Annotated in this window: 50 protein-coding genes, 1 tRNA gene and 3 pseudogenes (2 of these 54 cut by a window edge); 30 read left to right on the top strand and 24 right to left on the bottom strand. The window is 62.1% G+C overall.

The features are described from left to right. The 3 genes in view from G7009_RS07985 to G7009_RS07975 are tightly spaced (at most 54 nt apart) and all read left to right on the top strand, a layout consistent with a single transcriptional unit that may run on beyond the window. Positions 1-501: the 3' portion of a YeaH/YhbH family protein gene (locus G7009_RS07985; RefSeq protein ID WP_181129433.1), read on the top strand. 774 nt of this gene lie to the left of the window's left edge; the window shows 501 of its 1,275 coding nt (coding positions 775-1,275); its start codon lies off the left edge, out of view; the stop codon is at positions 499-501. Beyond that, positions 498-2,063 carry a SpoVR family protein gene (locus tag G7009_RS07980; protein ID WP_181129431.1) on the top strand — a complete coding sequence of 522 codons (1,566 nt, stop codon included), beginning with the start codon at positions 498-500 and terminating at the stop codon, positions 2,061-2,063. The genes G7009_RS07985 and G7009_RS07980 overlap by 4 nt, the downstream gene beginning before the upstream one ends. 54 nt (positions 2,064-2,117) lie before the next feature. Next, the gene (locus G7009_RS07975; RefSeq protein WP_181129429.1) at positions 2,118-3,362 is read left to right on the top strand and encodes a multifunctional CCA addition/repair protein; all 1,245 of its coding nucleotides are present in this window, start codon (positions 2,118-2,120) and stop codon (positions 3,360-3,362) included. A gap of 71 nt (positions 3,363-3,433) precedes the next feature. Here G7009_RS07975 and folK read toward each other — a convergent pair whose 3' ends face one another. Further along, positions 3,434-3,943 carry a 2-amino-4-hydroxy-6-hydroxymethyldihydropteridine diphosphokinase gene (gene folK / locus G7009_RS07970; protein WP_181129427.1) on the bottom strand — a complete coding sequence of 170 codons (510 nt, stop codon included), beginning with the start codon at positions 3,941-3,943 and terminating at the stop codon, positions 3,434-3,436. Further along, positions 3,934-4,290 carry a dihydroneopterin aldolase gene (gene folB / locus G7009_RS07965; protein ID WP_181129426.1) on the bottom strand — a complete coding sequence of 119 codons (357 nt, stop codon included), beginning with the start codon at positions 4,288-4,290 and terminating at the stop codon, positions 3,934-3,936. The genes folK and folB overlap by 10 nt, the downstream gene beginning before the upstream one ends. A gap of 74 nt (positions 4,291-4,364) precedes the next feature. Between folB and plsY the strand changes: the two genes are divergently transcribed. Then, positions 4,365-4,934: a glycerol-3-phosphate 1-O-acyltransferase PlsY gene (gene plsY, locus G7009_RS07960; protein ID WP_181129424.1), complete on the top strand. Its 570-nt coding sequence runs from the start codon at positions 4,365-4,367 to the stop codon at positions 4,932-4,934. Between the two features lie 23 nt (positions 4,935-4,957). Here plsY and tsaD read toward each other — a convergent pair whose 3' ends face one another. Then, positions 4,958-5,983 (bottom strand): tRNA (adenosine(37)-N6)-threonylcarbamoyltransferase complex transferase subunit TsaD, encoded by a 1,026-nt coding sequence (tsaD, locus tag G7009_RS07955; protein WP_181129422.1) that lies wholly within the window; start codon positions 5,981-5,983, stop codon positions 4,958-4,960. Between the two features lie 205 nt (positions 5,984-6,188). Between tsaD and rpsU the strand changes: the two genes are divergently transcribed. The 5 genes and pseudogenes from rpsU (at position 6,189) to G7009_RS07930 (ending at position 14,180) form a co-directional block, all read left to right on the top strand. Further along, positions 6,189-6,404 carry a 30S ribosomal protein S21 gene (gene rpsU / locus G7009_RS07950; RefSeq protein ID WP_002551877.1) on the top strand — a complete coding sequence of 72 codons (216 nt, stop codon included), beginning with the start codon at positions 6,189-6,191 and terminating at the stop codon, positions 6,402-6,404. Positions 6,405-6,686: 282 nt separating this feature from the next. Further along, positions 6,687-8,666 carry a DNA primase gene (gene dnaG / locus G7009_RS07945; RefSeq protein ID WP_181129420.1) on the top strand — a complete coding sequence of 660 codons (1,980 nt, stop codon included), beginning with the start codon at positions 6,687-6,689 and terminating at the stop codon, positions 8,664-8,666. A 67-nt stretch (positions 8,667-8,733) separates the two neighbouring features. Further along, positions 8,734-10,578, top strand: a complete 1,845-nt coding sequence (rpoD, locus tag G7009_RS07940; RefSeq protein WP_181129419.1) for an RNA polymerase sigma factor RpoD — start codon at positions 8,734-8,736, stop codon at positions 10,576-10,578. A 274-nt stretch (positions 10,579-10,852) separates the two neighbouring features. After that, a pseudogene (locus G7009_RS07935) lies at positions 10,853-14,089 on the top strand (EAL domain-containing protein); the annotation flags it as partial. Positions 14,090-14,103: 14 nt separating this feature from the next. Further along, positions 14,104-14,180 (top strand) — tRNA-Ile (locus G7009_RS07930). Between the two features lie 202 nt (positions 14,181-14,382). On the opposite strand, the pseudogene G7009_RS27710 reads toward G7009_RS07930, so the two are convergent. Next, positions 14,383-14,588: pseudogene (locus G7009_RS27710) on the bottom strand (helix-turn-helix domain-containing protein); the annotation flags it as partial. On the opposite strand from G7009_RS27710, the gene G7009_RS07925 reads away from it, so the two are divergent. The 12 genes from G7009_RS07925 (at position 14,565) to G7009_RS07875 (ending at position 26,721) form a co-directional block, all read left to right on the top strand. After that, complete coding sequence (locus G7009_RS07925; protein ID WP_181129417.1) at positions 14,565-15,032, top strand: hypothetical protein; 468 nt, start codon at positions 14,565-14,567, stop codon at positions 15,030-15,032. The pseudogene G7009_RS27710 and the gene G7009_RS07925 sit on opposite strands and share 24 nt — an antisense overlap. A 46-nt stretch (positions 15,033-15,078) precedes the next feature. Further along, entirely contained in the window at positions 15,079-15,378 is a 300-nt protein-coding gene (locus tag G7009_RS27705) for a hypothetical protein (RefSeq protein WP_258197890.1), read from the top strand. A gap of 136 nt (positions 15,379-15,514) precedes the next feature. Then, positions 15,515-15,976 carry an Lrp/AsnC family transcriptional regulator gene (locus tag G7009_RS07920; protein WP_181129415.1) on the top strand — a complete coding sequence of 154 codons (462 nt, stop codon included), beginning with the start codon at positions 15,515-15,517 and terminating at the stop codon, positions 15,974-15,976. A gap of 713 nt (positions 15,977-16,689) precedes the next feature. Continuing rightward, complete coding sequence (locus G7009_RS07915; RefSeq protein ID WP_181129413.1) at positions 16,690-18,372, top strand: flavin monoamine oxidase family protein; 1,683 nt, start codon at positions 16,690-16,692, stop codon at positions 18,370-18,372. 15 nt (positions 18,373-18,387) lie between these two features. After that, on the top strand, positions 18,388-19,185 hold the full coding sequence (locus tag G7009_RS07910; RefSeq protein WP_181129411.1) for a carbon-nitrogen hydrolase family protein: 798 nt from the start codon (positions 18,388-18,390) through the stop codon (positions 19,183-19,185). A 35-nt stretch (positions 19,186-19,220) separates the two neighbouring features. Continuing rightward, on the top strand, positions 19,221-21,533 hold the full coding sequence (gene pqqF / locus G7009_RS07905; RefSeq protein ID WP_181129409.1) for a pyrroloquinoline quinone biosynthesis protein PqqF: 2,313 nt from the start codon (positions 19,221-19,223) through the stop codon (positions 21,531-21,533). 167 nt (positions 21,534-21,700) lie between these two features. Then, positions 21,701-21,772 carry a pyrroloquinoline quinone precursor peptide PqqA gene (pqqA, locus tag G7009_RS07900; RefSeq protein WP_008365141.1) on the top strand — a complete coding sequence of 24 codons (72 nt, stop codon included), beginning with the start codon at positions 21,701-21,703 and terminating at the stop codon, positions 21,770-21,772. Between the two features lie 65 nt (positions 21,773-21,837). After that, complete coding sequence (gene pqqB / locus G7009_RS07895) at positions 21,838-22,749, top strand: pyrroloquinoline quinone biosynthesis protein PqqB (protein WP_181129407.1); 912 nt, start codon at positions 21,838-21,840, stop codon at positions 22,747-22,749. A gap of 8 nt (positions 22,750-22,757) precedes the next feature. Continuing rightward, positions 22,758-23,513 (top strand): pyrroloquinoline-quinone synthase PqqC, encoded by a 756-nt coding sequence (gene pqqC / locus G7009_RS07890; protein ID WP_181129405.1) that lies wholly within the window; start codon positions 22,758-22,760, stop codon positions 23,511-23,513. Then, the gene (gene pqqD, locus G7009_RS07885; protein WP_181129403.1) at positions 23,510-23,785 is read left to right on the top strand and encodes a pyrroloquinoline quinone biosynthesis peptide chaperone PqqD; all 276 of its coding nucleotides are present in this window, start codon (positions 23,510-23,512) and stop codon (positions 23,783-23,785) included. Before pqqC ends, pqqD begins: the two co-directional genes overlap by 4 nt. After that, on the top strand, positions 23,757-24,917 hold the full coding sequence (pqqE, locus tag G7009_RS07880; protein ID WP_181129401.1) for a pyrroloquinoline quinone biosynthesis protein PqqE: 1,161 nt from the start codon (positions 23,757-23,759) through the stop codon (positions 24,915-24,917). The genes pqqD and pqqE overlap by 29 nt, the downstream gene beginning before the upstream one ends. Continuing rightward, positions 24,898-26,721, top strand: coding sequence for a S9 family peptidase (locus G7009_RS07875; RefSeq protein WP_181129398.1), 1,824 nt, complete (start codon positions 24,898-24,900; stop codon positions 26,719-26,721). The genes pqqE and G7009_RS07875 overlap by 20 nt, the downstream gene beginning before the upstream one ends. Positions 26,722-26,817: 96 nt before the next feature. Here the strand turns inward: G7009_RS07875 and G7009_RS07870 are convergent, their stop codons facing one another. Beyond that, entirely contained in the window at positions 26,818-26,976 is a 159-nt protein-coding gene (locus tag G7009_RS07870) for a YqaE/Pmp3 family membrane protein (protein WP_041022294.1), read from the bottom strand. A gap of 167 nt (positions 26,977-27,143) precedes the next feature. Then, complete coding sequence (locus G7009_RS07865; protein WP_181129396.1) at positions 27,144-28,421, bottom strand: aspartate aminotransferase family protein; 1,278 nt, start codon at positions 28,419-28,421, stop codon at positions 27,144-27,146. 226 nt (positions 28,422-28,647) lie between these two features. Between G7009_RS07865 and G7009_RS07860 the strand changes: the two genes are divergently transcribed. Further along, positions 28,648-29,571 carry a LysR family transcriptional regulator gene (locus G7009_RS07860; protein WP_181129395.1) on the top strand — a complete coding sequence of 308 codons (924 nt, stop codon included), beginning with the start codon at positions 28,648-28,650 and terminating at the stop codon, positions 29,569-29,571. Between the two features lie 270 nt (positions 29,572-29,841). Here G7009_RS07860 and G7009_RS07855 read toward each other — a convergent pair whose 3' ends face one another. From G7009_RS07855 to bioB, 9 genes and pseudogenes are all read right to left on the bottom strand, one after another. Further along, the gene (locus tag G7009_RS07855; RefSeq protein WP_181129393.1) at positions 29,842-31,620 is read right to left on the bottom strand and encodes an acyl-CoA dehydrogenase C-terminal domain-containing protein; all 1,779 of its coding nucleotides are present in this window, start codon (positions 31,618-31,620) and stop codon (positions 29,842-29,844) included. Positions 31,621-31,752: 132 nt separating this feature from the next. Further along, positions 31,753-32,727: pseudogene (locus G7009_RS07850) on the bottom strand (diguanylate cyclase domain-containing protein); the annotation flags it as partial. 131 nt (positions 32,728-32,858) lie between these two features. Beyond that, positions 32,859-34,664 carry a phenylacyl-CoA dehydrogenase gene (locus tag G7009_RS07845; protein WP_181129389.1) on the bottom strand — a complete coding sequence of 602 codons (1,806 nt, stop codon included), beginning with the start codon at positions 34,662-34,664 and terminating at the stop codon, positions 32,859-32,861. Between the two features lie 285 nt (positions 34,665-34,949). Continuing rightward, complete coding sequence (locus tag G7009_RS07840) at positions 34,950-35,246, bottom strand: pyrroloquinoline quinone biosynthesis protein PqqE (RefSeq protein ID WP_181129387.1); 297 nt, start codon at positions 35,244-35,246, stop codon at positions 34,950-34,952. A 197-nt stretch (positions 35,247-35,443) separates the two neighbouring features. Next, positions 35,444-36,124, bottom strand: coding sequence for a dethiobiotin synthase (gene bioD, locus G7009_RS07835; RefSeq protein WP_181129385.1), 681 nt, complete (start codon positions 36,122-36,124; stop codon positions 35,444-35,446). A gap of 10 nt (positions 36,125-36,134) precedes the next feature. Continuing rightward, positions 36,135-36,947 (bottom strand): malonyl-ACP O-methyltransferase BioC, encoded by an 813-nt coding sequence (bioC, locus tag G7009_RS07830; protein WP_181129383.1) that lies wholly within the window; start codon positions 36,945-36,947, stop codon positions 36,135-36,137. Beyond that, complete coding sequence (locus tag G7009_RS07825) at positions 36,940-37,671, bottom strand: alpha/beta fold hydrolase (RefSeq protein WP_181129381.1); 732 nt, start codon at positions 37,669-37,671, stop codon at positions 36,940-36,942. Before G7009_RS07825 ends, bioC begins: the two co-directional genes overlap by 8 nt. Next, positions 37,664-38,836 (bottom strand): 8-amino-7-oxononanoate synthase, encoded by a 1,173-nt coding sequence (bioF, locus tag G7009_RS07820; protein ID WP_181129379.1) that lies wholly within the window; start codon positions 38,834-38,836, stop codon positions 37,664-37,666. Before bioF ends, G7009_RS07825 begins: the two co-directional genes overlap by 8 nt. 1 nt (position 38,837) lies before the next feature. Beyond that, complete coding sequence (gene bioB, locus G7009_RS07815) at positions 38,838-39,896, bottom strand: biotin synthase BioB (RefSeq protein WP_181129378.1); 1,059 nt, start codon at positions 39,894-39,896, stop codon at positions 38,838-38,840. Between the two features lie 89 nt (positions 39,897-39,985). Here bioB and G7009_RS07810 point away from each other — a divergent pair, with 89 nt between their 5' ends. The 4 genes from G7009_RS07810 (at position 39,986) to rarD (ending at position 43,543) form a co-directional block, all read left to right on the top strand. Beyond that, on the top strand, positions 39,986-40,723 hold the full coding sequence (locus G7009_RS07810; protein ID WP_181129376.1) for a ComF family protein: 738 nt from the start codon (positions 39,986-39,988) through the stop codon (positions 40,721-40,723). Between the two features lie 55 nt (positions 40,724-40,778). Then, entirely contained in the window at positions 40,779-41,543 is a 765-nt protein-coding gene (locus G7009_RS07805) for a TOBE domain-containing protein (RefSeq protein WP_181129374.1), read from the top strand. A gap of 74 nt (positions 41,544-41,617) precedes the next feature. Then, positions 41,618-42,592: a serine/threonine protein kinase gene (locus G7009_RS07800; RefSeq protein ID WP_181129372.1), complete on the top strand. Its 975-nt coding sequence runs from the start codon at positions 41,618-41,620 to the stop codon at positions 42,590-42,592. Between the two features lie 63 nt (positions 42,593-42,655). Next, positions 42,656-43,543, top strand: coding sequence for an EamA family transporter RarD (rarD, locus tag G7009_RS07795; RefSeq protein WP_181129370.1), 888 nt, complete (start codon positions 42,656-42,658; stop codon positions 43,541-43,543). A 215-nt stretch (positions 43,544-43,758) separates the two neighbouring features. Here rarD and G7009_RS07790 read toward each other — a convergent pair whose 3' ends face one another. Next, on the bottom strand, positions 43,759-44,277 hold the full coding sequence (locus G7009_RS07790; protein ID WP_181129369.1) for a glycine cleavage system protein R: 519 nt from the start codon (positions 44,275-44,277) through the stop codon (positions 43,759-43,761). 426 nt (positions 44,278-44,703) lie between these two features. Here G7009_RS07790 and G7009_RS07785 point away from each other — a divergent pair, with 426 nt between their 5' ends. Then, positions 44,704-46,881 (top strand): malate synthase G, encoded by a 2,178-nt coding sequence (locus tag G7009_RS07785; RefSeq protein ID WP_181129367.1) that lies wholly within the window; start codon positions 44,704-44,706, stop codon positions 46,879-46,881. A gap of 60 nt (positions 46,882-46,941) precedes the next feature. On the opposite strand, the gene G7009_RS07780 is transcribed toward G7009_RS07785, so the two are convergent. Continuing rightward, positions 46,942-47,388, bottom strand: a complete 447-nt coding sequence (locus G7009_RS07780; RefSeq protein ID WP_181129366.1) for a response regulator — start codon at positions 47,386-47,388, stop codon at positions 46,942-46,944. Between the two features lie 222 nt (positions 47,389-47,610). Between G7009_RS07780 and G7009_RS07775 the strand changes: the two genes are divergently transcribed. From G7009_RS07775 to G7009_RS07765, 3 genes are all read left to right on the top strand, one after another. Further along, a complete protein-coding gene (locus tag G7009_RS07775) occupies positions 47,611-49,548 on the top strand; it encodes a putative nucleotidyltransferase substrate binding domain-containing protein (RefSeq protein ID WP_181129365.1) in 1,938 nt (645 codons plus the stop codon). Next, on the top strand, positions 49,545-50,255 hold the full coding sequence (locus G7009_RS07770) for a 3'-5' exonuclease (RefSeq protein WP_181129364.1): 711 nt from the start codon (positions 49,545-49,547) through the stop codon (positions 50,253-50,255). Before G7009_RS07775 ends, G7009_RS07770 begins: the two co-directional genes overlap by 4 nt. Positions 50,256-50,488: 233 nt before the next feature. Beyond that, positions 50,489-50,677 (top strand): hypothetical protein, encoded by a 189-nt coding sequence (locus tag G7009_RS07765; RefSeq protein WP_181129363.1) that lies wholly within the window; start codon positions 50,489-50,491, stop codon positions 50,675-50,677. Between the two features lie 82 nt (positions 50,678-50,759). Here G7009_RS07765 and G7009_RS07760 read toward each other — a convergent pair whose 3' ends face one another. The 7 genes in view from G7009_RS07760 to waaF are tightly spaced (each overlapping or abutting the next) and all read right to left on the bottom strand, a layout consistent with a single transcriptional unit that may run on beyond the window. Continuing rightward, positions 50,760-52,202: a lipopolysaccharide kinase InaA family protein gene (locus G7009_RS07760; protein WP_181129362.1), complete on the bottom strand. Its 1,443-nt coding sequence runs from the start codon at positions 52,200-52,202 to the stop codon at positions 50,760-50,762. Next, complete coding sequence (locus tag G7009_RS07755; RefSeq protein WP_181129360.1) at positions 52,202-52,954, bottom strand: lipopolysaccharide kinase InaA family protein; 753 nt, start codon at positions 52,952-52,954, stop codon at positions 52,202-52,204. Before G7009_RS07755 ends, G7009_RS07760 begins: the two co-directional genes overlap by 1 nt. Continuing rightward, entirely contained in the window at positions 52,951-53,685 is a 735-nt protein-coding gene (locus tag G7009_RS07750) for a lipopolysaccharide kinase InaA family protein (RefSeq protein WP_181129358.1), read from the bottom strand. Before G7009_RS07750 ends, G7009_RS07755 begins: the two co-directional genes overlap by 4 nt. Beyond that, complete coding sequence (gene rfaP / locus G7009_RS07745; RefSeq protein ID WP_181129356.1) at positions 53,685-54,491, bottom strand: lipopolysaccharide core heptose(I) kinase RfaP; 807 nt, start codon at positions 54,489-54,491, stop codon at positions 53,685-53,687. The genes G7009_RS07750 and rfaP overlap by 1 nt, the downstream gene beginning before the upstream one ends. Beyond that, positions 54,488-55,612 (bottom strand): glycosyltransferase family 4 protein, encoded by a 1,125-nt coding sequence (locus G7009_RS07740; protein ID WP_181129354.1) that lies wholly within the window; start codon positions 55,610-55,612, stop codon positions 54,488-54,490. The genes rfaP and G7009_RS07740 overlap by 4 nt, the downstream gene beginning before the upstream one ends. After that, a complete protein-coding gene (waaC, locus tag G7009_RS07735; protein ID WP_181129353.1) occupies positions 55,612-56,670 on the bottom strand; it encodes a lipopolysaccharide heptosyltransferase I in 1,059 nt (352 codons plus the stop codon). The genes G7009_RS07740 and waaC overlap by 1 nt, the downstream gene beginning before the upstream one ends. Then, a protein-coding gene (gene waaF / locus G7009_RS07730; RefSeq protein WP_181129352.1) for a lipopolysaccharide heptosyltransferase II crosses the window boundary here: on the bottom strand, positions 56,671-56,925 show its 3' end. The gene runs 795 nt beyond the window's last position; 255 of the gene's 1,050 nt are visible here — the last part of the coding sequence; the start codon falls outside the window, past its right edge; it ends in the stop codon at positions 56,671-56,673.

The following is a 56,925-nucleotide window of genomic DNA, read 5'->3' as shown; positions in this document are numbered from 1 at the left end:
TCCATGACCCAAGCGACCAAGGATGTCGCCAAGCGCTTCTTCATCCTCCTTTACCTGTTCCTCAAGCGTAACTACGAGCGCATCGAGGTCGTCTTCATCCGTCATCACACCAGTGCTCGCGAAGTAGACGAAGAAGAATTCTTCTATTCGAGGGAAACCGGCGGCACCATCGTCTCCAGCGCGCTCAAGCTGATGCAGGAGATCATGAGCGAACGCTATCCGGCCAACGAGTGGAACATATACGCCGCCCAGGCCTCGGACGGTGACAACTGGAACGATGACTCGCCGATCTGTCGGGAAATCCTCACCAAGCAGATCATGCCGTTCGTCCAATACTACACTTACGTCGAGATCACCCCGCGTGAACACCAGGCGTTGTGGTATGAATACGAGCGGATCGGCGAATCCTTCGCCGATACCTTCGCCCAGCAGCAGTTGGTTTCGGCCGGCGACATCTACCCGGTCTTCCGTGAACTCTTCCAGCGCAGGTTAGCCACATGACCGCCAGAGAACAGAGACGCCAGCCTATTTCCGTGGGGTCCGAATGGACCTTCGAACTCATCCAGACCTACGACCGGGAAATCAGTCGCCTGGCCGAACGGTACGCTCTGGACACCTATCCCAACCAGATAGAGGTCATCACTGCCGAACAGATGATGGATGCCTATGCTTCCGTGGGCATGCCGCTTGGCTACCATCACTGGTCCTATGGCAAGCAGTTTCTCAGCACCGAAAAGTCCTATACCCGCGGCCAGATGGGGCTGGCCTACGAGATCGTGATCAACTCCGATCCCTGCATCGCCTACCTCATGGAAGAAAACACCATATGCATGCAGGCGCTGGTGATCGCCCATGCCTGTTACGGACACAACAGTTTCTTCAAGGGCAACTACCTGTTCCGCACCTGGACCGATGCCAGCTCCATCATCGACTACCTGGTGTTCGCCAAGCAGTACATCAGTCAGTGCGAGGAGCGGCACGGTATCGATGCGGTGGAAGACCTGATCGATTCCTGCCATGCCCTCATGAACTACGGCGTGGACCGTTACAAGCGGCCATACCCGATCTCGGCGGAGGAAGAGCGTCAACGGCAGAAGGACCGCGAGGAGCACCTGCAGCGCCAGATCAACGATCTGTGGCGGACCATTCCGAAAAGCGCGGGCAAGGGCAATGACCGCGACGAGGGGCGTTTCCCGGCGGAGCCCCAGGAAAACATTCTCTATTTCATCGAGAAGCACGCTCCCCTGCTGGAACCCTGGCAGCGCGAGGTCGTCAGGATCGTGCGCAAGATCGCACAGTACTTCTACCCGCAACGCCAGACGCAGGTGATGAACGAAGGCTGGGCCACCTTCTGGCACTACACCCTCATGAACGACCTCTATGACGAAGGCCTGGTCACCGATGGTTTCATGATGGAGTTCCTTCAGTCGCACACCAGCGTGGTCTACCAGCCCGGCTTCGACAGCCCCTACTACAGCGGTATCAATCCCTACGCGCTGGGCTTTGCCATGTACTGCGACATACGTCGCATGTGCGAGCACCCTACCGAAGAGGATCGACGCTGGTTCCCCGATATTGCTGGCAGCGATTGGCTTTCCACCATCAAGTTCGCCATGAGCAGCTTCAAGGACGAGAGCTTCATCCTGCAGTACCTGTCACCAAAGGTCATCCGTGACCTGAAGTTGTTCAGCATCATGGACGACGACCAACGCGATGATCTTTTGGTCCCGGCGATTCATGACGAAGAAGGCTATCGGATCATTCGTGAAAGCCTGGCCTCTCAGTACAACCTGGGCAATCGCGAGCCCAACGTGCAGATCTGGAGCATCGACCGACGCGGCGACCGCTCGTTGACCCTGCGTCATCAACAACACAACCGCAAGCCGCTGGGCGACTCCACCGCCGAGGTACTCAAGCACCTGCATCGACTCTGGGGTTTCGATATCCACCTGGAAACCGTCCAGGGCGATCAGATCGTCAAGACCCATCACATGCCGCCTCGCGGCGAACATGGCGAAGGCGGCGACTACGGTCGCATGGACCTGGCCGTCGTTCACCTCTAAAGCGCCGCCATGACTGGCGACAGGTTATCCTGTCGCCAGTCATGGAGGTTTCATATGCAGATTTACAAAGTCGGTGGGGCAGTGCGTGATCGCCTGCTGGGCATCCCCGTCAGCGATATCGACTGGCTGGTGGTCGGCGCTACGGTCGAGCAGATGCAAGCGCTGGGCTATCGTCCGGTCGGCGCTGATTTTCCAGTCTTTATCCATCCTCGTACGGGCGAGGAATATGCGCTGGCGCGAACCGAACGCAAGAGCGGCCGGGGTTATGGAGGCTTCACGTTCCATGCGAGCCCTGAAGTGACGCTCGAAGAAGACCTCATACGCCGCGACTTGACCATCAATGCCATGGCCGAGGACGAGCACGGCAATCTGTGCGATCCGTATCACGGTCGACATGACCTCGAACAACGTCTGCTGCGTCACGTTTCACCCGCGTTCGCCGAAGATCCCCTCAGGGTGCTGCGCGTTGCCCGTTTCGCCGCACGCTATGCGCCACTGGGCTTCCATATCGCCCCGGAAACGCTGGAGTTGATGCGGCAAATCGCCCAATCGGGCGAGCTTCAGGCCTTGACCGCCGAGCGCAGCTGGAAGGAAATCGAACGGGCTTTGATGGAAGATCAACCTCAGGTCTTCATTCAGGTATTGCGCGAATGCGCAGCGCTCAAGGAATTGATGCCCGAGGTAGACGCATTGTTCGATGCCTCACAGTCGGCAATCCCTGACCAACGGCTCGACAGAGGGCTGCACACCCTTGCCGTGCTGGCTGAAGCCGCAAGGCATCGGCTACCTCTGCATGTGCGCTGGGCCTGCCTGTTGCAGGATCTCGGGGAAAGCCCCGAACAGCAACGCAAGTGGCCGCGCCCTTTGGTATCAGAGCGATGCGACCTGGCCTCGATCAAGGCGGTCAATCAACGGTTCAAGGCACCCCGTGAGTGCCAGGAACTGGCATTGCTGGTGGGAGAGTTTCACAGCCACTGCCACCTCGCGTTGGAACTGGATGCCTCCGCGCTACTGGAGCTGCTGCAGAGATTCGATATCTATCGTCGCCCGCAGCGTTTCGAAGACTTCATTGCAGCCTGCGAAATGGACGCTCGCTGTCGTCTGGCATTGGAGCACGACACTTATCCACAGGCGGCCTACCTGCGCGGCGCCGCAGCGGCCGCGAAGGCGGTACAGGCACAATCACTGGTCGCCGCGGGGCTTACCGGCCAAGCGCTGGGCGAGGCTATCAAAAGCGAAAGACTGAAGGCGCTGGAACTCTACAGAGCACGTGAACTGAGCGCGGCAAGCCAGCAATGACGGATTGACGGCGCGTCACCGTGCACGTCAAGCCGCAACACGCTTGTGGCTTGGCGTCCCGCCCGCCTGCCTCAGGTAGGCGTGAGTTGCAGACCTCGCCACTCGAACGGCACTGCTCTCAATTCCTGATCGATACGTGCCTCCTGCCATACCTGCGCCATGGGCTTGTTCTCGCCAGGATGGAGAAGGTCTGGAGCAATCAGTGCCAGAGGTCGAAGTACGAAGGCATTCTTGAGGATTTCCGCGCGAGGCAGCACCAGACCATCGAAGGTGCCATGCAAGTCGGCGTACATCAACACATCGATGTCCAAGGGCAGGCCCTTGCGGTCCGGCGCATAGCGCCCATTCTCGGCCTCGATGAACTTGAGGTGTCGGTCCAGCTCCATCAAGGGCAGGCGGGTCTCCCCTGTTACCACCAGGTTGTAGAAAGGACCGCTCTTGATCCCGACCGCCTCGCTTTCGAAGACCGCCGAACAGCGCATGTTCTCGAGGATGCCAGCCAGGGCATCGAGCCCGGCACACAGGTGCGCCTCGCGCTCGACATTGCTGCCCAGACCCAGGTAAACCGTGCTTACAGACATCCGCGCTCGATCTCCACGCCAACACCGCCACGGGCGGCGGGAACCGCGCCGGGCTTGGTCAGTTTCAGACGCATCCAGGGTATCCCGAACTCGTCCATCAGCAGCGCGACCAGACGCTCCGCAAAGGTTTCCACCAACTCATGGCGCGCCTGCTCGGAATAAGCCTGGATGCGTGCCGTGACACTGGCGTAATCCAGTGCCAGGCTGAGGTCGTCGGTCGCGGCCGCCGGTCGGTTGTCCCAGGCAAAACTCAAGTCCAGGCGCAGGCATTGGCGAATATCCCGCTCCCAGTCATAGGCGCCGATGACGGTATCGACTTCCAGGCCTTCGATGAACACTCTGTCCAAGCACTTTTCTCCACAGCACGACAAGGGCGACTTGCGCCGTTAGAATCAGGGCGTCCTCGCCCGGAATAGTTAGCATGTTTTGGCTACTGGCGCTGCTCGCCTACCTGCTCGGCTCTCTGTCCTTCGCCATTCTACTGAGCCGCCTCAACGGCAGTCCTGACCCACGTTCCGGTGGCTCAGGCAATGCCGGTGCAACCAATATGCTGCGCCTCGCGGGACGCAGACTGGCGATCCTGACCCTGCTGGGCGACCTGTGCAAGGGGCTGGTGCCCGTGCTGGCAGCTCGCATGGCCGGGCTCGATCTGCAAGAGCAGGCCTGGATCGGCATCTGCGCGGTGCTTGGGCACATGTATCCCTTGTACTTCCGCTTGCGCGGCGGCAAGGGCGTGGCGACGGCGGCAGGCATGCTGATGGGGGTGTATTTCCCGGCCGCGCTCCTGGCCATCGGTGCCTGGATGCTAACCCTCTACCTCACCCGCACCAGCTCCCTGGCAGCCCTGATCGCGACTCCGCTTACCCTGCCACTGCTGGCCTGGCGCGAACCTGAAGCCCTGCTACCGATGACTGTCCTGACGATCATGATCGTCTGGCGTCATCGCAGCAATCTACGCGACCTGTTCGCCGGACGCGAACGGCATTTCTGAACACCGTCGCGTGTGTGCAGGCATCAAACCGCTGGCAACTGCTCCATCGGCCAACGCGCCTGGACACTGATCGCCAGACCCTGGCGCTGGCCCGCGAGCAGGCGTTGGCAACCGGCGTAGGCGATCATCGCGCCGTTGTCGGTGCAGAAGGCAGGACGGGCGTAATAGACATTGCCATTAATGCTGGCCAGCATGCTTTCCAGCGAGGCGCGCAGCGCCCGGTTGGCGCTGACGCCACCGGCGATGACCAGGCGCTTGAGACCGGTCTGCTTCAATGCCCGCTTGCATTTGATGGTCAGCGTATCCACCACCGCTTCCTGGAACGCCAGCGACAGATCGCAACGCGTCTGCTCGCTTTCGTCCCCGGCGTTGCGGCATTGCTGCCAGGTGTTCAAGGCAAAGGTCTTGAGACCGCTGAAGCTCAACGCCAGGCCCGGACGATCGGTCATCGGCCGTGGGAACGTGAATCGGCCTGGCGTCCCGCGCTCGGCCAGGCGAGCGATCTCGGGACCACCGGGGTAATTCAGGCCGATCAGCTTGGCCGTCTTGTCGAAGGCCTCGCCCGCGGCATCGTCCAGGCTCTCGCCCAGCAGCTCGTATTGGCCGATGCCGTCGACGCGAACCAGCTGGGTGTGGCCACCCGAAACCAACAAGGCGACGAACGGAAATTGCGGTGGCTGCTCTTCAAGCATCGGGGCCAACAGATGGCCTTCCATGTGGTGCACGCCAAGCGCCGGAATGCCCCAGGCGTAGGCCATCGCCTGCGCGCAGGAGGCACCGACGAGCAGTGCGCCGACCAGGCCTGGGCCCGCGGTATAGGCAATGGCGTCTATCTGCGTGGCGACCCGGTCGGCCTCGGCCAGGACCTGGCGGATCAGCGGCAGCATGCGCTTGACGTGATCGCGCGAGGCAAGCTCGGGCACTACTCCGCCGTAGACGCGATGCAGGTCGATCTGGCTGAACAGCGCATCGGCCAACAGGCCGTGCTCGCTGTCGTATAATGCGACGCCGGTTTCGTCGCAGGATGTTTCTAATCCCAGTACTAGCATGGGTCCGTGCCTTGTAGAGGCTCAATTCGAGGCCCGCATGATAGTCCCGGTACAGGGTGCCGACCAGCGGTTTTCGATCAGAGGCTTTGCATTCCTGTCAGCTAAGGGTTAACATCCGCAACCCTTAAAAACCGACGTTCTCCAGCACACCTCTTGTTTTGTTCAGGAGCACGTCTACCCCGGTAATGAAAGAAGGTAGCCCTGGATGCCAGCCGTCAAAGTTAAAGAGAACGAACCCTTCGACGTAGCTCTGCGTCGTTTCAAGCGCTCCTGCGAGAAAGCCGGTGTATTGGCTGAAGTTCGTAGCCGCGAGTTTTACGAGAAGCCGACTTCCGAGCGCAAGCGCAAGGCTGCAGCCGCAGTCAAGCGTCACGCCAAGAAAGTACAGCGCGAACAGCGCCGCGCCGTTCGCCTGTACTGATACAGGCGTTCATCGCAAAGCTTCTGCCTGCCCGGCCTCGTGCCGGGCTGATGGCAGCGGTTGCTTCGAACCTCGGGCACATCGCCGAGGTGTTTCATGCAACAGCATGTCGCTCCCTGCCCTACCGCAGCACTGATCTTAGCGATCAGCGGTGCACGTCCTGTCTGACGAGCCTCCGTGGCTGTCGACGCGCACATCTTCTACACATCCTGTAGACGCCATTTTTGCTCGAACCCGCGCATTAGCGATTAAACTTGCTTGTTGCCTGATGACGAGAATGCCATGGCCGGGTTGATTCCCCAGAGTTTCATCGACGACCTTCTCAACCGCACCGACATCGTCGATGTGGTGAGTTCGCGCGTCCAGCTGAAAAAGACCGGCAAAAACCTTTCCGCGTGCTGTCCTTTCCACAAGGAAAAGTCACCCTCCTTCACCGTGAGTCCGGACAAGCAGTTCTATTACTGCTTCGGTTGCGGCGCCGGAGGCAATGCGCTCGGCTTCATCATGGACCACGACAACCTGGATTTCCCCCAGGCCGTGGAAGAACTTGCGCGCGCGGCGGGCATGGAAGTACCGCGGGAGGAAGGCCGTCGGGGCCAGACGCCACGCCAGCCGACCGACTCGCCACTGTATCCGCTGCTGGAGGCCGCCGCCGAATTCTATCGCCAGGCCTTGCGCAGCCATCCGACCCGCAAGTCGGCGGTCGACTATTTCAAGGGACGAGGCCTGTCCGGGGAAATCGCCCGCGACTTTGGCCTGGGCTTCGCGCCGCCGGGCTGGGACAACCTGTCCAAGCACCTTGGCAGCGATACCCTGCAGCAGAAAGCCATGATCGACGCCGGCCTGCTGATCGAGAATGCCGAAAGCGGCAAGCGCTATGACCGCTTCCGCGACCGAGTGATCTTTCCGATCCGCGATACCCGCGGCCGCGTCATCGCGTTCGGCGGCCGGGTACTGGGCGATGACAAGCCGAAATACCTGAACTCTCCTGAAACACCCGTGTTCCACAAGGGGCAGGAGCTCTACGGCCTGTACGAGGCGCGCAAGTTCAACCGCAACCTCGACGAGATCATAGTGGTCGAAGGCTACATGGACGTCATCGCCCTGGCGCAGCAAGGCCTGCGCAATGCCGTCGCGACCTTGGGCACGGCCACCAGCGAAGAGCATCTCAAGCGCTTGTTCCGGGTGGTACCCAATGTCCTGTTCTGCTTCGACGGTGACCAGGCAGGCCGCAAGGCGGCGTGGCGTGCGCTCGAGTCGACCCTGTCGAGCCTGCAGGACGGTCGGCGCGCACGCTTCCTGTTCCTCCCCGAAGGCGAGGATCCGGACACATTGGTTCGCGCCGAGGGTACGGATGCCTTTCGGGCCCGCATCAATCAGCATGCGCAGCCGCTGGCGGACTACTTCTTCGAGCAATTGAGCGACGAGGCCGACCCCCGCTCGCTGGAAGGCAAGGCGCACATGGTCACCCTGGCCGCACCGTTGATCGAAAAGATACCGGGCGCGAACCTGCGCGCATTGATGCGCAATAGGCTGAAAGAGATCACCGGCCTGGACCATCAGCAGGTCGAGCAACTGGCCCAGAGCGCACCGCCAAGCAGCGTACCGGACTACGATCCAGGCTTCGATTACGACGCCATGGCCAGCTATACGCCTGACATGGCCGATGCGTATCATGTCGACTACGCTGCCCCTCAGCAACAACCCTGGAAACCCGGCAAGGGCAGCGGCAAGAAACAGTGGGATGGCAAGCCGTGGGACAAGAAGGGCGGCAAGCCCTGGCAGCGCGACGGCCAACGCCAGGACACCCAGCCGCGCGTGCCGGCACCCGTGGAGCCGCCTACCCTGGCGGCCCTGCGCTCATTGCTGCATCACCCGCAACTGGCCCGTAAAGTCGAGGATGCCAGCCATTTCGCCGCCGAAGACCATGTTTACGCGCAACTGCTGGTAGCCCTGCTCGAAGCCTTGCAGAAGAATCCTGAGCTACGCTCATTACAGTTGATTGCACGCTGGCACGGCACCGACCAGGGGCGCTTGCTGCGCGCGCTGGCCGAAAAGGAATGGCTGATCGACGCCGACAACCTTGAACAACAGTTTTTCGACACTATTACTAGTCTGTCCGCTCGTCAGCGCGAGCGCACATTGGAACATCTGCTCAGAAAAGCACGTCAAAGCGAGTTGAGTGCAGAGGAAAAAAACCAGCTGCGCGAATTGCTGAGCCGGAATGTTCCCGCACAAACCCCGACCTCATCTGGCGCGTGAGGTCCATGCTCGGGTATAATCCTCGGCTTGTTTTTTGCCCGCCAAGACCTTCAGTGGATAGGGTGTTATGTCCGGAAAAGCGCAACAGCAGTCTCGTATCAAAGAGTTGATCACCCGCGGTCGTGAGCAGGGCTACCTGACTTACGCGGAGGTCAACGACCACCTGCCTGAGGATATTTCAGATCCTGAGCAGGTGGAAGACATCATCCGCATGATCAACGACATGGGGATCAACGTATTCGAGAGTGCTCCGGATGCGGATGCCCTTTTGTTGGCCGAAGCCGATACCGACGAAGCCGCAGCCGAAGAAGCTGCCGCGGCGTTGGCAGCCGTGGAAACCGATATCGGCCGCACGACCGACCCGGTGCGCATGTACATGCGCGAAATGGGTACCGTCGAGCTGCTGACCCGCGAAGGCGAGATCGAAATCGCCAAGCGCATCGAGGAAGGCATCCGTGAAGTCATGAGCGCCATCGCTCACTTCCCGGGTACTGTCGACTACATTCTCAGCGAATACGACCGCGTCACCACCGAAGGTGGTCGCCTGTCCGACGTGCTCAGCGGCTACATCGATCCCGATGACGGCATCGCCACGCCGAACGAAGAGGCGCCGCAGCTCGGCACCAAGCCCGCAGTCGCCAAGGAAGACGAAGACGAAGAAGACGCCGAGGCGAGCGATGACGAGGAAGAGGCCGAAAGCGGTCCGGATCCTGAAGTCGCCCGTCAGCGCTTCGGCGCGGTCTCCGATCAGCTTCAGGTCGCCAACAAGACCCTGAAGAAGCATGGTCGCAGCAGCCCGCAGAGCATTGCCGAGCTTCTGCATCTGGCCGAGCTGTTCATGCCGATCAAGCTGGTGCCCAAGCAGTTCGAGGTACTGGTCGAGCGTGTACGTGGAGCCCTGGAGCGTCTGCGCGCCCAGGAACGCGCCATCATGCAGCTGTGCGTTCGTGATGCCCGCATGCCGCGAGCCGACTTCCTGCGCCTGTTCCCAGGCAACGAAGTCGACCAGACCTGGAGCGGTGACCTCTCCAAGCGCAACACCAAGTGGGCTACGGCCCTGGGCGAGAAAAACGCCGCCATCGTCGCGTGCCAGCAGAAGCTTGTCGACCTGGAAGCCGAGACCGGCCTCACCATCGCCGAGATCAAGGATGTCAACCGTCGCATGTCGATCGGCGAGGCCAAGGCCCGTCGCGCGAAGAAGGAAATGGTCGAGGCCAACCTGCGTCTGGTGATCTCCATCGCCAAGAAGTACACCAACCGTGGCCTGCAGTTCCTCGACCTGATCCAGGAAGGCAACATCGGCCTGATGAAGGCGGTGGACAAGTTCGAATACCGTCGCGGCTACAAGTTCTCGACCTACGCTACCTGGTGGATTCGCCAGGCGATCACCCGTTCGATCGCCGATCAGGCGCGTACCATCCGTATCCCGGTGCACATGATCGAGACGATCAACAAGCTCAACCGCATTTCCCGGCAGATGCTGCAGGAAATGGGTCGCGAACCGACCCCGGAAGAGCTGGGTGAGCGCATGGAAATGCCCGAGGACAAGATCCGCAAGGTATTGAAGATCGCCAAGGAGCCGATCTCCATGGAAACCCCGATCGGCGACGACGAAGACTCGCATCTGGGTGACTTCATCGAAGACTCCACCATGCAGTCGCCAATCGACGTAGCCACGGTAGAGAGCCTCAAGGAAGCGACACGCGATGTGCTGTCGGGCCTTACCGCTCGCGAAGCCAAGGTGCTGCGCATGCGCTTCGGTATCGACATGAACACCGACCACACCCTCGAAGAGGTGGGCAAACAGTTTGACGTGACCCGTGAGCGGATCCGTCAGATCGAAGCCAAGGCGTTGCGCAAACTGCGCCACCCGACGCGAAGCGAACATTTGCGTTCCTTCCTCGACGAGTGATGACAAACCCCGGCCCAGGCCGGGGTTTTTCTTTGTTGAAGAAAGAATCGAAAACGCCCTTTCAAGCACCCACCCGGCACATTGCCAGTAGTCTACACTCGAATCATTCCCCCCTTGATCGAGAGGCTGACATGCCCCTGATGCCGGTCCTTCCGTTGCTGCTCCTGCCTACCTGGAACGCAACGGCCGGCACCCTTACCTTGTCCGGCGAAAAAGCCGAGTGGCTCAGTGCACATCCACGGTTGCGCCGGGGCTTCCTTGCTTTTGCCTCCCCTTGCCCAGTGTCAGGTCGGCCCTCCAAGCGTTGGCCATGGATGAAGTCGACGCCATGGCGGGCGATCTCGCTTCAAGCATCTGGAGCCTGCCTCAGCTCAAGTTGGACGGTCTGCATGTCAGTGGCCAGACACCGTAGCGCGACCGATTGGCTATGGCGGTGCCGCTTGAACACAAGATCCTGGTCGATATTTTCGACAAAGCCATGGCCGGCCTTAGCGACAGGAATATCAACCAAATACAACAGCGCTGGGTGGGAAACGGTTTGAATCAATCTACCTTCTGGCATGACGTACTGGTCTACGGGCTCCCCGCGATCCTGCTGATGGCTCTGATATTGGCGACTGTCATTCGTATCAACCGTCGTCTGAGCTCCGAGATCTCCCGTCGCATCTCACTCGAGCAAGAACTTCGCAGTAGCGAATACCATTACCGCAGCCTGATAGAGAGCCTTTCGGCCATTGCCTGGGAGGCCAATGCCAACGACTTCAGCTACAGCTATGTCTCGCCCCACGCGGGCGACCTGCTGGGCTACCCGCTGAGCGACTGGCTCAAGCCGGGTTTCTGGCACAGTATTCTTCACCCTGAAGACGCACTGTGGGCGCAGGCCTACTGCGAAAGCGAGACCGCCGCCGGTCGCGACCACAGCCTCGATTACCGCGTGATCCGCGCCGACGGCCATAGCCTCTGGGTACGCAACATCGTCAGCATGATCGAGCATGGTCACAAGCCCGTCATGCGTGGCCTGATGATCGACATCAGCGAGACGAAGCACACCGAAGATGCCTTGCGCCTGTCCGAGCAGAAGTTCGCCTCGGTGTTCCAGCAGTGCCCGGACATCCTGGTGATCGCTCGCCACGATGACGGCTGCCTGATGGAGGTCAACGAAGCCTTCGAGGAACAGATCGGCCTCAGCCCGGCCCAGGTGATTGGCCGCACTGCCACCGAGCTGGATCTCTGGGGCGCCACGTGTACCGGCCCTGCCCTCTTGGAGCGCCTGCAGAAAGGCGGCATCCGCAATCTTGAAATGACCTTCCGTCGCAGTAACGGCCAGTTGTTTACAGGCCTCACCTCCGCCGAGATCTTCGAGCTCGACAGCACACTGGCGCTGGTGGTTGCCGTACGCGACATCAGCCAGCTGAAGGAAACCCAGGAACAGCTGCAGACCTCCGAGGAAAAGTTCGCCAAGGCGTTCCACGCGTCCCCGGACGGTTTGTTGCTGTCACGCCAAAGCGACGGCCTGCTGATCGAAGTGAACGATGGTTTCTGTCGTATCACAGGCTACGATTTCAATCCAGGATACGACCAGACCTCGTTGGATTTGGGCATCTGGGTCGATCTCAACGAGCGGCGGCGCATGCTCGAGCTGCTCAACCGTGATGGTTACGTACGCGACCTCAGTTGCCATATCCGCCGTAGTGACGGGCAGATCCGCTTGTGCGAGTTGTCGGCCCGGCCGCTACCGATCGGCGGGGACGACTGCATGCTCACCATTGCCCGCGATATCACCGAACGCCATATGATGCAGGAAAAGCTCCAGCTCGCCGCCACCGTGTTCGAGAATACAGCCGAAGGTGTCCTGATCACCGACCCCGACCAGCGCATCAGCGCGGTCAACCGCGCGTTCAGCGAAATTACCGGCTACAGCGAGATCGAAGCGCTTGGCCAGACGCCGCGCCTGTTCGCTTCCGGCCAGCACGACAGCGCCTTCTACGCCGCCATGTGGCATCAACTGACCGCCGAAGGCCACTGGCAGGGAGAGATCTGCAACAGGCGCAAGAACGGCGAGTTCTATCCAGGCTGGCTGACCATCAGCGCCGTGCGTAACAGCGAACGCGAAATCACCCATTTCGTGGCCGTTTTCGCCGACATCTCCAGCCTCAAGCATGCCCAGGCCAAGCTCGACTACCAGGCCCACCACGACCCCCTCACGGGCCTGCCCAATCGCACCTTGTTCGAAAACCGCCTGCTGGCCGCGCTTGCCTGCGCCCAAGCCACCAATCGCCAGGGCGCGGTCCTGTTCCTCGATCTGGACCGCTTCAAGCACATCAACGACAGTCTCGGCCATCCTGTCGGCGACCTGCTGCTCAAAGGCATCGCGCAGCGCCTCAAGGAACAGGTGCGCGACGTCGACACCGTGGCGCGCCTGGGCGGCGACGAGTTCATCATCCTGCTCCCGGGGCTGCACAAGCCCAGCGATGCCAGCGCTATCGCCAGCAAGCTCCTGGCCTGCTTCCATGCGCCCTTCCAGGCGGGTGAGCACGAGTTCTTCACCAGCGCCAGTATCGGCATCAGCCTGTACCCACAGGACGGCACCGACGTCGCCTCATTGATCCGCAATGCCGACGCCGCCATGTATCGCTCCAAGGCCAAGGGCCGCAACCGCGTCGAAGCCTATACCCGCGACCTTACCGCCCAGGCCAGCGAACGCATCGCCCTGGAGCACGAACTGCGCCGCGCCATAGAACGCAACGAACTGAGCCTCTGCTACCAGCCCAAGCACAGTCTCAAGACCCAGCAACTGGTCGGCGCCGAGGCGCTGATCCGCTGGAACCACCCCACCTTTGGTCAAGTGCCGCCAGAGCACTTCATCCACCTGGCCGAAGAGAACGGCACCATCCTGCAGATCGGCGACTGGGTACTGGAGCAAGCGTGTCGTCAGATGAGCGAATGGAAAAGCGCCTACCATGCCTTCGGCCCCCTTTCCGTCAATCTGGCCGGCGCCCAGCTGCGCCAGCCCAACCTGGCCAAGCGCATCGAGCACCTGCTACGGCTCAACCAGTTGCAGGCGGGCGACCTCCAGCTGGAGATCACCGAGAACTTCATCATGAGCCAGGCGGAGGAAGCGCTGGTTGTTCTCCATCAGCTCAAGAAGCTCGGCGTGCAACTGGCGATCGACGATTTCGGCACCGGCTATTCCTCGCTCAGCTACCTGAAGCGCCTGCCGCTGGATATCCTCAAGATCGACCAGTCGTTCATCCGCGGGCTACCCGATGATCCTCACGACGCGGCCATTGCCCGGGCGATCATTGCCCTTGGACGGAGCATGCAGCTGACCATCATTGCCGAGGGCGTGGAGAATCAGGCGCAGCAGCAATTCCTGGCTGCCGAGGGGTGTGAACAGATTCAGGGATACATCGTGAGCTTGCCCTTGCCGCCTGATGATTTCGCCGCGGCTTTCCTTCGTATAGCACTTTCCGATCTTTCGGATGGCACGGGGATGAAACCCTCGTTATAATCGCGCCTCCACTGGGGCCTATAGCTCAGTTGGTTAGAGCAGAGGACTCATAATCCTTTGGTCCACGGTTCGAGTCCGTGTGGGCCCACCATCTTCGAAGCCGCGCATTGCGCGGCTTTTGCGTTTCTAGGATCCGCCCAGGAAAATCGATAGCGACGACGGTTGCTCTTCTTTGACCCACAGGCTGCCATCTTCCTGTGCACGGTCACAAGGTATTCGTACGTGGCTTTTCAGCTCCCGTAGCGCTAGGCCCAATCCTTGCGACTGAGATCCTTGAGGGTTTTCACCAGCCTTTACTGCTTCAAGGCAGCAAGCACGTTGGTGGGATCATTATGGATTGCCCGAAGCAACGCCCTAGCAGGTCCTTCAGGGTCACACCGTCCCTGCTCCCAATTCCGCAAAGGCCTACTGCAACGTCTAGCGTGCGGGCAAAGGCAACCTGGGACAATCCCGTGGCCTTGCGGATGTTTTTGACTTGCACGGCATCGACATGGAAGTCATCCCCCGCCCCGACCACGTCGCCGACTACACCGGCAAGCAGCGCGGAAAGATGACTGCGATCGCCTGGTGTCGCGCCAGCCGTTCAGGAAAGGGCACGGTCTGGCTCTGCCGCTGCAATTGCGGTCTGTATGAGTATCGAAGGCCAGGCACCTGGGCAGCCAGACCTTATCTCGATGACATGTGCTCTGTGTGTCGGCATGCCCAGGGACCCAACGCAAGGCAAACGGCTCCGGAGCGTCTGCAGCGGTGGATTGATGGCCTACGCAGCCTTGGCCTGGCGGATGCGGGAATCGCTCGGATTCAGGTGTTGGGCATAAGGGTGAAGACTAGGGACAAGACCGTCATCGAAATACGCGAGCAAATAGCCAACGCCTTGCGGGAAGAACAGCCAAATGCATCAGCCCCCTTCAATCGACCCGAGGCCAGGCCTGATACCAACTAACATTGATAGAGCACACCACCGAGCTTCTTCCTGCAGGAGACACGGGATGATCGGAAAAACCTCACACCCGTGCTCCTCATGGGCTCTTCCCTGCCTGCTGGCTATCGCCCTGACGTCGACGACAGGATGCTCGAGCAAACCCAAGACCAGCCGCTACGCCATGGCAAGCCTAGGCTCCGCCTGCTACGCGAAAGCGGTCCCCACCGCTGGCGAAGGCGGTCTGGCCTGGGGTTCGAGCTTGAACATAGCGCGTCAGAAATCCCTGAATAACTGCGTTCGCTATGCCGGTCGCTCCGGCGGCACGCCGAAGACTTGCCAAGTGGTGTTGGCCAGGTGCAAGAACTGAACAGCATCCAGCGTTCTACTCGCTCAAGTCCGCCCGCAAGGTGAAAGCGCGCACATGATCTCTCCCGCCCCATGATTTAAGGTACGCTCCGACCCGGCGCCCGCCTGGCCCACCGGACCCACCACCGAGACCCCTCATGCCGGAATCCCGCCCCACCGCTCTCGACGAAATCGACCGTCAGTTGCTCTCCCTGCTGCAGATCAACGCCCGCGAAAGCGTCGCCACCCTCGCTCGCCAGTTAGGCATCGCCCGCACCACGGTCACCGCTCGGCTGGCACGGCTGGAGAAAGGCAAGGTCATCACCGGCTATGGTGTTCGTCTGGGGCAGCGCTTGATCGATGGCGGGCTGCAAGCGTATGTCGGGATCACCGTGCAACCGCGCGCGGGCAAGGATGTGGTCAGGCGCATGAGTGCGATGGGCCAGGTTCAGCAGCTGTGTGCGGTCAGCGGCGAATTCGATTACGTCGCCTGGCTGCGCACGGATTCACCGGAGCAGCTCGATCAGTTGCTTGACCAGATCGGCAACCTTGAAGGCGTGGAAAAGACCACGACCTCGATCATTCTCAGTAGCAAGGTCGATCGCGGACAGCCGGGCTGATTTGAGGTGATGTTCGCGTAGATACGGTGTTACTTGCCTAATGCCACTCAGTTAGAAGCAGCCGATTCTGGCGTTCGGCTTTGGCCTTCTCCCTTGTAAAGGCTTATGGCCTCATCCCGGGCAAGCCCCATAGGTACGGCGGTGGCTTAAGAATCGTTGCTTGGGCGACAGCGCAGCAAGCGCTCCCGCGGTAGCGATGGCGGTCGCCGCCAGTGCGTGATTCCGGTGGGAGCGGGTTTACCCGCGAAGCAAGCCACGCGGTGGATGGCACGAGCTTGGCCCGTGTTCGCGGGCAAGCCCGCTCCCACTGGGATGGACTGCCCAAGAAGCTGGACATCAATCCAACCTTGGGGGCAGTCCAGGAACGCATGCATTTCGAAATTTGAGCAAGCCAGTTGCTCCCACTGGTTTTTAGCAGTTCACACCTTTATCGATGATCCATACTCCTGATAACAAGCGCCGCCCCCGGTAGAAGCGGGCTTGCCTGGATGCCGAGCCGCCGTGATGAGGGTGACCCATCCCAATGGCCAAGCAGTTTCCACCGACAGCTCATTTATGTCATATCGCCCTTCCAATCAGACAAATCGACGAAAAACCCCCCATAACGACAACACTCTGCGTCTTATTTACGTCCGCCCACCTCCCTAGAATGACCTCAGGCATTTCCTATACTCAGGCAGCCTCCCCCGCGCAGCCCCAGCCCAAGGTCTTCCATGAACAAGAACAATCGCCATCCCGTCGACGGCAAGAAACCCATCACCAGCTTCGGTCCCGACTTTCCCTTCGCTTTCGATGATTGGCTGGAGCACCCAGCCGGCCTGGGCAGTATCCCGGCCGAGCGGCTGGGTGAGGAGGTGGCGATTGTCGGTGCCGGTATCGCTGGACTGGTGGCGGCCTACGAGCTGATGAAGCTGGGCCTCAAGCCCGTGGTATACGAAGCATCGAAGCTTGGTGGACGACTGCGCTCCCAGCCATTCAATGGCACCGACGGCATTGTTGCGGAGCTGGGCGGCATGCGCTTTCCGGTGTCGTCCACGGCCTTCTACCATTACGTCGACAAGCTGGGCCTGGAATCGAAACCCTTCCCCAATCCCCTGACCTCGGCATCCGGCAGCACGGTGATCGATCTTGAAGGCCAGACCTACTATGCCGAGAAGCCATCGGACCTGCCCTCGCTTTTCCATGAGGTCGCCGATGCCTGGGCCGATGCCCTCGAGGACGGCGCAGCGTTCGGCGAGATCCAGCAGGCCATTCGCGACCGGAACGTGCTGCGCCTCAAGCAGTTGTGGAATCGTCTGGTGCCACTGTGGGATGACCGCACCTTCTATGATTTCGTCGCGTCCTCCAAGGCATTCGCCAAACTGAGTTTCCAGCATCGGGAAGTGTTCGGCCAGGTAGGCTTCGGGACCGGTGGTTGGGATTCGGATTTTCCCAACTCCATGCTGGAAATCTTCCGCGTGGTGATGACCAACTGCGACGATAATCAGCACCTGATCGTCGGCGGCGTCGAGCAGGTGCCCCAGGGCATCTGGCGTCACCAGCCGGAGCGTTGTCAGCACTGGCCGGAAGGCACCAGCCTGAGCACCTTGCATGGCGGAGCACCACGTTCAGGGGTCAAGAGCATCGCGCGTGCCGCCGATGGCCGCCTGGCGGTGACCGACAACTGGGGCGACACCCGCCACTACGCGGCGGTCCTGACCACGTGCCAGAGCTGGTTGCTGACGACCCAGATCGAATGCGAGGAATCGCTGTTTTCGCAGAAGATGTGGATGGCCCTGGACCGTACTCGCTACATGCAGTCGTCGAAGACCTTCGTCATGGTCGATCGCCCGTTCTGGAAAGACAAGGACCCGGAAACCGGTCGCGACCTGATGAGCATGACCCTGACCGACCGCCTGACCCGTGGCACCTATCTGTTCGACAACGGCGACGACAAGCCGGGGGTGATCTGCCTGTCCTACTCGTGGATGAGCGACGCCTTGAAAATGCTGCCGCACCCCGTGGAAAAACGCGTGAAGCTGGCCCTGGACGCGTTGAGGAAGATCTACCCCAAACTCGATATCGCCGGCCATGTCATCGGTGATCCGATCACCGTCTCCTGGGAGGCCGATCCCTACTTCCTGGGTGCCTTCAAAGGGGCGCTGCCCGGACACTACCGCTACAACCAGCGCATGTACGCCCACTTCATGCAGCAGGCCATGCCCGAGGAGCAGCGCGGTATCTTCATTGCCGGTGACGATGTGTCGTGGACGCCCGCCTGGGTCGAAGGCGCGGTCCAGACGTCGCTCAATGCGGTGTGGGGTATCATGACTCACTTCGGTGGGCAGACCCACCCCGACAATCCCGGCCCTGGGGATGTGTTCCACGCGCTCGGTCCGATCGCCCTGGCCGACTGAAAGAGGAAAGGCGTCATGCGTATAGCCCTGTTCCAAGGTGCGCCCGGCCCCCTGGACGTGCCCGGCAACCTTGCGCGCCTCCAGCACCAGGCCCAGTTGGCATCGGCCGGTGGCGCGCAGCTGCTGGTCTGTCCCGAGATGTACCTGACCGGTTACAACATCGGGCTGGACGCCGTGCGACAGTTGGCGGAGACCACCGACGGAGCCTCGGCCATGACCGTGGTGGAGATCGCTCAGGCCCATCGTATCGCTATCGTCTATGGCTACCCCGAGCTGGCCGAAGATGGCCAGGTGTACAACAGCGTGCAGTTGATCGATGCCCACGGAAGCAGTCGGTGCAACTACCGCAAGACGCATCTGTTCGGGGAGCTGGATCGCTCGATGTTCAGCGCCGGCGCGGACCATTTTCCGGTGGTCGAACTCGATGGCTGGAAACTCGGGTTGCTGATCTGCTACGACATCGAATTTCCGGAGAATGCCCGGCGCCTGGCGCTGGCGGGCGCCGAACTGATCCTGGTGCCGACAGCGAACATGGCGCCCTACGACTTCGTCTGCCAGTTCACCGTGCGCGTCCGCGCCCAGGAGAACCAGTGCTACCTGGTCTACGCGAACTATTGCGGCGCCGAGCAAGCCATCGAGTACTGCGGACAGAGCAGCATCGTCGGGCCGGACGGCAGCCTGCTGGCCATGGCTGGGCATGACGAATGCCTGTTGTTCGCGGACTTGCAGCACGAGCACGTGACCCAGGGGCGGCAGGCGTATCCGTACCTCACGGACCTGCGTCGGGAGTTGCACGGTCTGGCGGACCGATAGCCGATCGCCCCTCCTCCCTCAACCCCGGAGCCACGATGCCTGACGCCATCCGCCACCTGACCCTCGACAACGGCCTGCGGCTCGTTCTGCGCCACGCTCCGCGCCTGAAGCGTTGCGCCGCCGCGTTGCGGGTGCACGCGGGCAGCCACGATGCGCCCGAACGCTGGCCAGGCATGGCGCACTTTCTCGAGCACCTGTTTTTCCTCGGTACCACGCGGTTTCCGTTGGAAGACGGCTTGATGCGCTATGTGCAATCCCAGGGCGGACAGATCAACGCCAGCACCCGCGAACGCACGACGGACTTCTTCTTCGAGGTCGCCCCGGCAGCGCTCGCCGGCGGGCTGGAGCGCCTGTGCCAGATGCTGGCCGAGCCTGATCTCGGTATCGAACGCCAGCATCGCGAGCGCGAGGTCATCCACGCGGAGTTCATCGCCTGGTCGCGCAACCCTGAGGCGCAGCGTCAGTTCGCCCGGCTTCAATCGGTATCGGCGCGACACCCGCTGGCTGGTTTTCACGCGGGCAACCGCCACAGCCTGGCGCTGCGGGATCCGGCTTTCCAGCGAGCTCTGCGGCATTTCCACACGCGCTATTACCAAGGCGGTCAGATGGTACTGAGCCTGTGCGGACCTCAGTCACTGGACCAGTTGGAGGCGCTCGCAAGGGAACACGGGGCGCTCCTGCCTTCCGGAGGGCGCATCGAGCAGTCCGCGCCGCCTCCACTGGAGGGCGGTGTTCGCACACAGCGGGTGGAGGGCAAGCAGGTTCTGCTATTCGTACTCGAAGGCCTGCCCGAGGTTACGGAACAGGCCCTTGAGCTTCTCGACGCCTGGCTTGGCGACAACCGTCCAGGCGGATGGCTGGGAGAGATGCGGCGTCGGGGTTGGCTGCGAGACTTCAGCACCAGCACCCTGTACAGCTTTGCCGGCCAGTTGCTCTGGCAAATACAGCTGCAGTTGAGTGAGCAAGCGTGCGAAGACGAAACCCTGGCGCTGCTGCAGGGCTGGCTGGGGTTTATTCGCCAGCTCGACCCGCAGATCCTGAATGACCGGTTTGCCGACCTGCAGCTCAGCCGCGAGCAAGCGGCAGGCGCGCTTGAACTGGCGCGTCGAGACAGCGGCGGCCTGCCAATGCGGGCGCTCGACCACGTCGGCATAGGCGCGCTGCAAGCGCTACTGTCGGCGCTGCCGACCCGCACGCACGGGCAATGGCGATTGCCTCCTCCAGAACCTTTGCTGCTGGCCGAGCTGCCCGAGGATGACGACTGCGCCTGGCCGACGGGCCTGACGATCAGCGACGACCTGCCCGTCTCGAGCGGATTCGCCTCGCTGCATCTGCGCTGGCGAGTCGATGCGGCTTGGTGCAAGCGTTTCGAAGAAATCTTCGAGCACAGCCTGCGCGCGCTGAAGGAACGCGCCGAACGTGCCTCGGTGCAATTGCGGTTCGGTGCCAGTGGTGAGTATTGGCAACTGCGCTACGCGGGGCGACCGGCCGCCGTCATCCGTGCCACGGAGGAAGCCTTGGCATTGCTGCGCGCACCGGCGCCTGAATGCTGGAAGACTCCGGCAACCCCCGCACCGGCATTGATCCCGATCCGCGCCTTGCTCACGCAACTACCGGAGACCCTGCAGGGCTTTCTCCAGCCCCCCCAGGAAGCCTGCGCCCCGAATCAGGCACTGCTCGATGAAACATGGCGGCAGGCTCGCTGGCATGGCCTGGCCGTAGGGTTCGACCCACATGCGCAACGCGCACTCAGCGCCGCGCTGCAAGCGCTTCCAGGCCAGCACGGGCCTGCTCAGGTGCCAGACCTGAGCGCTGGCCGCCAATGGCGGACGGTCACGCTTCCAGGCAGTGAGCACGCACTGCTGCTGTTCATGTCGCTGCCTCCCGACAAGCAGGCTGCCGGCCGTCTGCTCGCCCAGCTATGGCAGGGGCCGGTGTACCGACTGCTGCGGGTCGAATTGCAGTTGGGCTACGCGGTGTTCAGTGCCTTTCGTCAGATCGAGGGGTACGGCGGTCTGCTTTTCGGGGTGCAGTCACCGCACGCCAGCCCCCGCGAGATCCTTGGCCATCTGCTGGAATTATTGAGCCAGCCGATCGCCCTCGACCCGCTTGTTCGCCAGACCCTTTCCGACCAGTTCGCCCAGACCGCGATGACGGAGGCAGAGATGGCTGAATGGGCATGGCAGACCGAGTTGGCCACATGCCCCCAACCGCTTGCCCACGTGCGGCAGTCTATTCTGCTGACGGACCAGGATGATCTGGACGACCTGCAAAGGAGCTTGCTGTCGGGCGAATACGGTTGGCTATGCCTTGCCAATGCGCCTGAACCCGATGCGGCCTGGAATTGAAACCTGGCGATTGTTACATCGTCCGCAAAGGCGCATTTCCAAGATTTAACCTTTTGGTACAGAATTTTCTTGTAAGATAACGCTATCCCAGCAGTGGAACCCTCGCTTCGCGATGGCACCAAATATCTAGCTGTTCCTCCCATGACCTATCCTGAAGGAGTAATCCCATGTGGACCAAACCTGCTTACACTGACCTGCGTATCGGCTTTGAAGTGACCATGTATTTCGCCAGCCGCTGATCCGGCTTGCGAGTACTACGCCTCGGCCTGCCGGGGCGTTTTCATTTTTCGGATACGGAGTGGCCATGTACATCCAGATTCTCGGCTCCGCCGCCGGCGGCGGTTTCCCCCAGTGGAACTGCAACTGCGCCAACTGCAAAGGCTTTCGTGACGGCAGCCTGCGCGCCACGGCGCGCACCCAGTCGTCGATCGCCTTGTCCGATGACGGCGAGCACTGGATCCTGTGCAACGCCTCGCCGGACATCCGCGCCCAACTGCAAGGCTTCGCGCCGATGCAGCCGGCCCGCGCCTTGCGTGACAGCGGGATCGACGCGATCGTCCTGCTCGACAGCCAGATCGATCACACCACCGGTCTGCTCAGCCTGCGCGAAGGCTGCCCGCACGAGGTCTGGTGCACCGAGATGGTCCATCAGGACCTGACGACCGGCTTCCCCCTGTTCAACATGCTCGCCCACTGGAACGAGGGCTTGAAATGGAACCCCATCGAGCTGCAAGGCAGCTTCGTCATCGACGCCTGCCCGAACCTGCGGTTCACCCCTTTCCCGCTGCGCAGCGCCGCGCCGCCTTACTCGCCGCATCGTTTCGACCCGCACCCGGGCGATAACCTCGGCCTGCTGGTCGAAGACCTGCGCACCGGCGGCAAGCTGTTCTATGCACCGGGCCTGGGTCAGGTGGATGCCCAGCTGCTGCAGTTGATGCATGACGCCGATTGCCTGCTGGTGGATGGCACGCTGTGGGAGGACGATGAGATGCAGCGTCGCGGCGTGGGCACGCGGACCGGCCGCGAAATGGGCCATCTGGCACAAAACGGCCCTGGGGGCATGCTTGAAGTGCTCGATGGCTTCGCCCGTCAGCGCAAGGTGCTCATCCACATCAACAACACCAACCCGATTCTCGATGAAGACTCGCCAGAGCGGGCCGAGGTCGTCCGCCGAGGCGTCGAAGTCGCCTACGACGGCATGAGCATCGAACTGTAGGAGAGCCGATGAGCGACGCCAAGCCGATGTCCCCTGCCGAATTCGAGCAGGCCCTACGCGCCAAGGGCGCCTATTACCATATTCATCACCCGTACCATGTGGCGATGTACGAAGGTCGCGCTACCCGTGAGCAGATTCAGGGGTGGGTGGCCAACCGTTTCTATTACCAGGTGAACATCCCGATGAAGGATGCGGCGATCCTGGCCAATTGCCCGGACCGCGAAGTGCGCAGGGAGTGGATACAGCGTCTGCTCGATCACGACGGCGCCCCAGGCGAGGATGGCGGTATCGAGGCCTGGCTGCGCCTGGGCGAGGCGGTCGGGCTGGATCCTGATCAGTTGCGTTCCCAGGAGCTGGTTTTGCCCGGCGTGCGCTTTGCCGTGGATGCCTACGTCAACTTTGCCCGCCGCGCGAGCTGGCAGGAAGCCGCCAGCAGCTCGCTGACCGAGCTGTTCGCCCCGCAGATCCACCAGTCGCGTCTGGACAGCTGGCCGCAGCATTACCCCTGGATCGATCCGGCTGGCTACGAGTATTTCCGCACCCGCCTCGGCCAGGCGCGGCGAGATGTCGAGCATGGCTTGACGATCACCCTGCAGCACTACACCACGCGCGAGGGTCAGGAGCGCATGCTGGAGATCCTGCAGTTCAAGCTGGATATCCTCTGGAGCATGCTCGATGCCATGAGCATGGCCTATGAACTGGATCGTCCGCCTTATCACAGCGTCACCCGCGAGCGGGTCTGGCACAAAGGGATCGCATTATGAGTCTCGACCTTGCACAAGTACCTAACTGGCGCCCTGGCTATCGTTTCCAGTACGAGCCGGCGCAGAAAGGTCATGTCCTGCTCTACCCCGAGGGAATGATCAAGCTCAACGAAAGCGCTGGCCTGATCGGTGGCCTGATCGACGGAAAGCGCTCGGTGGAGGCGATCATCACCCAGCTGCAACAGCAGTTCCCTGATGTCCCGGAAGTCGCCGAGGACATCGTGCAGTTCATGGAGGTGGCCCGTGCCGAACATTGGATCGTCCTCGCCTGACATCCCGGCCAAGCCAGAGGTCGGCTTGCCCCTCTGGTTGTTGGCGGAGCTGACCTATCGCTGCCCATTGCAGTGTCCATACTGCTCGAACCCGCTGGACTTCGCCGCCCAGGGCAAGGAGCTGACGACCGAACAATGGTTCCGCGTCATGGCCGAAGCGCGGGAGATGGGCGCCGCGCAGATCGGCTTTTCCGGTGGCGAGCCCCTGGTGCGCCAGGACCTGGCACAGTTGATCGCCGAAGCCCGGCGCCTGGGCTACTACACCAACCTGATCACCTCGGGCATCGGCCTTACCGAGTCCAAGATCGCGGCCTTCAAGCAGGCGGGGCTGGATCATATCCAGATCAGTTTCCAGGCCAGCGACGAGCAGGTGAACAACCTGCTCGCCGGCTCGAAGAAAGCCTTCGCGCAGAAGCTGGAGATGGCCCGTGCCGTGAAGGCCCACGGCTATCCCATGGTGCTGAACTTCGTCACCCACCGGCACAACATCGACAAGATCGCTCGCATCATCGAGTTGTGCGTCGCGCTGGAGGCGGACTTCGTCGAGCTGGCCACCTGTCAGTTCTATGGGTGGGCGCACCTCAACCGTCTCGGCTTGCTGCCGACCCGCGATCAGCTTGTGCGGGCCGAGCGCATCACTAATGAATACCGGGAACGGCTCAAGGCCGCCGACAATCCTTGCAAGCTGATCTTCGTCACGCCCGACTACTATGAAGAGCGCCCCAAGGCCTGCATGAATGGCTGGGGCAGCATTTTCCTCACCGTGACACCCGACGGCACCGCCCTGCCGTGCCATGGCGCGCGCCAGTTGCCCGTGGAGTTTCCGAACGTGCGCGATCACAGCATGCAGCACATCTGGTACGACTCCTTCGGCTTCAATCGCTTCCGCGGTTACGACTGGATGCCCGAACCATGCCGTTCGTGCGATGAGAAGGAGAAGGACTTCGGCGGCTGCCGCTGCCAGGCCTTCATGCTCACCGGAGATGCCAGCAAGGCCGACCCGGTCTGCGCCAAGTCGGCGGATCACGGGATCATCCTCAAGGCGCGCGAAGAGGCCGAGCATGCCCAGCTGACCATCGAACAACTGACCTTCCGTAACGAGCGTACCTCTCATGTCATCGCCCGCGGCTGAAATCTTCACGGCGGCCCAGGCGGTCGCGGCCGGCACCGACTTCGCCGAACTCAAGATCGGTGACCAAGGCCTGTTCTGGAACGAGTTCCGCCCGGCGGATGGCGCGTGTCGCCTCTGGCGCTGGCAGGACGAACAGGCGCATTGCCTGACCCCGGATGGCTTTAGCGTCCGCAGTCGGGTCTACGAATATGGCGGGGGCAGCTTCTGCCTGGGCGCCGATGGTGTCGTGTTCGTCAACGAAGCCGATCAGCAGATTTACACCCAGGCCCTGGATGGCTCGGCGCCGCGTTCGATTACCCAGGGCGAACGTCGCTACGGCGATGTACGGTGGCATGACGGCGAGGTAGTGGCCGTGGAGGAAACCGACACCGGGCGGGGCGTGGAGCATCGGCTGATCGCTTTGCGCGAGGGTGAGCGCAGTGTCCTGGTCGAGGGTGCGGATTTTTACGCCTCGCCCATCTTCAGCAATGATGGTCGGCGTTTCGCCTGGATCGAATGGCAGCGCCCCGCGCAACCTTGGACGAGCACCCAGCTGTGGTGTCGCGAGCGTGACCAAGCGGGCACGTGGGGCCCCGCCGTCTGCGTTGCGGGCGATAGTGGGGTGGAAGAATCTCTGCAGCAACCGCAGTTCGACAGCGACGGTCGGCTCTATTGTCTGTCGGACCGCAACGGCTACTGGCAACCGTGGGGAGAAGTGGAAGGCCAATGGCAACCACTGTCCGCCCCCGCGGCCGATCACGCGGCCGCGCCTTGGCAGCTGGGCGCGAGTACCTGGGTGGTGCTCGGGCCCGAGCACTATCTGGCAAGCTGGTTCGAGGAAGGCTTCGGCGTCCTCGCCTTGCGCCATGAAGACGACCAGCAAACGCGATATGCCAGTGCGTACAGCCGCTTCCGCAGTCTGGCCATCACTGATGATCATCTCTATGCCATTGCCGCTTCGCCCGTCAGTCCGGCCGCGATCATCGCCATCGACCGACAGCGCGGAGAAGTCCGAATGTTGGCGGGTGGTAGCGTGGCCTTGTCGGCCGAACGTATCAGCCGCCCGCAACCTATCCGCTACCCCAGTGGCGATGGCATCGCGCATGGCTTCTTTTATCCAGCCTTGAGCGGACCCGAGTCTCGCGCCTTGGTGGTGTTCGTCCATGGCGGCCCTACCTCGGGCTGCTACCCGGTGCTCGATCCGCGTATCCAGTACTGGACCCAGCGTGGTTTTGCCGTGGCCGATCTCAATTACCGCGGCAGCACCGGCTACGGTCGTGCCTACCGGCAAGCCTTGCACCTTCGCTGGGGCGAGGTCGACGTGGAAGATGCGTGCACGGCGGTCGCCTATCTGGGCGGCTTGGGGCTGATCGATCCAGACAAGGCCTTTATCCGTGGCGGCAGCGCCGGCGGCTATACCACGCTATGCGCCTTGGCTTTCCACGACGTGTTCCGCGCGGGTGCCAGCCTGTATGGCGTCAGTGACCCCGTGGCACTGGCCAAGGCTACGCACAAGTTCGAAGGCGATTACCTGGACTGGCTGATAGGTGATCCCGAGTGCGACGCCGAGCGCTATCGGCAACGCACGCCTTTGTTGCATGCGTCGCGGATCAAGGCACCGATGATCTTCTTCCAGGGCGAGCTGGACGCCGTGGTAGTGCCGGACCAGACCCGCGCCATGCTGGCGGCGCTCAAGGCCAACGGTATCGAAGCCGAAGGGCATTTCTATGCCGATGAGCGGCATGGCTTCCGCAAGGCCGAGAACCTGGCCCATGCGTTGGAAGAAGAGTGGAAGTTCTATTGTCGGGTGCTTGCCAGGAGCTGATCGCCCGCCCCTGCGCATTCCATCTGGTCGACATGCCCCTCCGGTGGGGCTGTCCGGCTTGCAGCGGCGTCTCCCCAAGCCGTCCCGGACACAGGCCTACCGCTTGGCGATGATGTACACGGCGTGCACGATCCCCGGAATGTAACCCAGCAAGGTCAACAGAATGTTCAGCCAGAATGCTCCGCCGAAGCCTACCTGGAGAAAGACGCCTAGCGGCGGCAGAAGAATCGCGATGATGATGCGGATCAGGTCCATGAAACAGCTCCTTGTATGAGATACCAGAACAGACTGCCGCGCTGATCCAGTGGTTCCACTGTGGAACTTCAGGCAAAAAAACGCCCCGGGCCAAATACTTCAGACCTGGGGCGATGCGCAGACACGCGAGACGGTTCGTTGAATTCGTGGAAGGCAAGCGAATCAGGTCAGGCCGACACCACCCGGCGATTGTTTTGGCGGGCATGCAGGCGAGTGAAGGCACGCGCCAGTCGCGAAAGCATTTCGTCGATGTTGCCTTTGCTCACGGTGAGCGCCGGCGAAAAACGCACGACGTCCGCTTGTGGCGCGTTGAGCAGCAGGCCTTCATCCAAGGCGGCTTGTACCAGCGCCGAGGCCTGTTCCTCGCGCAGCTGCATGGCCCAGAGCAGGCCCTGACCGCGTACCTCGCCCTGGCCATACCGGCCAGCCAGGCGACTCAGGCCATCGCGCAAATGGCGTCCGCTATCCTGTACGTGCTCGAAGAATCCTGTTTCCAGCACGGTATTCAGTACGGCCAGCCCGGCGGCGCTCATCAGCGCGTTGCCGTGATGACTGCCCTCCAGCTCGCCTGTTTCGGCGCAGCAAGCTGTACCGCGAGCCAGCAGTGCCGCGATCGGTACACCACCACCCAGGCCCTTGCCTAAGGTGATGATGTCGGCGCGCACCCCATAGTTCTGCTCTGCCAGCAGCGCGCCGCACCGACCGATGCCGGTCTGCACTTCGTCGAGGATGAGCAGGATCCCCAGTTCGCGGCAGAGCCGCTCGACACCCTTGAGGTATTCGCGCGTCGCCGGAATAACGCCCGCTTCGCCCTGGATAGGCTCGAGCATGATCGCCACGGTGCGCGAATCCACCGCGGCATGCAGCGCCTCAAGGTCATTGAAGGGCACTTTGCTGAACCCCGGCAGGCCAGGTTCGCAGCGGTTGCAGGGCAAAGGATCGGATGCGGACAACGCCCCTAGGGAGCGGCCATGGCAGCCCTGGCTTGCAGTAATGATGTGATAGGCGCCGTTGCGGTGCAGCTGTCCCCATTTGCGCGCCAGCTTTATTGCGCCCTCGCAGGCTTCGGCACCGCTGTTGAGCAGATAGGCCTGATCACTGCCCGTGCTCTGGCACAGCCGATCGACCAGTTCCAGCAGCTCGCGGCTGTGGAATCCAGCGCCTGGATTGATCAATGCCTGAGCCTGAGTGGCCAATGCCTTGGCCAGCACGCCAGGGCTGTGCCCCAGGCTGTTGACAGCGCCGCCCTGGGTGAAATCGAGGTAGGCATGTCCCTCGTTGTCCCAGAGCCAAGACCCCTGCCCCCGTACGAAGACCTGTGGCGCACGCTCCACACCAGGCATCAGGTGCTTGCGGGTCAATGACGGCATGGCCGGTTCGTTTAGCGCCACGGTCTTGCGCAGTTCGACGGCAGGAGTCGAACGACGCAGGTTGAACAGGTTCATGCACGCTCCAACATCACGGTTAGGGTAATCAAGGCCCGGTCATGCGCCGGAGAGTAGTGCTCATCAGCTGAAACTGATTTTTTGCCTTGCCTATCTAAAAGCTGATCGCTTCCGAACAAGCCTCTCATGGAAGGAGCCCTGAAAAGCGCCGGAATACGGGATAGACTAGGCCTCCCAGAGCCCTTGGGCCATTTCGATTTCCCAGCTTTTTCAATAAGTATCCCTTATGGATTTCCGTCAACTGCGTTATTTCGTCGCGGTCTACGAAGAAGGTCATGTCGGTCGAGCGGCCGAACGTCTCTCGCTGTCGCAGCCTGCCCTGTCGCAACAGATCCGCCAGCTGGAGCATGGTCTCGATGTGAGCCTGTTCGAGCGCAGCAACAAACGCCTGTTGCCCACACTTGCGGCCCATACCTTGTACAACCATGCCTTGCCCCTGCTCGATGGGATGCAGCGTGCACGCGAAGCACTGGGCAACTTCAAGGGTCAATCGTTGCGAACCCTGGCCATCGGTGTCCTGCAGACGGTACGTCCCAGCCTGGTACCCCGGCTGTTGGAACGAGTACGCAGTGCCCAGCCGCATCTGGTGGTACAGATCTACGAACTGTCTGGTCTGGAAATCGAGAGGCGCCTGCTCAACGGAGGGCTGGACATCGGCATCAGCTACCTGCCGCCACGCCAGCCTGGGCTTCACGGCATCTTGTTGTACGAAGATGAACTACAGCTCGTAATCCCCAACACCCATCCCCTGAAGGACTTTAAAAAGGTTTCGCTGAAACAGGCAGCCGAGTTACCGATGTTGATGTTGGGGGAAGAATTTCAGATCCGTCAGATCTGGCAGGCACAACTGGCGAGCCTGGGGCGAAGGCCGCAGGTACAGGCAGAGATGAACAACATGGGAGGCATTCTGGACAGCCTGGCGCATACGTCGTTGGCGACCATACTTCCAGGCCGAGCCAAGGAGGCTGCGGAGGAGGACCAGGAACTGCTGTGGAAACCCTTGAGCGAGCCCCGCGTTCCCTTGAAGGTGGGTCTGGTATTTCGCGATGCGCAACGTCAGCAAGCGTCGGTGGAACTGCTTCGCACCTTGCTGGAGGAGGAAGCCGACCCGCGACTGTCGAGCCTCTCGCCGCTGGATGTGCTTGGTTGAAGACGCACAAAAAGAAAACCCCGCCGAAGCGGGGGTTTTCAGACTGTTTCCCTGACATCCTTATCGTCCCACCGTCCTGGCAGGCATCCTACGAGTCCCTGTTCTGTCCTTTGCGCTTCCTGCGCTTCGTCCATGCAAGAAAGATTAACAGTGGATCCAATCCGAGTGAAGAGGCGAAATGCCGCTACGTTGTGTAAGAGAATGCTTACAGACCAGTTTCATTCGCAGATCACCCTATACGCTTGTAAGAACTCTGCCATGGCATGGCGTTCAAAATTGTTCAGCGTCCAGCAGATAGAGACTTTCACTGCCTGCCTTCACCGACGCCACCAGCGAATGGACTCTCGGTAGCAAGCGCGCGAAGTAGAACCGTGCAGTGCCCAGCTTCGCTGCATAGAAATCTTCCTGGCCCTGTTTCGCCAGTGCGGTCCTGGCCATCATTGCCCACATGTAGGCGTAGGCGACATATCCGAAGGCATGCAGATATTCCACCGATGCCGCGCCGATTTCATCAGGGTTCGATTTCGCCCGATCGAGTACCCAGGCGGTCAGGTCGTCGAGCTGGTCAAGCGATGCCCCCAGTGGTGCGGTGAACTCATTCAGCGCGCTATCCGCCGAAGCGAGGAACTGACGAATCTCATCCGAGAACAGCTCATAGAAAGCCCCACCGCTGCCCACTACCTTGCGCCCCATCAGGTCCAGGGCCTGGATACCATTGGTACCTTCGTAGATCTGGGTGATACGTACATCGCGAACCAACTGCTCCTGGCCCCATTCGCGGATGTAGCCATGGCCACCCAGCACTTGCTGACCATGCACGGCGCACTCCAGGCCCAGGTCCGTCAGGAACGCCTTGGCCACAGGCGTCAACAGTGCCACCAGATCCTCGCTGCGCTTGCGCGTCTGGTTGTCCTCGCTGTACTTCACGCTGTCGAGTTGCATGGCGACATAGGTGGAAAACGCCCGCCCACCTTCGACGAGCGCCTTCATCGTCAACAACATGCGGCGCACATCAGGGTGCACGATGATCGGGTCGGCTATCTTGTCAGGGTACTCGGGGCCGCCAGGCGCTCGGCTCTGCAAACGATCCCGGGCGTACTCCACGGCATTCTGATAAGAGCGCTCGGCCGAAGCCAGACCCTGGATACCGACACCCAGCCGTTCGTAGTTCATCATGGTGAACATGGCTGCCAGGCCCTTGTGCGGCTCGCCGACCAGGAAACCCGTAGCCTCATCGAAGTTCATCACGCAGGTCGCGGAAGCCTGGATGCCCATCTTGTGTTCGATCGAGCCACAGGTGACGGCATTGCGTGCACCTAGCCTGCCCTCCTGGTCGACCAGGAACTTGGGCACCAGAAACAGCGAGATGCCTTTCGCGCCGGCAGGCGCGTCGGGCAACTTGGCCAGGACCAGATGAATGATGTTCTCGGTCAGGTCGTGCTCGCCGCCGGTGATGAAAATCTTGGTGCCACTGACCTTGTAGCTGCCGTCCGCCTGCGGGTCGGCCTTGGTGCGAATGATCCCCAGGTCGGTACCGGCGTGCGGCTCGGTAAGGCACATGGAGCCTGCCCAGACGCCAGCGTACATGTTGGGCAGGTATTGTTGCTTCAGCGCATCGCTGGCATGGGCATTGATCGACAGACAAGCGCCAGCGGTCAGCATCGGATACAACCCGAACGCCAGGCTGGCGGCGTTGACCATCTCCTCTACCTGGGCGGATACGGCCTTGGGCATGCCCATCCCACCCAACGCCGGCTCGCCCCCGACACCTACCCAGCCACCCTGGGCATAGGTGTTGTACGCCTCGATGAAACCTGCGGGGGTTCGTACCGCGCCGTTATCCCAATGGCAGCCTTCTTCGTCGGCCGCGCGGCTCAGGGGCGCAATGGCCTTGGCGGTCACCTTGCCCGCCTCTTCCAGCACGGCCGTGGCGGTTTCTTCGTCGACCGTTTCGGCCAGGCCCGGTAGATGCGCCCAACGCTGGGCGCCCTCGAAGACTTCATTGAGAACGAAGCGCATATCGCGCAGGGGCGCTTTATAGTCAGCCATGGCAACCTCTCGCTAGTTGGGCGGAACACGATTCCGGCGAATCGCGGCACGATGATTCCTGGAGTGTACCCGAACAACTTTTACGAGACATAGGGTCATCATGCGACCACGTAGTTTCGTTCGGTCACGCCATGCGAACCGCTCCATGCCGTGACGATTGGCCCGTCCGCCCCCGGAAACCTTCGACAACTTGCTGGCGACCAGGCGCGGGACCTGATCACCCACGTCATGCCCATGGGTGTCGTTGAATTTCTTGAAATGATCGACATCCGTCATCGCCAGCACGTAAGTGCGGCCCAGGCATTGAAGACGTTCATTGAGAGCACGACGACCGGGCAGCCCGGTCAGCTCGTCACGAAAGACCATTTGATAAGCCTCTTGGGAAACCGCCGCGGCGATCATCAGCATTACCTGGCTGCAGATGATGTTAAGGGTGAAAGGAAGGATGAAGGTCTTTGGCAGCATCCAGAAGATCCCCAGCGAGCCGACCAGCTGCGCGGCATGCAAGGGACGTGACTGGCGCAGATTCTGGATCGATAACAGGATGAAGAGGCCGACGTACAAGGGATAGGCCAGCTGGATCAGGCTCATCCATTGCCCATGCAGCGCCGGCCAGCGGATATCCGCGAGCCAGGCCAGCAATACCTCTGGGTAGCGCTGCTCCAGGGCCAAGGCGACACCGCCCACCGCGAACAGCACGGCGACGCGCGCCAGCATGTCCCGAGCCAAGTGCGTCTGCTTCTGCCACGCGCCATGGAGGCCGAACAAACCCGGCAACAGCAGGCACACCAGATGGAAGACCACTGCCCCATCCTCACGTACCTGGCCATGTTCACGATAGAAATCGGCCTGGGTACCGAGCAGGTAATAGGCGATATATACCGTGATCATCAGAAACAGTTCGCGTTGGCGTCGGTATACCGCGCAGTAGGCGCTTCCCAACAGCAGGATCAAGGTCGGCAGGACATTGAACAGTGACGTGAAGAAGACACTCAGGTCGTTCACATGAACGGCGGCCACACCCAGGCAGAGCAGACACAGCGACGGCAGAAAGTGGGTGGTGCGAACAGCGGATAAACGGAACGAGGGCAATCTCCAACCCGGCATATCAGTAATGGCATTGTGCCCTCAGGTCATCGACAGCACTCGTGAACAGATGAATACAACCCTGCCCCGGCTTTCGCGTACCCATGAAAAAACCCGCCGGCCAGGGCGGGTTTCTTCACAAGCAGAACGACTTAGCAGGACAGGCCGAAATGCTCCTCGTCCATCGCCATCAGGTTGCCCGCACCGGACAGAATCGCTGCAACGTGCGCACGGGTACGCGGCAGGATCCGCTGGAAATAGAACCGGGCCGTCTGCAGCTTGGCGGTGTAGAAGGCCTCTTCGCTGGTACCGGACGCCAGCTTCTCGGCAGCCAGGCGGGCTATGTCGGCCCAGAAGTAGGCCAGGCATGCATACCCGGAATACATCAGGTAATCCACCGAAGCGGCGCCGACTTCCTCGCGATCCTTCATGGCGGCCATGCCGATCTTCATGGTCAGCTCGCCCCACTCCTTGTTCAATTGACCCAGTGGCTCGACGAACTCCTTGACCGCTTCATTGCCCTCCTGCGCCTGGCAGAACTTGTGCACGATCCGGGTGAAGCCCTTGAGCGCCTCGCCTTGAGTCATCAGCACCTTGCGGCCGAGCAGGTCGAGCGCCTGGATGCCGGTGGTGCCTTCGTACAGCATGGAAATGCGGCTGTCGCGCACGTTCTGCTCCATGCCCCACTCGGCGATGAAGCCGTGGCCACCGTAGATCTGCACGCCGTGGTTGGCAGCTTCGAAACCGACCTCGGTCATGAAGGCCTTGGCGATCGGTGTCATGAATGCCAGCAAGGCGTCGGCCTTCTTGCGGGCCTCTTCATCCTGGCTGTACTTGAGAATATCGACCTGCTGCGCCGTGAAATAGACCATGGCGCGATTGCCCTCGGCGAATGCCTTCATGGTCAGCAACATGCGTCGCACGTCCGGATGGACGATGATCGGATCGGCCGCCTTGTCCGGCGATTTCGGGCCGGTCAGCGAACGCATCTGCAGGCGCTCGCGGGCGTACTTCAGGCCACCCTGGAAGGCCACTTCGGCATGGGCCAGGCCTTGCAGGGCGGTACCCAGGCGCGCGGTGTTCATGAAGGTGAACATGCAGTTCAGGCCCTTGTTCGCCTGCCCGATGAGGAAGCCGGTGGCATCGTCGAAGTTCATTACGCAGGTAGCGTTGCCGTGAATGCCCATCTTGTGCTCGAGGGAACCGCAGGTCACGGCGTTGCGTTCACCCACGCCGCCTTCGGCGTTGGGCAGGAACTTGGGCACGATGAACAGCGAGATGCCCTTGGTGCCGGCCGGTGCGTCCGGCAGGCGCGCCAGTACGATATGGACGATATTCTCGGCCATGTCGTGCTCACCTGCGGAAATGAAGATCTTGGTGCCCGATACCTTATACGAACCGTCAGCCTGCGGCTCGGCCTTGGTACGCAGCATTCCCAGGTCGGTACCGCAATGGGGTTCGGTCAGGCACATGGTGCCGGTCCACTCGCCGGTCACCAGCTTGTTCAGGTAGGTGTGCTGCTGCTCTTCGGTGCCGTGGGCCGACAAGGTGTTCATCGCCCCGTGGGACAGGCCCGGGTACATGCCCCAGGACCAGTTGGCCTCGCCCACCATTTCGCTGATGGCCAGACCCAGCGACTCCGGCAGGCCCTGGCCGCCATGGTCGACGTCATGCGCGAGGCTCGGCCAGCCACCTTCGACGAACTGCTGGTACGCCTCCTTGAAGCCAGTCGGCGTCTTTACTCCGGACTCGCTCCAGGTGCATCCCTCCAGGTCACCCACGCGGTTCAGCGGAGCCAGTACCTGCTCACAGAACTTCGCGCCCTCTTCGAGGATCGCATCGACCATGTCTGGCGTTGCGTCCTGGCAACCCGGCAGGCTTTGATAATGCGCTTCATAGCCGAGCAATTCGTCGCGAACGAAGCGGATATCACGCAAGGGGGCTTTGTAATCAGGCATAGCGATGAACCTCGTGAAGAGACCGGTTAGTAAGACCGCCTGACACCGACCAAGCTCTTGCCGGCTCTCGATCAAACAGTTGTTTGAAACTTACGTTTAGATAGAAACCTTGTCAAGGTATGACGAAGATGGCATTTGCGCCGCCAAAAATGGTATTTCCGCCATCGTCTGGCCAAGCGAATTCGATCAGGCGTGTAACAGCCTGATCCAGCAAGAAAAAACGACAACTCAGATTCAAAACTTCGATGGCCCGACACGAGGTCTGGCGATAAGCGCTACCAGGAATCAGGCGTAAGTATCGATGAACCTGCCAAGCAACTCGTCCGAGGCCTTTGCGACCTTGGCGCTCAGCTCGACGTCCTGTGCGGCCAGCGTTGCCTGGACCGTGCTGGTGGCCAGGTCCAGCTGTTGACTGCGATCGACCGCGCGCAAGCGTTCCGCCTGGTAGTCGCTCGACTGGCTGGTAGCTGTATGTTCAACAGTGGCGTTGGCGATCTGGCTGGCAGCCTGGTCCATGCGGTTCTGCCCGGCCCGGATGGCACCGAGACCTGCATGGAAAGCTGAATGACCGGTGATTTCCATCTCGAGACTCCATCACACTAGTAGGCGGACATCATCCATTAAAGCAGCCTCGCCAAGAAAAGGCCCGTTTAAAACACTAATAGCGTAGTGCCATCCAATAGACGGACTCATGGCAGGTCAAGAGCCCTGACAGGCAGCGGGGCAAGAGGAAGATCGACATCCTACCGACGACAGTCCGCCCCAGTCCCACCAAGCGCTCAGCCAAGCAGGCCCAGTTGCAGATGGCCCGCAACCGCTTCAGCGCTGGGTGCTTTCAGCGTCGGCACCTTGCCCAGACACGGCGCGGGCAGTCGCTCGGCGAGGGACGCAAGATTCTCTTCCAGACGGGAAGTACCCGGCTCGATGATATTGGCCACCCAGCCGGCCAATTGCAGGCCATCGCGAAGGATCGCCTCGGCGCTGAGCAACGCATGATTGATACAGCCCAGCCGAACCCCTACCACCAGGATCACCGGCAGCTTCAAGGCGATTGCCAGGTCCGAGAGGTTGGCCTGGTCAGAAAGCGGCACGCGCCAGCCCCCAGCACCCTCGATCAGGGTGAAATCGGCGTTGTACGCCAGCACTTGGTGCATGGCCGCCTGCAAGGTCGGCACCGTCAAAGCCGTGCCGGCCTCCCTGGCAGCCAGGTGCGGCGCGATGGCGGGCTCGAAGGCGAACGGATTGACCTGGTCGTAGGGCAAGCTGAGCGAGCTTTCGGCAATCAGCGCCAGCGCGTCCGGATTGCGCAAACCTTCGGCGGTCACGACGCAGCCGGAGGCCACGGGTTTGGCGCCAAGGGTGCTCAGGCCGCTGAGCCGTGCGCAACGCAGCAAACCGGCGGCAATGGTGGTCTTGCCGACGTCGGTGTCGGTCCCTGCGATGAAATAGGCTGCGCTCACTTCATTCTCCTTATGCTGGCTTGCGCAATACGCCATAGACCACCTGGTAGGTAGCAGGCAGGCCCGCGGGCTGGCGGAATCGCTCGTAGGCCTGCAACAGGCCGGCCATGCGCGCCCGCCCGGTCAGCCCGGCGGGGCGGCCGGCGTTGAGGTTATGGGCACCCAGCGCCTTGAGCTCATGGGTCAGGCTGCGCACATCCGGGTAGTGCAGGACATGGGCTCGGCGCTCCAAGGCCTGCAGTCGCAGCCCCGTGGCACCGCAAAGACGCTGATACTCTTCGAACCTGCGGAAGCGATTGACATGCACCATGCCATCCACTGCTTGCCAACTGGCGCGTAATTCGTCGAGTGTCCCCACGCACAAGCTGCTGAACGCCAGCACCCCGCCCGGACGCAACACACGTTGCGCCTCGCTCAGCACGCAGGCGAACTGGCTGCACCATTGCACTGCCAGACTGGAAAACACCAGATCGACGCTCAAGTCGCGCAGCGGCAGGCGCTCGGCATCGCCTGCCACATGGAGACTCGCGCCGCCGGCATCGCGGGCATGACGCAACATGCCTTCGGCGATATCCACCGCTACCCCGGTCGCCTGAGGATAACGCTCGTCCAGCATCCGACTGAAGAAACCGGTACCACTGCCCAGGTCAAGCCAGCGAGAAGGCGCAGGCTCGACAGGCAATTGTTCGAGCAGATAGCCACCGACCGCACGCTGCAAGGCTGCCACGCTATCGTAGCTGGCCGCCGCGCGGGAAAAAGAGGCCGCCACCTGGCGTTTGTCCGGCAGCGTGCCGGGCAGGGTCGGCCGGGAGAGATCAGTCATCACCACCCTCATGTAGGAAACTCTTGATGCCCTCCGCCAGATCCTGAGGATATTCCAGCAAGAAGGCGTGGGAACTGTCTTCGACCAGACCGACTTCGACATCGGGTAGCAGATCGCTCAGGTCCTGGGCTGCCTCGGCCGGGACCAGATGGTCGCTGCCGGCGAAAAGGTGCAGCTGCGGCCCCGCATAACGTTGCAGCGCTGCGCGGGTATCGAGCCGTTTCATCACTTCGAGGCCATTGGCCAGGTACAACGGATCGGTGTCCGGCACGCCTATGCCGAGCTGCCGCAACAGGCTGCGCGGCATCTGGGCGCCCTCGCTGCACAAGCTGCGAAAACGCTTGAGAGTGACCTGATGATGGCTGCGGCAACCATCGAGAAAGGTATCGAAGGTGTCGCCGGCCATTGCATGCGGCCAGTCGGCGCGGACCACGAAGCTCGGGTTGGTGGCCAGGGTCAGCAGCCCGCAGCAATGATCCGAGCGACGGTCGGCCAGCAGACTGGCGAGCATGCCACCGAAGGACCAGCCGCCCAGCCAGGTGTCGGTCGGCAGCGTGCGATCCAGGTGATCCAGCCAGGCATGGGGGTCGCTTACGGCGAGCTCCGGCAACGGCGCCAGCTCCACCTGCAAATACGGATCCTGAGCGCGCAGGCTGGCGGCCAGCGGTTCCAGCGCCGCGGTACCCAGCCCCCAGCCAGGTAGCAGAACGAGTCGATTACGCATCAGCGAACTCCAGCTGTGGATGACATTCGGCCAATGCATTCAACAATAGCTGTACCTGCGCTTCGCTGTGCGCCGCGCTGAGGGTCACTCGCAGACGGGCACTGCCGACCGGCACGGTAGGGGGACGGATCGCGGTGACCAACAGCCCCCGCTCGCGCAGCATCCGCGACAGCCGCAGCGCCCGTGCGCTGTCCCCCACCAGAATGGGCTGGATAGGCGTCGGGCTGTCCATCAAGCGCAGGCCTATCCGCTGCGCGCCTTTCCGGAACTGACGGATCAACGCCGCCAGGTGCTCGCGGCGCCAGTGCTCGCGGCGCAGCAATTCCAGGCTCTTGAGCGTGGCGCAAGCCAGGGCCGGAGGCTGGCTGGTCGTATAGATGTAGGGCCGGGCAAACTGCACCAGCGTCTCGATCAGCTCTTCGCTACCCGCCACGAAGGCGCCGGCGGTCCCGCATGCCTTGCCCAAGGTGCCGATGAGCACGGGCACGTCTTCGATCCCGAGGCCGAAGTGCTCGACAATACCGCCGCCGTTGGCGCCCAACGTACCCAGGCCGTGAGCATCGTCGACCATCAACCATGCACCGCGCCCGCGCGCGGCGGTTGCCAGCGCGGGCAAGTCGGCCAGGTCGCCATCCATGCTGAACACGCCATCGCTGACTACCAGCGTATTGCCTACCGCGCGTTGCAGACGGCTCTGCAGACTGGCGGCATCGTTGTGCAGGTAACGGTTGAACCGGGCGCCACTGAGCAGACCGGCATCGAGCAGGGAGGCATGATTGAGTCGGTCTTGCAGGACCGTATCGCCTTGCCCGACCAGCGCGGTGATGGCGCCGAGATTGGCCATGTAGCCAGTTGAAAACAGCAGTGCGCGCGGCCGCCCGGTGAGCTCGGCAAGCGCCTCCTCCACTTCGTGGTGCGGGGTACTGTGACCGATGACCAGGTGCGAAGCGCCACCACCGACACCCCAGCGTTCGGCGCCCGCGCGCCAGGCAGCGACCACCTCGGGGTGATTGGCCAGCCCCAGGTAGTCATTGCTGCAGAACGCCAGCAGCTTCTGACCATCGACGACCACTTCAGGGCCTTGGGGGCTTTGCAGCAGCGGCCGCTGCCGGTACAGGTCCGCGGCGCGCCGCTCGGCAAGACGCGCGGCCAGATCGAATGCCATCTCAGGCAGACGCGGCGTTGTAGAAGAGCTCGCTGCTGCGTTGTTCGACCAGGGCCTGTTCGATGGCGGCCTGATGGACTTCGTCGGCATGCTCCTCGCGGGCCTCGGGCTGGATGCCCAGGCGGGCGAACAGCAGCATGTCCTTGTCGGCTTGTGGATTGGCGGTGGTCAACAGTTTCTCGCCGTAGAAGATGGAGTTGGCGCCCGCCATGAACGCCAGGGCCTGCATCTGTTCGTTCATCGCCTCGCGCCCGGCGGACAACCGCACATGCGACTTGGGCATCAGGATACGGGCCACCGCCAGCATGCGGATGAAATCGAACGGGTCGACTTCCTCGGCATTTTCCAGTGGGGTCCCCGCCACCTTGACCAGCATGTTGATCGGCACCGACTCGGGATGCTCGGGCAGGTTGGCCAACTGGATCAGCAGCCCGGCGCGGTCGTCCAGCGACTCGCCCATGCCCAGGATGCCGCCGGAGCAGATCTTCATCCCGGCGTCGCGGACATAGGCCAGGGTCTGCAGGCGCTCGCTGTAGGTACGGGTGGTGATGATGCTGCCGTAGAACTCGGGCGAGGTGTCGAGGTTGTGGTTGTAGTAGTCCAGCCCGGCATCCGCCAGGGCTTCGGTCTGGTCGCGATCGAGGCGGCCGAGGGTCATGCAGGTTTCCAGGCCCATGGCCTTGACGCCTTTGACCATCTCCAGGACATAGGGCATGTCCTTGGCGGACGGATGCTTCCAGGCGGCGCCCATGCAGAAACGGGTCGAGCCGATCGCCTTGGCCCGGGCGGCCTCCTCCAGGACCTTCTGCACTTCCATCAGCTTCTGTTTTTCCAGCCCGGTGTTGTAGTGACCTGACTGTGGGCAGTATTTGCAGTCTTCAGGGCAAGCGCCGGTCTTGATCGACAGCAGTGTCGACACCTGGACACGGTTCGGGTCGAAATGCGCGCGGTGCACGCTTTGCGCCTGGAACAGCAAGTCATTGAACGGTTGCTGAAACAGCGCCTTGACCTCGGCGAGGGACCAGTCGTGACGTGTTGTTGCAGTTGTGCTGGCGCTCATCGGCGTTTCCTTGGGTAGGCTTGAACAAGCGCCAGGTCAGGTAAACCGCCAGCGCATCACGGATAGCTCGCATACTCAAGGAAGGCCCTATGTACTGTCAACCGCTGCTTAAGAGCCTGGTTTACAAGTGTACAAATATTAACCATATATGCTTGATCTGTGATGAGCCGGCGGAACAGCGAATCCCTTTGTGCCTGGCCTGCGAACGGGACCTGCCATGGCTTGATGATCAATGCGGCATCTGTGCCCTGCCCTTGCCTCTGCATGGCCTGACCTGCGGCCAGTGCCATCGGCGCAGACCCGCGTTTACAAAGGTCGAGGCCTTGTGGCATTACGGGTTTCCGATAGACACATTGATCACCCGCTTCAAGCATCGAGGGCAGTGGCCGCTGGGCAGGTTGATGGCAGAGGCATTGGGTGATTGCCTGCGGCACCGGTTCGCCGAAGACCTGCCGCGACCGGATCGGCTGTTGTCCGTACCGATGGCCCAAAGTCGACTGCGCCAACGGGGTTTCAACCAGGCCGGCATGCTTGCCCGCTGGCTCGCTGGCCATCTGGATATTCCCTGTGACGACGAGTTGCTGCTGCGCACGCGCGATACCCCAGCGCAACAGATACTCGATGCCAAGGCGCGACAGCGCAACCTGCGCCAGGCGTTCCGTCTGTGCTCCGATCCATCGCTGGACGGTCTGCACCTGGCGTTGGTCGATGACGTGCTGACCACGGGATCCACCGCACAGGCACTGGCCAGCCTGTTGCGCCAGGCAGGCGCACGCCGGGTGGATGTGTACTGCCTGGCGCGCACGCCCAAGCCCGGCCAGGCTTGACTTGATCCAGGAGCGCAGGCAACGTCGGCCTCATCACCCTGCCTCGGTGGATGCCATGCCCCTGCCCGCCCCGCTGACCCAGCACATTGCTCGTCGGCCGCACCGTATCGCGCTACTGCAACACATAGCCGAGCAAGGCTCGATCACTCGCGCGGCCAAGGCCGCGGGGATCAGCTACAAAAGTGCCTGGGACGCCATCGACGAACTCAACAACCTGGCGGCCCACCCACTGGTGGAGCGCAGCACCGGAGGACGCGGAGGCGGTGGCGCGAGGCTTTCCCTCGAAGGCCAACGGGTCCTGCGCCTGTATCAACGCCTGCAGGCCTTGCAGGCGCAGATTCTCGACGAGGCGGACGATACCAGCGATCTCGACCTCCTGGGACGCCTCATGCTGCGTACCAGCGCGCGCAACCAATTACAGGGCAAGGTCTGCGCGATCCATCGCGAGGGGCGCTACGATCGCGTGCGCCTGGCCCTGGCCGGAGGCCTGCATCTCGAAGCGCTGATCACGCATGACAGCACCGAACGCCTGGAACTGACACAGGACACCATCGTCGTGGCTCTGCTCAAGGCAGGCTGGATCGACTTGCTGGGTGCCGGTGATGCCCCTGACCCGGCCAGCAACTGCCTGCTGGCGACTGTCGATAGCGTTTTCGCCGAGGACGACGGGCCCAGCGAAGTGCGCCTGATCCTGGGCAATGGGCAGACGCTATGTGCCTTTGCCGAGCCCGAATGGCTCGCCCGCCAGGCCATTGTCGCGGGGGTCGAGTTGCGTGCGCAATTCCACCCGTCACAGGTCTTACTGGGGACCCCGCTCTAGCCCCCGCCCAAACCCACGCTCGCCCTTCGCCATTGGAGTACCATGCCTGCAAGCCGTCCCCTGCAGGAGTCACCATGTCTCACCCCTTCGACAACCTCACCCCCGACCTGGTACTGGATGCCGTGGAAAGCATCGGCTTTCTCAGCGACGCGCGAATACTGGCGTTGAACAGCTACGAGAATCGCGTCTACCAGATCGGTATCGAAGGGGCCCAGCCACTGATCGCCAAGTTCTATCGTCCAGGACGCTGGAGCGATGCCGCGATTCTCGAGGAACACAGCTTCAGCGCCGAACTCGCCGATTGCGAGGTGCCGGTGGTGGCGCCGATGCAGCATGAAGGCCAGACCCTGTTCGAACACAAGGGCTTTCGCTTCACTCTCTTCCCGCGGCGCGGCGGCCACGCGCCGGAGCCTGGCAACCTCGACCAGCTCTATCGCCTGGGCCAACTGCTGGGGCGCATGCATGCGGTAGGGGCCACGCGTCCGTTCCAGCATCGCGAAACGCTGGAGATCGCCAACTTCGGCCATGCCTCGCTGAACACGCTGCTGGAGGGCGATTTCGTGCCCAAGGGCCTGCTGCCGGCCTTCGAATCCGTGGCCCGTGACCTGCTCAAGCGGGTCGAAGCCATTTATGCCCGCACGCCGCATTCGAACATCCGCCTGCATGGCGATTGCCATCCCGGCAACATGATGCACCGCGACGAGGCCTACCATATCGTCGACCTCGACGACTGCCGCATGGGACCGGCCGTGCAGGATCTGTGGATGATGCTCGCCGGCGATCGCCACGAACGCCTGGGCCAGTTGGCCGAGCTGATGGACGGCTACAACGAGTTTCACGATTTCGACCCGCGCCAGTTGGCCCTGATCGAGCCCCTGCGCGCGCTCCGCCAATTGCACTACAGCGCCTGGCTGGCGCGGCGCTGGGACGACCCCGCGTTCCCACCCAGCTTCCCTTGGTTCGGCCAGGAACGCTACTGGGGCGACCAGATCCTTGCCCTGCGCGAACAGACCGCCGCACTGGATGAAGAGCCGCTAAAACTGTTCTAGGACAAGAGCCGGTTTGTCTACAATAGGCGCTGCTGTAATCGGCTATCCAAGCAAGGAATCTGCATGCACGCTGCAAACCCGCGACGCGGGTACATCCTGGGCCTCAGCGCCTACATCATCTGGGGGCTTTTCCCCCTTTACTTCAAGGCAATTCAAAGCGTCCCGGCTGTAGAAATCATTGTCCATCGGGTGCTCTGGTCTGCGCTGTTCGGCTCGGTACTGCTGCTGTTCTGGAAGCATCCAGGCTGGTGGCGCGAGCTGCGCGACAACCCGGGCCGACTGGGCATCCTGGCCTTGAGTGGAACCCTGATCGCGGGCAACTGGCTTACGTATGTCTGGGCCGTGAACAATGACCGCATGCTTGAGGCCAGCCTGGGCTACTACATCAATCCGCTGATCAACGTCCTGCTCGGCATGCTCCTGCTGGGCGAGCGCTTGCGCCGCCTGCAATGGGTGGCCGTCGCGCTGGCCGCGGCGGGCGTGGCGCAACAGGTATGGCAAGTGGGCAGCCTGCCCTGGGTTTCCCTGGTCCTGGCACTGACCTTCGGCTTCTACGGCTTGATCCGCAAGAAGGCACCCGTGGCTGCATTGCCCGGCTTGGTAATGGAAACCTGGATGCTGGTGCCGCTGGCACTCGGCTGGCTGGCCCTGCACCCGAGCGTGGAAAGTGTCCAACCGGCCTTCTATACCAGTTCGCAAGCGCTGTGGCTGATCGCGGCAGGTCCGGTAACCCTGGTTCCGCTGGTCTGCTTCAATGCCGCCGCCAGGCACTTGCCTTACACCACACTGGGCTTCTTGCAGTACGTGGCGCCCACGCTGGTCTTGCTGGAAGCGATCCTGTTGTTTGGGGAACACCTGTCCTCCAGTACCCTGATCGCGTTCATGTTCATCTGGGGTGGCTTGGCCTTGTACAGCGTCGATATCTGGCTCAAGTTACGCCAAAAGCCTTGATCAAATCTTGATCAACATCCTGCAGGCCTTTAGATTCGAGGCCTGCGGCAACCTCTCCCAAGGTTATCCACATCCTCATCCCCGTTCTTTGTGCACAAGCCAAGGTATTTTGATCATTTTTTGATCATATCTCTGCAAGCCACGCAAGACGTGGCTTGGCGGGTTGCCTCCCCAGGTTATCCACAGGCGGGGCCCCTTAAAAACTGGATAACTCGCTATTCCTCCGAACGCAGTGCGAGTTCTACCATCAAGTCATCCGCCAGGCTCTCCAGACGCCCCTGCAAATCCTCCAAGGTCAGGCTGAGCGGTAACGCGAGCACCGCGTCCGCATGGAACAACTGTTCACTGCTCATGGGCGCCGGCCTGACCTCACTGCTGAAATGTTCGAGGTTGACACCCATGTCCGCCAACAGGCGAGTGATGTCACGGACAATGCCTGGACGGTCATTGCCCACCAGTTCCATGGCGATGGATTTCCAGTTACACGAAGGCTCCACCCCGCTTTCCGCGATGAGGATGCGGATATCTGCGCTGGCCAGCGCTTCCAATGCCGCCACCAGCTGCGCGTGGGTCTCGGCCGGCACCGCTACCCGCAGAATGCCCGCGAACTGGCCCGCCATTCGCAGCATGCGACTTTCCAGCCAATTTCCCTTGTGCTCGGTTATGCACTTGGCGATACGTTCGACCTGACCTGCCTTGTCGGGCGCGATCACTGTCAGTACGAGATGATCCACAGGGCCATTCCTCCGCTGCTGGGCCGTCGAAACGGCAGGACTGTTCGGTGTCGAGGAAGTATAGGCAAGGCGCGGCAACCTGCCGCAGGGTGCTCCACATGACTAATCGTGTACTGTTTCAAGATTTATCTGGAACAATCCATCGTTTTTTTGCGAACATAACCCCTCACGACGTGACCCCATGCGACCAAAGGGTCGCGCAACGACGCTTTTAGTCTAAGGTTCACACGCGCAGCACATCATGTAGTATTCAGCAGCGCGGACTACAAAACGTCGTTTGGATGTCTGCCATGGCGCCTGTGAAAATACGCATCCAGTCTGCCGGGCCGCGGCAAGCCGCTTGGGAGAACGGCTGGAAACGTATTTAGAGAAGCGCTACAGGCTAAATACAGAAGAGCGAAACAGCTGAGCAGAGTGAGGCAAGCAATGACTGAACACGTTCAAGTCGGTGGCCTTCAGGTCGCCAAGGTCCTGTACGACTTCGTCAACGACGAAGCCATTCCAGGGACCGGCATCACCGCCGAGGATTTCTGGGCCGGTGCGGAAAAGATCATCGATGACCTCGCTCCCAAGAACAAAGCACTGCTGGCCAAGCGCGACGAGCTGCAAGTCCGTATCGATGCCTGGCACCAGGCCCGTAGCGGCCAGGCCCATGACGCGACCGCTTACAAGGCATTCCTTCAAGAGATCGGTTACCTGCTGCCACAAGCCGCGGATTTCCAGGCCACGACCCAGAACGTCGATGAAGAGATCGCACGCATGGCCGGCCCCCAGCTGGTCGTGCCGGTAATGAATGCCCGCTTCGCCCTGAACGCCTCCAATGCCCGCTGGGGTTCCCTGTACGACGCCCTGTACGGCACCGATGCCATCAGCGAGCAGGACGGCGCCGAGAAAGGCCAAGGCTACAACAAGGTTCGCGGCGACAAGGTGATTGCCTTCGCCCGCGCCTTCCTTGACGAGTCCGCTCCCCTGGCCGCCGGTTCGCACGTCGATGCCACCGCCTACCGCCTCCAGGACGGCAAGTTGCTGGTCGCGCTCAAGGACGGCAGCAACAGCGGCCTGCGTGATGACGCGCAACTGCTTGGCTTCCAGGGCGATGCCGCGTCTCCTACCGCCATCCTTCTGAAGAACAACGGCCTGCACTTCGAGATCCAGATCGACGCCAGTACTCCAGTCGGCAGTACCGATGCCGCTGGCGTGAAGGACATCCTCATGGAGTCCGCGCTCACCACCATCATGGACTGCGAGGATTCGGTCGCGGCCGTGGATGCCGATGACAAGGTGGTCGTCTACCGCAACTGGCTGGGCCTGATGAAGGGCGATCTCGCCGAGCAGGTCAGCAAGGGCGGCAAGTCCTTCACCCGCACCATGAACCCGGACCGCGAATATGCCGCGCCCAATGGCGGTTCGCTCGCACTGCATGGCCGTTCGCTGCTCTTCGTGCGTAACGTGGGTCACCTGATGACCATCGACGCCATCCTCGACAAGAACGGCAACGAAGTACCCGAAGGCATCCTCGATGCCCTGGTCACCAACCTGGCGGCGGTCCATGACCTGAAGGGCAACGGCACCCGCCGGAACAGCCGCAGCGGTTCGGTCTACATCGTCAAGCCGAAGATGCATGGCCCGGAAGAAGCAGCGTTCACCAACGAGCTGTTCGGGCGCGTCGAAGAGGTGCTGGGCCTGCCGCGTAATACGCTCAAGGTCGGCATCATGGACGAGGAACGTCGCACTACCGTCAACCTCAAGGCTTGTATCCAGGCAGCCGCCGAGCGCGTGGTGTTCATCAACACCGGCTTCCTCGACCGCACGGGTGACGAGATCCATACCTCCATGGAAGCCGGCCCCGTGGTACGCAAGGGCGCCATGAAGAACGAGAAATGGATCGGCGCCTACGAGAACAACAACGTGGATGTCGGCCTGGCCACCGGCCTGCAAGGCCGCGCCCAGATCGGCAAAGGCATGTGGGCCATGCCTGACCTGATGTCCGCCATGCTCGAGCAGAAGATCGCTCATCCGCTGGCCGGCGCCAACACGGCCTGGGTGCCCTCGCCGACCGCCGCTACCCTGCACGCCCTGCACTACCACAAGGTCGACGTGCAGGCGCGTCAGGTCGAACTGGCCAAGCGCGCTCCGGCATCGGTCGATGACATCCTGACCATCCCGCTGGCGGCGGACACCAACTGGTCCGAAGAAGAAATCCGCAACGAGCTGGACAACAACGCCCAGGGCATCCTTGGCTACGTGGTCCGTTGGATCGACCAAGGCGTGGGTTGCTCCAAGGTGCCCGACATCAATGACGTCGGCCTCATGGAAGACCGCGCGACCCTGCGCATTTCCAGCCAGCTGCTGGCCAACTGGCTGCGCCATGGCGTGGTCAGCGAAGCCCAGGTCATGGAAAGCCTCAAGCGCATGGCTGCGGTAGTCGATCGGCAGAATGCCAACGACCCGCTGTACCGCCCGCTAACGGCCGATTTCGACGACAACATCGCCTTCCAGGCGGCGGTCGAGTTGGTCATCGAAGGGGCGAAGCAGCCGAACGGCTACACCGAACCGGTCCTGCATCGCCGTCGTCGCGAGTTCAAGGCCCGCAACGGCCTGTAAGCGAGCGATGCGGTATCACGGGGGCAGGCTCTCCTCTGGAGAGCCTGCCCCCGTGACGTTTCAGCCGGAGATGCCGAGCTCCTTGCGCACCAGTTCCAGCAGCTTGCCCAGGTCGACCGGCTTGAGCAGGAAATCGACCACGCCCAGGTGCATGACGTCCACCGCTTCCTTCACATCGGTGTCGCCCGATACCACGATGATCGACAGCGCGGCACGCTCCGACACGCGAATCTGGCGGATCAATTCCAGGCCATCCTCGGGAACCATGCGCAAGTCGGTGATCATCACCCCGATGCCAGGGTCTTTGCGCAGCCGAGCGAGCGCCGCCTGCGCACCTTCGGCGGCCACGCAGTCCAGACCCTTGCTGGACAAATAAAGGCACAAGGCCTCACGGTTGACTGCATTGTCGTCTACCACCAATACCCTCTGCCCCTGCGTCGATGGGGCGCTCAGGGCGGCCAATGCTTCACGCTCGGCCTCACTGAGGATGTCGTCATGCTCTGACATGGTTATCTCGTCAAAAAAACACCTTGAATCAAGTTCAGACCGCAAAACGACAACATGCAAATCGCCTTTCGTCGGCTATTTGACACTAGATCATTCCGTTCAGCTGTCACGTCCTTTTTAGACTTACGTCCAATGGGCAGTGCCCCCGGGGCAGTCGACCATGACGTTCTAGAACAACAAGGTCTGCGTGCAACGAGGCAGACACCTACATGCGGTAGTTCCATGAGCAAAAAGGATGCCTACACCCAGGCAGGCAAGACAGCCGTCTTGCAGAATATCCAGGGGACCCTGCACTTTCTGCAACGCTTCCCTCCCTTCAACCAGATGGAGCAGAGCCATCTCGCCTATCTGGTGGAAGAATGTCAGCTGCGTTTCTATGCCGCCGGTGAGAGCATCATCAAGCCCGTCGATGGCCCCGTCGAGCACTTCTTCATCGTCAAGCAAGGCCGTGTGGTAGGCGAGCGTCAGCCTGTAGCCGGAACGGGCATCGAGACCACGTTCGAAATCACCGGAGGCGAGTGTTTTCCTCTCGCCGCGCTGCTCGGCGAACGCGCCACGCGTACCGAACACCTGGCTGGCGAAGACACCTTCTGCCTGCGATTGAACAAGGCAGCCTTCATCCGCGTGTTCTCGATGTCGGACGCCTTTCGCGATTTTGCCTTGCGCGGGGTGAGCAGCCTGCTCGACCAAGTCAACCAGCAGGTCCAGCGACGCGCCGCGGAAACCCTCGGCACCCAGTATTCGTTGAATACTCCCCTAGGGGAACTGGCCATGCGCCACCCCGTGGCCTGCGGCCCTGATACGCCCTTGCGCGATGCCGTGCGGCAGATGCATGAACAGCAGGTCGGCAGTATCGTCATCGTCGATGGGCAACGCTTCCCGATCGGCATCTTCACCTTGCGCGACCTGCGAGAGGTAGTGGCTGACCCCAGCGCCGAGCTGACCGCCCCCGTCAGTCGCCACATGACCGCTTCGCCGTTTTTCCTCGGTCCCACCGCCACTGCCTTCGACGGCGCCATGGCCATGACAGAGCGGCATATCGCACATGTCTGCCTGGTGGAGAACCAGCGCCTGTGCGGCGTGGTATCCGAACGCGACCTGTTCTCCCTGCAGCGGGTCGACCTGGTGCACCTGGCACGTACCATTCGGCATGCGCCACGCCTGGACACGCTGGTTTCGCTGCGTGGAGAAATCGGTCAATTGGTCGATCGCATGCTGGCCCACGGTGCCTCCTCCACGCAGATCACTCAGATCATCACCTTGCTCAACGACCATACCGTGAGCCGGGTGATCGAACTGGCGCTGACCGAGCGAGGCGACCCAGGCATCCGGTTCAGCTGGATGTGCTTCGGCAGCGAAGGTCGCCGCGAGCAAACCCTGCATACCGATCAGGACAATGGCATTCTGTTCGAGGCACAGGATGCGACCGAGGCCGACGCCATCCGCGAACGCCTGCTGCCGCTGGCGCACTACATCAATCAGTGCCTGGCCCAATGCGGATTCAGCCTGTGCAACGGCAACATCATGGCCGGAAACCCTGAGCTGTGCCTGTCACGGGTAGAGTGGGCCCGCCGTTTCGCGGCCTTCGTGCGCGAAGCGACCCCGGAAAACCTGCTCGGCTCCAGCATCTATTTCGACTTGCGCGTGGTCTGGGGTGACGAGCAGGCCTGCGAGCAGTTGCGCCGACAGATTCTGGAGCAGGTCGCGGGCAACCGTCTCTTCCAACGCATGATGGCCGAGAACGCCTTGCGCCAGCGGCCACCCGTGGGACGCTTCCGCGAGTTCGTACTGACCCGCCAGGGCACTGACAAGGCAGCGACCCTGGACCTCAAGGTCCAGGGCCTGACGCCCTTCGTCGATGGTGCTCGACTGCTCGCCCTGGCCAACGGCATCGGCGCCAGCAACACCCTCGAGCGTCTGCGCCAACTGGTGGCCAAGGCGGTCATCGACCCGCTCGACGGGGCCGCCTTCGAAGAGGCTTATCACTTCATCCAGCAGACCCGCATGCAGCAGCACCAGCGCCAGACTCGTGACAACCTGCCCTACTCCAACCGGGTCGACCCTGACAGCCTCAATCATCTGGACCGGCGCATCCTGCGCGAATCCTTGCGTCAGGCCCAACGCCTGCAAAGCAGCCTGGCCCTGCGGTACCAGCTATGAGACTGTTCGACTGGCTGCGCCCCAGCGCCTTGCCACTGGCTGACGCGCACCGCGAACGCCTGGCTCGCCTGCCCGGTCCGGCCCCCTTGAACGAGCACTCGCTGCGTGCTCAGCGCTGGGTTGTGCTGGACCTGGAAACCAGCGGCCTCAACGTCAATCGCGACCAGGTGCTGTCCATCGGTGCCGTGGCGATCGAAGACGCTGCCATCGACTTCCGCCAGCAGTTCGAGCGCACGCTCTATCGTCCGAGCCAGAAGACCAACCCCAGTGTGCTTATCCACGGTCTGGGCCCCAGCGCCCTGGCTGCGGGCTGTGATCCGGCGCAGGCGCTGCTGGACCTGATGGAGTTCATCGGCGACAGCCCGATCCTGGCGTTCCACGCCCCGTTCGACCAGCGAATGCTGGCGCGATCGCTCAAGGCGAGCCTCGGCTATCGCCTCCAGCACCTGTTCATCGACGTTGCCGAGCTGGCGCCGTTGCTCAATCCCGGTGTAGTGCTGCGGGAGGCAGGTCTCGATGACTGGATCGCCCACTTCGGCCTGGACGTGCAGGCACGTCACCATGCCAGCGCCGATGCTCAGGTAACCGCGGAGCTGGCCTTGATCCTGTTCAGCCAGGCCCGTCGCCAAGAGCTCGACAGCCCCTTGCAGCTGGAGCAGCGCCTACAACGATGGCGGCGCCGCAAGGACCCTGGCTACGGGCTCTGAACAGGCTGCGACAAGCGTCGATGCCAGGCCTGCTGGTACTCGGGCCGCGACGCCGGAGGTGAATTAACCGGTTACCGCCTGGGCAGGTACACCCCCGTCAGCATGCGTGGCTTCCGTTCTAGAGGAGCCACACCATGACCCCGCTGCAACGCCTCAGCGCACTGGATGCGCATCCAAGCCCTGCTGCAACCGCCTCGCCTTGAAGAAGCACTAGACAGTGCCTGGTTGGCCTTTTGCCTTCCGAACACGCGCATACCCACGATTGGAGGATCGACGGACGCAGCCTGATGGATCTGGCCAGCGAGCGGCTGACCGGCACTGCCCTGTTTACCCTGCCCGCGAACGGCCAGGTCAGCCTCCATGGCGAACCCTGCAGGATCTGGCTATCGCCATCGAGCGCGCCGCCGCGCCGGGTATCCTGACCCTGGAGCAGTTCCGCCAGCAGTGGCGGGTGCAAGTGCGACAGACCGGTCGCAGCAGCGATTGGCTGGAACTGCCGGCAGCCTACTCGGTGAGCCGCGGCAATCGTTGATCCAGAAGTTGATACAGGGCGCTGCCGCTTGGCCAGTTGCGCAACAGTCGAGCCCGATCGCGGGCGAAGGCGGAGGCGAAGCTGAGCTGGGTGGCATGCTGGCACATCGCATCCAGGTCGATCAGCGACCATTGCTCTTGCTGCCAGAACAGGTTGTGGCCTTTCATGTCGCCATGACTGATGCGCTCGCGGATCAGCTGCTCCAACAACGCTATCAGAGCCTGCAACTGTTCCTCGGGTACGTTGCCGCTGTCGATGTAGGGCGCGAAGCTCTCGATCAAGTCCGGGCCATCGGCGTATTCGGTGACCAAATAGGCGCGACTGCGCAGGCCCATCACACGCTGCTCCAGGACGGCCAACGGCCGTGGGGTCGCGATCCCCAGAAACTCCAGGCGAAGCCCCTCGATCCAGGAATGCCAGGCCCGGCTCGGTCGCCAGAAGCGCTTGAACCAGTGCGCGGTGTTCTTGATGTTGTAGCGCTTGAGCACGAGCGCTCTACCCTGTATCTCGACCCGCGCAACGCTCGCGGCGCCGCCGGTCTTGTACAGGTGGCCCTTGTCGATCAGGGCGTCGGCTTGTTCCAGCACCGCCGCCAGCGCATCGACTTCCTTGCGCCGGATCGCGCGCAGGCCGGACAGGCTGCGCTCGACGCTGAACAGGGTGCAGTCGCGCCCGGCCTTCTCCAGGTAATCCTTCAGGCGCCAGGCGCGGACTTTGACGATCTGTTTCTGCAAGGCTTCCAATGGCAAGGCATGTTCGGCATTGGCCAGCAGGTAGTGCACCAGCAGCTCTTCGATGAAAGGCTCGAGCCGCTTGGGCAATTGCGCGAAGAACACCCCAAGGTTTTCCAGCACGCGCTGGCGCGACAGGTTCTGCCCCAAGGTCTCGGCCTTGATGCCGCCACCGTCGATCAGGTAGAGCCGACCCTCGTGGCGTAGCAGGTTGTCGAGGTGCAGGTCATCCTGCCAAAGCCCCTTGGCATGCATCTGCGCCACGGCCGCCAAGGCTTCACCCAACACACGCTGCTGTTCATCGGCCAGCGGAGCCAGGGTTTCGACCCCTGCCCAGGCATCGCCCAGGCTCTCGGCATTTTCCAGGTATTCGAAGAGCAGCCAGCCGCCCTCGCCTTCCTTGAGACCATCGGCCAGCAATTGCGGGGTGACCAGGCCAGCGCTGGCCATGAGTCGCGCGCCATCCAGTTCGCGCTGGAAGTGCCGGGCGGCACTCGCCCCCACCAGCAGCTTGGCCAGTACCGGCCTGCCGCGCCAGACACCTGCACCGACATAGCGCTGCCCCGGCAGCACGCGCAGCAGGCTGAGCAGTTGCAGGTCGGCACTGCCGGCAGCATCGGCCAAGGTCACGGTAAGGGGGACGCTCGGTCGACGTCCGGCATCCTTGAGTTCAGACAGGCGCATCAGCGAGTCTCCTTGTCATGGCGACGGCGCACCAGACGTTGCAGCCAGGTATCGACCTGTCGGCTGTCGGCGGGCTGCGCGAGGTAGGCGGCGAGCAGCGTGCGGACATCGCCTTCGCTCCAGGCCGGCGCCCGACGCAACAGGGGTTCGAGATCCTTGAGCCGGTCGCGCATGCCGAACAGCAAGGGCCGTGTCTTTTCCAGGTCGATCAGTTGGGCTTTCCAGCCATCGGCGCGCCCACGCAGGAAAATATGCTTGGGGTAGAAGCAGCCATGCAGTTGCCCGGCGGAGTGCAGGGTGCGCGCCAAGGTTCCGCAGGCTTCAAGGATACCGAGGCGCTGGGCAACGTCCAGCTGTGGCCATTGGCCAAGCAGGTGCTCCAGATCGCTCCAGTCGTCCAGCGCGCGGGTCATGAGCAGGGCGCGATGCTGGCCCTTGCTCTTGCGCTCTCCATAGAACACAGCGTCCAAGGCGGGAATGTTCAGCTTTTGGTAGCGACGAATATTACGAAACTCGCGCGCGAACGTCGGTTCGCCGAAGGGGCTGTGCAGGGTACGGGTCAGGTAGTCGCTCTGGCGCTTGAGGTAATAGCCCTTGCCCTCCAGCTCCAGGCGATAGACGCTGCTCCAGCCGCCTCGGCCGGTATTGGGTTCGTCGACGGCGTCGAGCTGCAGCGCCCACAGCGCCTCGAAATCGTTCAGGCCATGACGTTGCAGCAAGGCAACGTCGGCGTTGGCCAGGTAATCGGTCATTCCCGTCCCTCGAAGAAGCTCACCACACGGCGCACACGGCGCTTGTCCGAGGCATTGAGCCGTTGATGGCCGCGATACTGCAGGTAGAAGCGCAGGCGCTGGGTCGCCGACAAGTGGTATTTGGCAACCTTGTCCAGGCATGCCAGGTCCTTGATCACCCGGTGGCGCAGCATGAATCCGCGCCAGAAGTCGCCCGTGGGACAGTCGATGAAGAACAATGTGGCCTGATCATCCACCAGCAGGTTGCGCCATTTCAGATCGTTGTGGGTGAAATGGTGATCGTGCATGGTCCGGGTGTGCCGGGCCAACTGACGACTGATGTGATCGACCCAGCGGCGATCATCGAGACGAGGATCGTTGCGTTCGGCGAGAATCGAAAGGTCCTCGGTACGCGGCAGCTCTCGCGTGATCATTGCCCCGCGACCGAATGCCATGCCATTGCGCTCCAGGCCCCAGGCGACGACCTCGGCGGTCGGAATCTGCCATTTGGCGAACTGCTTGAGGTTCTGCCATTCGGCCTTGATTCGTGGCCGCCCCAGGTAACGACGCAGCCCCTTGCCAGCGCCGGTGTAGCGCTTGACGTAGTAGTTGATGCCGTCACGTTTTACACGGATCACTTCGCTGAGCGGGTCGCGCGTGAGCTTCTCGCCCTGCAGCGCAAAGACCGCGTCGATGCTGCCGAAGTCCGCCGCCAGGCGAGCGTAGCCCGGCGCCAGTGTCCAACTCGCCATCAGAGCGCATCTCCATACCGTTGCTTGCGCGCGTAGAGTTTCTGCGCCTTGCCTTCGAGCCAGGCGAGCAAGACCGCTTCGTCTGCCAGTATCTGGCGTAGCGGACGCTGGAAATAACCACGCAGAAAACGCAGCTTGTCGCGCCGAGTCAGGCCGATATCCAGCGCCGAGAAGTACAGCGCGGCGAGATCCTTGTCGCGCCAGCGTCGGGAGATGGTCGCGCGGGTCTGGGCGCGGTGCAGGTCGATGAGCGACAGTCGCAGGTCATCGGCCGTCACGGGCCGGTCGGTGTGCAGCAGGAAGTGACAGATGTAACAGTCGCGATGATTGACGCCGGCCCGGTGCATGGTCCCGGTCATTTTTGCCACTTCGGCGATCAGCGCATGCTTGAGACGCGGCTCGGGTGGCTGGCGACGCCAATCGAGGCTGAAGTCTTCCAGGCTGACGGTAGGGGCCAGTTCCTCGGTGACGATGAACGAATGCTGGGTCGCCGGATTGCTGCCCCGCTCGCCATAGGCGACCGCGGTCATGGTCGGCACGCCTGCCTGGTGCAGGCGTTCGATGGCCCGCCATTCCTGGCCGGCGCCAAGCACCGGCAGCTTGGCGCTGAACAGGTTCTTGAAGATCTCGCCCCAACCGATGCCGCGGTGGATCTTGACGAAGTAGCCCGCGCCATCGACTTCGGTACGCAACGTACGGCGGCCTTCGAGCTCGCGGTACACCTCGCCCTGCAAGGCTTCGACAGCCTCGAAGGGATCGCGTCCGGCCCACAGGCGCTTGAAGGGTTCGGCCAAAATCAGTTTCATGGGCGCGGCTGCTCCAGGATCACGTCGGCGGCATGCTGCGGCATGCTGTAGAGGTCGGCCGTCTCGGCAAAGGCCAGGCCATTTCGCGCCCAGGCCGCTCGGGCTTCGGCGTCTTCGAGCATGCGTTGCAGGTAACGGTTGAGCTGCTCCTGTTCGAACGGCTCGTCCAGCACCAGGCCACTGTCGGCCTCGGCAATGTAGTGGGCATAACCACAGATTTTGGACACCAGTACCGGCAGGCCCGCCACCAGTGCTTCGAGCAGCACCGTGCCGGTGTTCTCGTTGTAAGCGGGATGGATCAGCAGGTCGGCGCCAAGCAGGAAACGCGGGATGTCGCTGCGTCCCTTGAGGAACTGCACCTGCTCGCCCAAGCCCAACGCAGCGCTTTGAAGCTGGAAAACCTTGGGATCGTCCTGACCGATGACCATCAGCCGGGTGCGCTTGCGCAACGCCGGGGGCAACGCGGCCAGCGCCTTGAGGCTGCGATCGACGCCCTTGGTCTTGAAGCCGGAACCGATCTGCACCATGAGCAGTTCGTCATCGCCCAGCTCGAATTCACGCCGGAACCCGGCGCGCACCTCGGCGGCATTGGCCGGCGCGCGGCGATCCTGCGAGATACCCGGCGGCAGCAGGTGGAAACGTTCGACCGGCGTGCCGTAATGCTTGATGAACAGGGGCTGCTGCACTTCTGAGATCATCAGGATCTCGGTGCCGGCATCCTTGTCGAACACCGCCCGTTCGTACTCGGCGAAGTGGCGATAACGCCCCCAGCGGCGGTACAGGCCATTGCGCAGGGTCTGCGCCTTGTCTTCGAAACAGCCGTCGGCGGCGTAATAGACGTCCAGCCCCGGCATCTTGTTGAAACCGATGAGACGGTCGACCGGGCGTCGGGCCAGGTCGGCGGCCATCCAGGCGCTCAGCTTCTCGTTCCGGCGATGGTTGAACAGCGCCTTGACCGGCGCTACCAGCACCTCGAAGCCGGGTGGGACCTCGCCCTCCCAGATCAGGGTGTAGACGCGGATCTGGTGCCCGCGCTGCTGGCATTCCAGGGCAATGCGCATGAAATCGCGCTGCAGGCCGCCAAACGGAAAATACTTGTAGAGCACGAAAGCCAGTTGCATCAACGGACATCCTCAGCCAGCAGCAACGCGCTCAAGCGGCTCGCCACATGCTCGGGATTCAGGCGAGTGAAGCACAGCGGCCACTCGCGTTTGAGGTCGAACCGGCGCAGGTCTTCGGCGCTCGGCTTGTAGGTACATTTCTTCCGCAGGCAGGGGGCGCAAGGGAAGTCGCTGGCCTGGTGCACCTGGGAGCGGCCATAGGCGCCGGTCAGCCCGGGGTTGGTCGGACCGAACAGCGACAGGGTAGGTACGTCCAGCGCCGCGGCCAGATGGCCCAGTCCGGTATCGACGGCAACACAGGCCTTGGCCGCCGCCAGCACCCGAGCGACCCCGATCAGGTTCAATTTGGGAAGTACCTGGCAGTTCTTCAAGCCTTCGGCGATACGCTCGGCGCGCGCCTGCTCGTCCGGGTTGCCCCATGGCAGGCAGACCTGAAGCCCTCGGCGGCCCATTCGCTCCGCCAGTTCGCGCCAATAGGCCTCGGGCCAGTGCTTGGTGGCCCAGGTGGTGCCATGCAGGAACACCACGTAGGGCGCGGCAGGCGGCAGTCGCAGACGATCCAGATCAAGGCCGTAGCTGCCCAGCCCCTCAGGCAGGTCATAGGCGAGCGCCAAGGCAAACAGCTGGCGCACGCGCTCCACCGCATGCTGCCCGAGGGCGACCGACAGGCGGCGATCGTAGAAGCGACTGGAGAAGCCCTCGCGAGCCGAATAACGGTCCAATCCGGCAACAGGCGCCTTGACCAGTCGAGTCAGCCAGGCCGACTTGACCAGGCCCTGGGCGTCGATCACCAGGTCGTACTGGCGCTCGCGCAGACGCTGCTTGAACTGCCGCCATTCGCCGCTCTTGAACGTCTGCCAGAGGTTCTTGCGCCAGCGGCGGATCGCCACCGGGATCACCTGGTCGACGGCCGGATGCCAGGCGGGGATTTCCGCGAATCCTTCTTCCACTACCCAGTCGAAGCGAATCCCGGGGATCGCGTGAGCGGCATCGGTCAGCGCCGGCAGGGTATGAATCACATCGCCCAGGGAGGACGTCTTGACGATCAGTACCCGCACTTAGTCGACCTCGACCATGACATTGACCAGATCTGGCCCGTTGAGCCGCTGCAGAGCGGCATTGACAGCCGCCGGTTCCAGCAGGCGCAAGCAATTGTAGTGACCGAAGCGGCACGTGCGGTCGAAGCAGGGGCTGCATTCGATACCCAGGCGGACGATCTCGACCTGGTCGGCCAGTGGCGGCGTGAAACCAGGCGACGTCGAGCCATAGACCGCCACCAACGGGCGATTCAGCGCTGCGGCGACATGCATCAG

This window comes from Pseudomonas capeferrum, from assembly GCF_013523055.1.
GTDB lineage: Bacteria > Pseudomonadota > Gammaproteobacteria > Pseudomonadales > Pseudomonadaceae > Aquipseudomonas > Aquipseudomonas capeferrum_A.
The sequence above is the reverse complement of the archived record's forward strand: the minus strand, read 5'-3'. Positions and strand labels throughout refer to the sequence as shown.

What these genes read in the sequence shown, in the direction of transcription:
- G7009_RS07980 (WP_181129431.1), top strand. Translation starts at nt 498, where the DNA reads ATGACCGCCAGAGAACAGAGACGCCAGCCTATTTCCGTGGGGTCCGAA.
- G7009_RS07975 (WP_181129429.1), top strand. Translation starts at nt 2,118, where the DNA reads ATGCAGATTTACAAAGTCGGTGGGGCAGTGCGTGATCGCCTGCTGGGC.
- folK (WP_181129427.1), bottom strand. Translation starts at nt 3,943, where the DNA reads ATGTCTGTAAGCACGGTTTACCTGGGTCTGGGCAGCAATGTCGAGCGC.
- plsY (WP_181129424.1), top strand. Translation starts at nt 4,365, where the DNA reads ATGTTTTGGCTACTGGCGCTGCTCGCCTACCTGCTCGGCTCTCTGTCC.
- tsaD (WP_181129422.1), bottom strand. Translation starts at nt 5,983, where the DNA reads ATGCTAGTACTGGGATTAGAAACATCCTGCGACGAAACCGGCGTCGCA.
- rpsU (WP_002551877.1), top strand. Translation starts at nt 6,189, where the DNA reads ATGCCAGCCGTCAAAGTTAAAGAGAACGAACCCTTCGACGTAGCTCTG.
- dnaG (WP_181129420.1), top strand. Translation starts at nt 6,687, where the DNA reads ATGGCCGGGTTGATTCCCCAGAGTTTCATCGACGACCTTCTCAACCGC.
- rpoD (WP_181129419.1), top strand. Translation starts at nt 8,734, where the DNA reads ATGTCCGGAAAAGCGCAACAGCAGTCTCGTATCAAAGAGTTGATCACC.
- G7009_RS27705 (WP_258197890.1), top strand. Translation starts at nt 15,079, where the DNA reads ATGATCGGAAAAACCTCACACCCGTGCTCCTCATGGGCTCTTCCCTGC.
- G7009_RS07920 (WP_181129415.1), top strand. Translation starts at nt 15,515, where the DNA reads ATGCCGGAATCCCGCCCCACCGCTCTCGACGAAATCGACCGTCAGTTG.
- G7009_RS07915 (WP_181129413.1), top strand. Translation starts at nt 16,690, where the DNA reads ATGAACAAGAACAATCGCCATCCCGTCGACGGCAAGAAACCCATCACC.
- G7009_RS07910 (WP_181129411.1), top strand. Translation starts at nt 18,388, where the DNA reads ATGCGTATAGCCCTGTTCCAAGGTGCGCCCGGCCCCCTGGACGTGCCC.
- pqqF (WP_181129409.1), top strand. Translation starts at nt 19,221, where the DNA reads ATGCCTGACGCCATCCGCCACCTGACCCTCGACAACGGCCTGCGGCTC.
- pqqB (WP_181129407.1), top strand. Translation starts at nt 21,838, where the DNA reads ATGTACATCCAGATTCTCGGCTCCGCCGCCGGCGGCGGTTTCCCCCAG.
- pqqC (WP_181129405.1), top strand. Translation starts at nt 22,758, where the DNA reads ATGAGCGACGCCAAGCCGATGTCCCCTGCCGAATTCGAGCAGGCCCTA.
- pqqD (WP_181129403.1), top strand. Translation starts at nt 23,510, where the DNA reads ATGAGTCTCGACCTTGCACAAGTACCTAACTGGCGCCCTGGCTATCGT.
- G7009_RS07875 (WP_181129398.1), top strand. Translation starts at nt 24,898, where the DNA reads ATGTCATCGCCCGCGGCTGAAATCTTCACGGCGGCCCAGGCGGTCGCG.
- G7009_RS07870 (WP_041022294.1), bottom strand. Translation starts at nt 26,976, where the DNA reads ATGGACCTGATCCGCATCATCATCGCGATTCTTCTGCCGCCGCTAGGC.
- G7009_RS07865 (WP_181129396.1), bottom strand. Translation starts at nt 28,421, where the DNA reads ATGAACCTGTTCAACCTGCGTCGTTCGACTCCTGCCGTCGAACTGCGC.
- G7009_RS07860 (WP_181129395.1), top strand. Translation starts at nt 28,648, where the DNA reads ATGGATTTCCGTCAACTGCGTTATTTCGTCGCGGTCTACGAAGAAGGT.
- G7009_RS07855 (WP_181129393.1), bottom strand. Translation starts at nt 31,620, where the DNA reads ATGGCTGACTATAAAGCGCCCCTGCGCGATATGCGCTTCGTTCTCAAT.
- G7009_RS07845 (WP_181129389.1), bottom strand. Translation starts at nt 34,664, where the DNA reads ATGCCTGATTACAAAGCCCCCTTGCGTGATATCCGCTTCGTTCGCGAC.
- G7009_RS07840 (WP_181129387.1), bottom strand. Translation starts at nt 35,246, where the DNA reads ATGGAAATCACCGGTCATTCAGCTTTCCATGCAGGTCTCGGTGCCATC.
- bioC (WP_181129383.1), bottom strand. Translation starts at nt 36,947, where the DNA reads ATGACTGATCTCTCCCGGCCGACCCTGCCCGGCACGCTGCCGGACAAA.
- G7009_RS07825 (WP_181129381.1), bottom strand. Translation starts at nt 37,671, where the DNA reads ATGCGTAATCGACTCGTTCTGCTACCTGGCTGGGGGCTGGGTACCGCG.
- bioF (WP_181129379.1), bottom strand. Translation starts at nt 38,836, where the DNA reads ATGGCATTCGATCTGGCCGCGCGTCTTGCCGAGCGGCGCGCCGCGGAC.
- bioB (WP_181129378.1), bottom strand. Translation starts at nt 39,896, where the DNA reads ATGAGCGCCAGCACAACTGCAACAACACGTCACGACTGGTCCCTCGCC.
- G7009_RS07810 (WP_181129376.1), top strand. Translation starts at nt 39,986, where the DNA reads ATGTACTGTCAACCGCTGCTTAAGAGCCTGGTTTACAAGTGTACAAAT.
- G7009_RS07805 (WP_181129374.1), top strand. Translation starts at nt 40,779, where the DNA reads ATGCCCCTGCCCGCCCCGCTGACCCAGCACATTGCTCGTCGGCCGCAC.
- G7009_RS07800 (WP_181129372.1), top strand. Translation starts at nt 41,618, where the DNA reads ATGTCTCACCCCTTCGACAACCTCACCCCCGACCTGGTACTGGATGCC.
- rarD (WP_181129370.1), top strand. Translation starts at nt 42,656, where the DNA reads ATGCACGCTGCAAACCCGCGACGCGGGTACATCCTGGGCCTCAGCGCC.
- G7009_RS07785 (WP_181129367.1), top strand. Translation starts at nt 44,704, where the DNA reads ATGACTGAACACGTTCAAGTCGGTGGCCTTCAGGTCGCCAAGGTCCTG.
- G7009_RS07780 (WP_181129366.1), bottom strand. Translation starts at nt 47,388, where the DNA reads ATGTCAGAGCATGACGACATCCTCAGTGAGGCCGAGCGTGAAGCATTG.
- G7009_RS07775 (WP_181129365.1), top strand. Translation starts at nt 47,611, where the DNA reads ATGAGCAAAAAGGATGCCTACACCCAGGCAGGCAAGACAGCCGTCTTG.
- G7009_RS07770 (WP_181129364.1), top strand. Translation starts at nt 49,545, where the DNA reads ATGAGACTGTTCGACTGGCTGCGCCCCAGCGCCTTGCCACTGGCTGAC.
- G7009_RS07760 (WP_181129362.1), bottom strand. Translation starts at nt 52,202, where the DNA reads ATGCGCCTGTCTGAACTCAAGGATGCCGGACGTCGACCGAGCGTCCCC.
- G7009_RS07755 (WP_181129360.1), bottom strand. Translation starts at nt 52,954, where the DNA reads ATGACCGATTACCTGGCCAACGCCGACGTTGCCTTGCTGCAACGTCAT.
- G7009_RS07750 (WP_181129358.1), bottom strand. Translation starts at nt 53,685, where the DNA reads ATGGCGAGTTGGACACTGGCGCCGGGCTACGCTCGCCTGGCGGCGGAC.
- rfaP (WP_181129356.1), bottom strand. Translation starts at nt 54,491, where the DNA reads ATGAAACTGATTTTGGCCGAACCCTTCAAGCGCCTGTGGGCCGGACGC.
- G7009_RS07740 (WP_181129354.1), bottom strand. Translation starts at nt 55,612, where the DNA reads ATGCAACTGGCTTTCGTGCTCTACAAGTATTTTCCGTTTGGCGGCCTG.